This is a genomic window from Planktothricoides raciborskii GIHE-MW2, from assembly GCF_040564635.1.
In the GTDB taxonomy this organism is placed as follows: Bacteria; Cyanobacteriota; Cyanobacteriia; order Cyanobacteriales; family Laspinemataceae; genus Planktothricoides; species Planktothricoides raciborskii.
Window position 1 is genome coordinate 4,673,207 of sequence record NZ_CP159837.1, and the last position, 57,671, is coordinate 4,730,877.

At 43.9% G+C, this 57,671-nt stretch carries 45 protein-coding genes and 1 pseudogene (2 of these 46 running past the window's edge); 30 read left to right on the top strand and 16 right to left on the bottom strand.

The window, feature by feature from the left end:
* Both ABWT76_RS20130 and ABWT76_RS20135 read left to right on the top strand, forming a co-directional pair.
* Positions 1-199, top strand: partial view of an undecaprenyl-diphosphate phosphatase gene (locus ABWT76_RS20130; RefSeq protein ID WP_082348766.1) — the 3' portion only. The gene continues 884 nt to the left of window position 1, outside the view; 199 of the gene's 1,083 nt are visible here — the last part of the coding sequence; the start codon falls outside the window, past its left edge; the stop codon is at positions 197-199.
* Positions 200-398: 199 nt separating this feature from the next.
* Complete coding sequence (locus ABWT76_RS20135; protein ID WP_354634859.1) at positions 399-1,748, top strand: TIGR03279 family radical SAM protein; 1,350 nt, start codon at positions 399-401, stop codon at positions 1,746-1,748.
* A gap of 287 nt (positions 1,749-2,035) precedes the next feature.
* On the opposite strand, the gene ABWT76_RS20140 is transcribed toward ABWT76_RS20135, so the two are convergent.
* On the bottom strand, positions 2,036-2,929 hold the full coding sequence (locus tag ABWT76_RS20140) for an Rpn family recombination-promoting nuclease/putative transposase (protein ID WP_354634860.1): 894 nt from the start codon (positions 2,927-2,929) through the stop codon (positions 2,036-2,038).
* 643 nt (positions 2,930-3,572) lie between these two features.
* Here ABWT76_RS20140 and ABWT76_RS20145 point away from each other — a divergent pair.
* Positions 3,573-4,330: pseudogene (locus ABWT76_RS20145) on the top strand (Uma2 family endonuclease).
* Positions 4,331-4,538: 208 nt separating this feature from the next.
* Here ABWT76_RS20145 and ABWT76_RS20150 read toward each other — a convergent pair.
* On the bottom strand, positions 4,539-4,811 hold the full coding sequence (locus tag ABWT76_RS20150; protein ID WP_054465248.1) for a DUF3143 domain-containing protein: 273 nt from the start codon (positions 4,809-4,811) through the stop codon (positions 4,539-4,541).
* A gap of 113 nt (positions 4,812-4,924) precedes the next feature.
* On the bottom strand, positions 4,925-5,437 hold the full coding sequence (locus ABWT76_RS20155) for a J domain-containing protein (RefSeq protein WP_190877295.1): 513 nt from the start codon (positions 5,435-5,437) through the stop codon (positions 4,925-4,927).
* A gap of 439 nt (positions 5,438-5,876) precedes the next feature.
* Between ABWT76_RS20155 and ilvC the strand changes: the two genes are divergently transcribed.
* Positions 5,877-6,869, top strand: coding sequence for a ketol-acid reductoisomerase (gene ilvC / locus ABWT76_RS20160; protein ID WP_054465339.1), 993 nt, complete (start codon positions 5,877-5,879; stop codon positions 6,867-6,869).
* A gap of 613 nt (positions 6,870-7,482) precedes the next feature.
* On the opposite strand, the gene ABWT76_RS20165 is transcribed toward ilvC, so the two are convergent.
* Positions 7,483-7,704: a hypothetical protein gene (locus ABWT76_RS20165; protein ID WP_054465247.1), complete on the bottom strand. Its 222-nt coding sequence runs from the start codon at positions 7,702-7,704 to the stop codon at positions 7,483-7,485.
* Between the two features lie 254 nt (positions 7,705-7,958).
* Here ABWT76_RS20165 and hisA point away from each other — a divergent pair, with 254 nt between their 5' ends.
* Positions 7,959-8,735 carry a 1-(5-phosphoribosyl)-5-[(5-phosphoribosylamino)methylideneamino]imidazole-4-carboxamide isomerase gene (gene hisA / locus ABWT76_RS20170; protein ID WP_054465246.1) on the top strand — a complete coding sequence of 259 codons (777 nt, stop codon included), beginning with the start codon at positions 7,959-7,961 and terminating at the stop codon, positions 8,733-8,735.
* Between the two features lie 264 nt (positions 8,736-8,999).
* Here the strand turns inward: hisA and ABWT76_RS20175 are convergent, their stop codons facing one another.
* Positions 9,000-10,658, bottom strand: a complete 1,659-nt coding sequence (locus tag ABWT76_RS20175) for an iron uptake porin (protein ID WP_354634861.1) — start codon at positions 10,656-10,658, stop codon at positions 9,000-9,002.
* A 1,226-nt stretch (positions 10,659-11,884) separates the two neighbouring features.
* On the opposite strand from ABWT76_RS20175, the gene ABWT76_RS20180 reads away from it, so the two are divergent.
* The 5 genes from ABWT76_RS20180 (at position 11,885) to ABWT76_RS20200 (ending at position 13,568) form a co-directional block, all read left to right on the top strand.
* The gene (locus ABWT76_RS20180; protein WP_354634863.1) at positions 11,885-12,163 is read left to right on the top strand and encodes a hypothetical protein; all 279 of its coding nucleotides are present in this window, start codon (positions 11,885-11,887) and stop codon (positions 12,161-12,163) included.
* A gap of 68 nt (positions 12,164-12,231) precedes the next feature.
* Positions 12,232-12,456: a hypothetical protein gene (locus ABWT76_RS20185; protein ID WP_054465243.1), complete on the top strand. Its 225-nt coding sequence runs from the start codon at positions 12,232-12,234 to the stop codon at positions 12,454-12,456.
* A 134-nt stretch (positions 12,457-12,590) separates the two neighbouring features.
* A complete protein-coding gene (locus ABWT76_RS20190; RefSeq protein ID WP_054465242.1) occupies positions 12,591-12,797 on the top strand; it encodes a hypothetical protein in 207 nt (68 codons plus the stop codon).
* 30 nt (positions 12,798-12,827) lie between these two features.
* On the top strand, positions 12,828-13,124 hold the full coding sequence (locus ABWT76_RS20195; protein WP_354634864.1) for a hypothetical protein: 297 nt from the start codon (positions 12,828-12,830) through the stop codon (positions 13,122-13,124).
* A 57-nt stretch (positions 13,125-13,181) separates the two neighbouring features.
* Positions 13,182-13,568, top strand: coding sequence for an S-layer family protein (locus ABWT76_RS20200; RefSeq protein ID WP_054465240.1), 387 nt, complete (start codon positions 13,182-13,184; stop codon positions 13,566-13,568).
* Positions 13,569-13,705: 137 nt separating this feature from the next.
* Here the strand turns inward: ABWT76_RS20200 and ABWT76_RS20205 are convergent, their stop codons facing one another.
* Positions 13,706-13,867 carry a hypothetical protein gene (locus ABWT76_RS20205; protein ID WP_190882934.1) on the bottom strand — a complete coding sequence of 54 codons (162 nt, stop codon included), beginning with the start codon at positions 13,865-13,867 and terminating at the stop codon, positions 13,706-13,708.
* Positions 13,868-14,101: 234 nt separating this feature from the next.
* Here ABWT76_RS20205 and ABWT76_RS20210 point away from each other — a divergent pair, with 234 nt between their 5' ends.
* The 3 genes from ABWT76_RS20210 to polA all read left to right on the top strand — a co-directional run bounded on the left by ABWT76_RS20210 (position 14,102) and on the right by polA (position 19,152).
* On the top strand, positions 14,102-15,070 hold the full coding sequence (locus ABWT76_RS20210) for a hypothetical protein (protein ID WP_354634865.1): 969 nt from the start codon (positions 14,102-14,104) through the stop codon (positions 15,068-15,070).
* Between the two features lie 7 nt (positions 15,071-15,077).
* The gene (locus ABWT76_RS20215) at positions 15,078-15,953 is read left to right on the top strand and encodes a site-specific DNA-methyltransferase (protein ID WP_190877303.1); all 876 of its coding nucleotides are present in this window, start codon (positions 15,078-15,080) and stop codon (positions 15,951-15,953) included.
* Positions 15,954-16,122: 169 nt separating this feature from the next.
* Positions 16,123-19,152 (top strand): DNA polymerase I, encoded by a 3,030-nt coding sequence (polA, locus tag ABWT76_RS20220; protein WP_354634866.1) that lies wholly within the window; start codon positions 16,123-16,125, stop codon positions 19,150-19,152.
* A gap of 500 nt (positions 19,153-19,652) precedes the next feature.
* On the opposite strand, the gene ABWT76_RS20225 is transcribed toward polA, so the two are convergent.
* The gene (locus ABWT76_RS20225; protein WP_054465237.1) at positions 19,653-20,111 is read right to left on the bottom strand and encodes an NADAR family protein; all 459 of its coding nucleotides are present in this window, start codon (positions 20,109-20,111) and stop codon (positions 19,653-19,655) included.
* Positions 20,112-20,319: 208 nt separating this feature from the next.
* Complete coding sequence (locus ABWT76_RS20230) at positions 20,320-21,471, bottom strand: alanine--glyoxylate aminotransferase family protein (RefSeq protein WP_190877305.1); 1,152 nt, start codon at positions 21,469-21,471, stop codon at positions 20,320-20,322.
* Positions 21,472-21,930: 459 nt separating this feature from the next.
* Here ABWT76_RS20230 and ABWT76_RS20235 point away from each other — a divergent pair, with 459 nt between their 5' ends.
* From ABWT76_RS20235 to ABWT76_RS20255, 5 genes are all read left to right on the top strand, one after another.
* On the top strand, positions 21,931-23,910 hold the full coding sequence (locus tag ABWT76_RS20235) for an adenylate/guanylate cyclase domain-containing protein (RefSeq protein ID WP_242049772.1): 1,980 nt from the start codon (positions 21,931-21,933) through the stop codon (positions 23,908-23,910).
* A 419-nt stretch (positions 23,911-24,329) separates the two neighbouring features.
* Entirely contained in the window at positions 24,330-24,950 is a 621-nt protein-coding gene (locus ABWT76_RS20240) for an N-acetyltransferase (protein WP_054465235.1), read from the top strand.
* Positions 24,951-25,160: 210 nt separating this feature from the next.
* Complete coding sequence (locus tag ABWT76_RS20245; protein WP_054465234.1) at positions 25,161-26,501, top strand: adenylosuccinate synthase; 1,341 nt, start codon at positions 25,161-25,163, stop codon at positions 26,499-26,501.
* Between the two features lie 294 nt (positions 26,502-26,795).
* Positions 26,796-27,386, top strand: a complete 591-nt coding sequence (locus ABWT76_RS20250; protein WP_054465233.1) for a 50S ribosomal protein L25/general stress protein Ctc — start codon at positions 26,796-26,798, stop codon at positions 27,384-27,386.
* Positions 27,387-27,550: 164 nt separating this feature from the next.
* Complete coding sequence (locus tag ABWT76_RS20255; RefSeq protein WP_054465232.1) at positions 27,551-29,089, top strand: AAA family ATPase; 1,539 nt, start codon at positions 27,551-27,553, stop codon at positions 29,087-29,089.
* Positions 29,090-29,282: 193 nt separating this feature from the next.
* On the opposite strand, the gene ABWT76_RS20260 is transcribed toward ABWT76_RS20255, so the two are convergent.
* Positions 29,283-30,224, bottom strand: a complete 942-nt coding sequence (locus ABWT76_RS20260; RefSeq protein ID WP_072160686.1) for a pentapeptide repeat-containing protein — start codon at positions 30,222-30,224, stop codon at positions 29,283-29,285.
* Between the two features lie 331 nt (positions 30,225-30,555).
* On the opposite strand from ABWT76_RS20260, the gene ABWT76_RS20265 reads away from it, so the two are divergent.
* Complete coding sequence (locus ABWT76_RS20265; RefSeq protein WP_054465231.1) at positions 30,556-31,215, top strand: hypothetical protein; 660 nt, start codon at positions 30,556-30,558, stop codon at positions 31,213-31,215.
* A gap of 160 nt (positions 31,216-31,375) precedes the next feature.
* Here the strand turns inward: ABWT76_RS20265 and ABWT76_RS20270 are convergent, their stop codons facing one another.
* From ABWT76_RS20270 to ABWT76_RS20280, 3 genes are all read right to left on the bottom strand, one after another.
* A complete protein-coding gene (locus ABWT76_RS20270) occupies positions 31,376-33,127 on the bottom strand; it encodes a GGDEF domain-containing response regulator (RefSeq protein WP_054465230.1) in 1,752 nt (583 codons plus the stop codon).
* 280 nt (positions 33,128-33,407) lie between these two features.
* Positions 33,408-34,136, bottom strand: a complete 729-nt coding sequence (locus ABWT76_RS20275; protein WP_054465229.1) for a response regulator — start codon at positions 34,134-34,136, stop codon at positions 33,408-33,410.
* 360 nt (positions 34,137-34,496) lie between these two features.
* Entirely contained in the window at positions 34,497-35,012 is a 516-nt protein-coding gene (locus ABWT76_RS20280) for a filamentous hemagglutinin N-terminal domain-containing protein (RefSeq protein ID WP_054465228.1), read from the bottom strand.
* Positions 35,013-35,220: 208 nt separating this feature from the next.
* On the opposite strand from ABWT76_RS20280, the gene pruA reads away from it, so the two are divergent.
* From pruA to ABWT76_RS20315, 6 genes are all read left to right on the top strand, one after another.
* Positions 35,221-38,205 carry an L-glutamate gamma-semialdehyde dehydrogenase gene (gene pruA, locus ABWT76_RS20285; RefSeq protein WP_054465227.1) on the top strand — a complete coding sequence of 995 codons (2,985 nt, stop codon included), beginning with the start codon at positions 35,221-35,223 and terminating at the stop codon, positions 38,203-38,205.
* A gap of 315 nt (positions 38,206-38,520) precedes the next feature.
* The gene (locus tag ABWT76_RS20290; protein ID WP_054465226.1) at positions 38,521-42,468 is read left to right on the top strand and encodes a CHASE domain-containing protein; all 3,948 of its coding nucleotides are present in this window, start codon (positions 38,521-38,523) and stop codon (positions 42,466-42,468) included.
* 167 nt (positions 42,469-42,635) lie between these two features.
* Positions 42,636-43,517, top strand: coding sequence for a bifunctional methylenetetrahydrofolate dehydrogenase/methenyltetrahydrofolate cyclohydrolase FolD (gene folD / locus ABWT76_RS20295; protein WP_054465225.1), 882 nt, complete (start codon positions 42,636-42,638; stop codon positions 43,515-43,517).
* A gap of 210 nt (positions 43,518-43,727) precedes the next feature.
* Complete coding sequence (gene crtE, locus ABWT76_RS20305; protein WP_190877315.1) at positions 43,728-44,657, top strand: geranylgeranyl diphosphate synthase CrtE; 930 nt, start codon at positions 43,728-43,730, stop codon at positions 44,655-44,657.
* 128 nt (positions 44,658-44,785) lie between these two features.
* Positions 44,786-45,235 (top strand): divergent PAP2 family protein, encoded by a 450-nt coding sequence (locus ABWT76_RS20310; RefSeq protein ID WP_054465224.1) that lies wholly within the window; start codon positions 44,786-44,788, stop codon positions 45,233-45,235.
* 263 nt (positions 45,236-45,498) lie between these two features.
* Positions 45,499-46,230 (top strand): pyridoxine 5'-phosphate synthase, encoded by a 732-nt coding sequence (locus ABWT76_RS20315; protein ID WP_054465223.1) that lies wholly within the window; start codon positions 45,499-45,501, stop codon positions 46,228-46,230.
* Here the strand turns inward: ABWT76_RS20315 and ABWT76_RS20320 are convergent.
* On the bottom strand, positions 46,227-46,427 hold the full coding sequence (locus ABWT76_RS20320) for a hypothetical protein (RefSeq protein WP_156331573.1): 201 nt from the start codon (positions 46,425-46,427) through the stop codon (positions 46,227-46,229). The two genes, ABWT76_RS20315 and ABWT76_RS20320, sit on opposite strands and share 4 nt — an antisense overlap.
* 154 nt (positions 46,428-46,581) lie before the next feature.
* Between ABWT76_RS20320 and ABWT76_RS20325 the strand changes: the two genes are divergently transcribed.
* Both ABWT76_RS20325 and ABWT76_RS20330 read left to right on the top strand, forming a co-directional pair.
* Entirely contained in the window at positions 46,582-46,908 is a 327-nt protein-coding gene (locus ABWT76_RS20325) for an MgPME-cyclase complex family protein (protein WP_054465222.1), read from the top strand.
* 203 nt (positions 46,909-47,111) lie between these two features.
* A complete protein-coding gene (locus ABWT76_RS20330; protein WP_354634868.1) occupies positions 47,112-48,614 on the top strand; it encodes a Fic family protein in 1,503 nt (500 codons plus the stop codon).
* A gap of 387 nt (positions 48,615-49,001) precedes the next feature.
* Here ABWT76_RS20330 and ABWT76_RS20335 read toward each other — a convergent pair whose 3' ends face one another.
* On the bottom strand, positions 49,002-51,650 hold the full coding sequence (locus ABWT76_RS20335) for an NACHT domain-containing protein (RefSeq protein WP_354634869.1): 2,649 nt from the start codon (positions 51,648-51,650) through the stop codon (positions 49,002-49,004).
* A 263-nt stretch (positions 51,651-51,913) separates the two neighbouring features.
* Here ABWT76_RS20335 and ABWT76_RS20340 point away from each other — a divergent pair, with 263 nt between their 5' ends.
* Positions 51,914-52,255 (top strand): hypothetical protein, encoded by a 342-nt coding sequence (locus tag ABWT76_RS20340; RefSeq protein WP_354634870.1) that lies wholly within the window; start codon positions 51,914-51,916, stop codon positions 52,253-52,255.
* A gap of 197 nt (positions 52,256-52,452) precedes the next feature.
* Complete coding sequence (nadA, locus tag ABWT76_RS20345; RefSeq protein WP_354634871.1) at positions 52,453-53,427, top strand: quinolinate synthase NadA; 975 nt, start codon at positions 52,453-52,455, stop codon at positions 53,425-53,427.
* Between the two features lie 340 nt (positions 53,428-53,767).
* On the opposite strand, the gene ABWT76_RS20350 is transcribed toward nadA, so the two are convergent.
* Complete coding sequence (locus ABWT76_RS20350) at positions 53,768-54,733, bottom strand: homogentisate phytyltransferase (RefSeq protein WP_054465220.1); 966 nt, start codon at positions 54,731-54,733, stop codon at positions 53,768-53,770.
* A 182-nt stretch (positions 54,734-54,915) separates the two neighbouring features.
* Here ABWT76_RS20350 and ABWT76_RS20355 point away from each other — a divergent pair, with 182 nt between their 5' ends.
* Complete coding sequence (locus ABWT76_RS20355) at positions 54,916-55,761, top strand: transglutaminase family protein (RefSeq protein WP_354636426.1); 846 nt, start codon at positions 54,916-54,918, stop codon at positions 55,759-55,761.
* 421 nt (positions 55,762-56,182) lie between these two features.
* Here ABWT76_RS20355 and ABWT76_RS20360 read toward each other — a convergent pair whose 3' ends face one another.
* A protein-coding gene (locus ABWT76_RS20360; RefSeq protein ID WP_354634872.1) for an Ig-like domain-containing protein crosses the window boundary here: on the bottom strand, positions 56,183-57,671 show its 3' portion. It continues 671 nt past the right edge of the window; 1,489 of the gene's 2,160 nt are visible here — the last part of the coding sequence; the start codon falls outside the window, past its right edge; the stop codon is at positions 56,183-56,185.

A 57,671-nucleotide genomic window follows, 5' to 3' on the forward strand; every position in this document is an offset into this window, starting at 1 on the left:
AGGGGTCGGGGGTGTTGGGATGGTGCCATTAATCTGCGGACTCGTCTCATCAGTGGTATTTTCTTATGGCTCGATCGCCTGGTTAATTAAATTCTTACAAACCCAGAACACCTGGGTATTTGTGGGCTATCGGCTAATTTTTGGTCTGACTATTTTAGGCGCGATCGCTGCCCAAATTTCCTGGACAGTAGGACAATAATTCTGTCGGGTGTGGGGTGTAATTGATAATTGATAATTAATAATTAATAATTAATAATTAATAATTGATAATTGATAAATTTCTTTAATTGTCAATTATCAATTGTTAATTATCAATTATTCCCCCGATGGCGGCCCTACACCCTACACCCCACACCCTGTCATTTATAAACTTATCCGTTGCTAAATCCCTTGCGAAAATGAGCGAAATATCTATCCGTCCTGCCCAAATTACCAAAATTATTCCCGATTCCATCGCCGCTGAAATTGGCTTTGAACCGGGCGATCGCCTAATTTCCATTAATGGCACTCGTCCTCGGGATCTAATTGATTACCAATTTCTTTGTGCCGATGAATTCCTAGAACTGGAAGTTCAAGACACCAAAGGAAAAATTCACCAGATAGAAATCGAAAAAGACTACGACGAAGACCTCGGTCTAGAATTTGAAAGCGCCTTATTTGATGGCCTAATTCAATGTAATAATCGTTGTCCTTTTTGCTTCATCGACCAAAAGCCGCCCGGAATGAGAGACACCCTATATCTCAAAGATGATGACTACCGTCTCAGCTTTTTATATGGGTCTTATCTCACCCTGACCAACTTACCAAAAAAAGAATGGGAAAGAATCGAACAAATGCGGCTTTCTCCTCTCTATGTTTCCGTTCATGCCACTGAACCAGAAATCCGCATTCGCTTACTAAAAAATCCGCGAGCCGGGGACATCCTCAAACAGTTACAATGGTTTAAAGAACGCCGCCTGCAAATTCATGCTCAAGTCGTCGTTTGTCCGGGAATTAATGATGGTCAACACTTAGAACAAACTTTATTAGATTTAGCCAAATTTGGCCGGGGTGAAGTGCCAGCAGTGGCATCGGTTGCCGTCGTCCCCGTTGGCTTAACCAAATTTAGACCCGATGAAGATGAATTAGTCCCGGTCTCTCCCGAAAAAGCCAGAGAAGTGATTCAGCAAGTGCAGAATTTGCAAGCATCTTTTAGAAAAAAATTAAAATCCACCTTTGCGTGGTTGGCGGATGAATGGTTTTTAATTGCCGGTGAAGAATTGCCCCCGGAATCAGATTATCAAGACTATCCCCAAATTGATAATGGTGTGGGTTCAATTCGCTTATTTATCCGGCAATTTGAGGAATTAGCTGCTGGAATTTTGCCCAAAGAAGTTACCCCAGAACGGCGTTTAACTTGGGTGGTGGGCAATGCGGTGGAAAAAGCCTTTGACCCGATTTGCCAATCCCTGAATCAGGTGCAAGGATTAAAGATACAAGTGGTAGCTTTAAATAGTGAATTTTGGGGGCAAACTATTAGCGTGACTGGGGTGTTAACCGGCCAAGATTTGTTAATGGGATTGCAAGGGAAAGATTTAGGGGAAGCAATTTTATTGCCCACGGTGATGCTGAAACATGGTGAAAGTCGATTTTTAGATGATGTCACCGTTGAAGATTTATCCCGTCAACTTCAGGTGCCCGTGTTAATGGTTCATAGTGTTGAGGAATTGCTAAATACGGCGATCGCTGACCCATTCTGGAGGAAATAAAATTTTCCAGCTTTACAGCAATTTACTGTTGCATAAACCACAAATTTTCGTCTGTAAGGGCGAAGCATTCGGGCAGTCAATTCTCGGTTTTTACCCTGGAGATAACTGCCCGAATGCAGAAGTGTAAGGGCGAAGCATTCGGGCAGTCAATTCTCGGTTTTTACCCTGGAGATAACTGCCCGAATGCAGAAGTGTAAGGGCGAAGCATTCGGGCTGCTAATTATCGGGTTTTCCCCTGGAGATAACTGCCCGAATGCTTCGCCCCTACTTGCGGGAATGCTTTGCCTCTACCCTTGCAGCCAATTTTCTAAATCAGCCAAACTTTGAAAATAAAAAATTGCCTCGGTTAAACTTTCTAAATCCGCTAAAGATAGCTGTTCAACTTGACTGATAATTGGCGGGGTAATTTCTCCAAAACGCTTGGATAGTTGACGCATCACGAGGGCGATCGCTTGTTCAAGTCGTCCTTGTTCCTTGGCATAAGATAGTCGTCCTTTCTCATCTTGCAACATCATCCCCCGGCGATCAACCGCTTCCAATTCTTCTACCGTCATCTTCGCTTGGTTAGCCAAATTCAAAGCAAATTCTATTTCCGAGACTTCCCCTAAACTTGGTGGTATTTCCTCTAAAGTAGCCGCTTCTTTGAGAAAATAAATCCATTTATCGCTTAAAGCACTTAACTCTGAGAGAGTTTTCTTAAATTTGGGCAACTCCACAAATATCAGGCGCAATTCTTTGTCAATACAGGGAAAGTGTTGCGTTTCTTCTTGAAACACAAATTTGTTGATTACCGGTTGGGTTTGTGGAAACAGCATAAAATCGGTTATTGTCACTGCGATCGCTGGATTAAGTAAGGGATAATCCTCCTCTGTAACCAACTGGTTCCTATAGGTTTTTGTCAGATTATAAGCGACTCGTTTGTTAAAAGCGGTCATCGAAGCCACTTGCATTTCGATCGCCACAATTGACCCGTCCGCTAAAACCGCTTTCACATCTAGATAGGTGTCTTTTAATGTCATCACCTGACCGGGTTTATAGGGGTTGACAATGGTTAAGGATTTCATCACTTTCTCTCCCCCATAAACGATCGCATTGAGAAAGCTAATTAAGATTTCTTTACTTTGTTCAGAACCAAAGATTTTTTTAAAGGCATAATCGACCTTGGGACTAATGAATCTCATATTTTTTCCTTTTAAGCCATTAGGGATAGTTATCTAAATTTTACCACAAGGCTTTAGGTGACTTAATCACAAGTGAAGCGTCAAGCTAAGGGCGATCGCAAATATATCCAAAAAAATCACAAAAAAATCACAAATAGGCACAGGAGAGCCCCGCCAGAGGGCTCTCCTGGTGAGTGGGAAGCTATGAGGGTTTTACCTGGCCCGGAGTGGAACTTAACTGCTCCTACTGCTGGTTTTTTCTTGTTTTTTAACCCTTGAGTATCTCCAAAGAGGAACTCCGGGCCGGGTATCCCTGGTTTAGCTTGGGCTTGTATTACATTGGCCCCAGTTAACCTGAGTGTCTTTATAACTATATAATGAGGCTTTATTCTGGATTTGTCAATAGTTTTTATAATATTTTTTTGAAAGTTTATCTAACTGTTAAATTAGGCATTTTTGGCAATTTTTTAGTTATTTTTATGGCGACTTTTGCGCTGATGTTCAGCGTGGGTAATTATTTTGATTTGCCCTCGATAAAATAAAATATTTTAAGTCGCGATCGCATTATATCTTTCCTCTAGCTATTCTCTCGAAAAAAGCGATAGACTTATCTTGGCAAAAAAAGTGATATAAAATAAGTAGTGCGGATTTGAGGAAATAACTTATGGTAATGCAATTACAGCCCCAAACCGAAGCGGAAATCATTTATCCTAAAAGTGATGGACAACCGATCGCCGATAACACCATTCAATTTCGCTGGATTACCGTCATTTACTACAACTTGGCTTGGCTATTTGCCGAAAACGATCGGGTTTTCATAGCCGGAGACTTGCTCTGGTATCCAGTGCAGGGAAATAACTAATTAAGCGAAGCCCCGGATTTAATGGTAGTATTTGGGGTGGAAAAAGGAGACCGAGGTTCTTATCAACAGTGGAAAGAAAATAACATTGCCCCTCAAGTAGTATTTGATATTCTTTCCCCCAGCAATACTTTCACCGAAATGGGTCGGAAATATTTTATCAACGGTATGGAGTAGAAGAATACTATCTCTACGACCCGCAGCAAAATAGCTTAACCGGATGGGTACGTTCTGAGGAATGGCTAGATGAGATTTCGTCAATTAATGGCTGGGTTTCCCCTCGGTTAGGAATTCGCTTTGAATTGTCATCAGATACTTTCCAGTTATATCTTCCTGACGGGCAACCTTTTGCCGACTATATTCAGGTAAGACTAAAAATTTTATCAGCACAACTGAAACAGGAACGTCAGGCTAAGGAAACTGTATCAGCACAACTGGAACGGCAACGCGAACGGGCTAAACGTTTAGAGCAATTATTGCGAGAAGCGGGCATCGATCCCGATATTGCATCCGCAACGCTTCGCGATATTGCATCCGCAACGCTTCGCGAACGCAATTCTTAGCAACTCATAAACATTTTTGCTCTCTGATCTCAAAAATTAGAGCAAAAAAAGCGATCGCCTCTGAGGTAATTTCCCCTTCATGCGATCGCAAGGAATAGGGAACGGGAAACGGGGAATGGGAAACGGGGAACGGGGAACGGGGAACGGGGAAAAGTTGCCTATTCCCTGATAACTGTTCCCTAATAACTATTCCCTTTTTTTTACCGAATTAAGGCCCAGAAAAAACCGCTTCCTGAATATCTTCGCGACTTAAAGAATACTTAAAAGAACGCTTAATATCTTGATTACCACCAGCGGCATTAATATAGCGGACATTAATCTGATCTATATCCAGTTCTATCTCAGCTTTCCAGGTGGGTTTTTCCACATACCAAATACTTAACTCATCGCGGCTTTGTTCGCATCCCATATCGCGCAGCCATTGCTCGATATCAGGGAGAGGATGGTTATAGAGAGGAGTGGTCGGTGCCAGTTTAGTCATCATTTAATTCTAAGCATGAATATATGCGATCATTCTATGACTTATTGAATTGACATTGGACAAAATCATCAGAGAACTCAGATAGATTCCCCGGTAAGCAGTGGTAAAGTGCTTTAGCCCGGAGGCAAACACAAGCAGCTAACGGTTTGAAACGCCGTATCTCCTCGGATAACCGCGATCGCGATCGCCAGCATAATACAGCCCAAAACCGTAATAGCCATAAAAAACAGCGCCGAAATCTCCCCAGCGGATAACGGACGATCCACAGGTTCCAGGGACGATGACTGCGACGAAGGTCGAGCATAAGCGCGATTAGATGCTAACCCCTGCCGAAGCTGATGTTCATAAATCTTTTGCTGATAAAAACGCAACTGTTGATCGTAAATCGCCCGCTGCCGGGGATCGCTCAGAATCCCGTAAGCTTCCTTCACCTCTTGAAACTTTTCCTTAGCCAAATCCGAAGGCAAATTAGTCGTATCTGGGTGATAGCGCTTACTAAATTCCCAGTACGCCTTGCGAATTTCCACTATCGACGCCGAATATGACAATCCCAGCACCGTGTAATAATTCTGTAACTCCTCGGATGCGGCAGGCATTGCCCACCCACCGTCTGTTTGAGCAGACATCCGCTCTCGATCGTCCTGATTTTGAACCCACATCAGTACAAAGCAAATATCAGTTAGTTAGTTCTGATATTATGACTCAACTCGACAGAAGTTATTAGTTGGTGGTTGGTGGTTGGTGGTTGTTGCTTGTTGGTTGGTGGTTGGTGGTTGGTTGGGGAAAGTCGTAGGGGCGAATGGCCATTCGCCCGTACAAAAGAATTATCACTATTCACTATTCACTATTCACTATTCACTATTCACTATTCACTATTCACTATTCACTATTCACTTCTCCCCTGCACCTCTGCTCGATGGCGGCTCCCCCCGCTCCCCCGCTCGATGGCGGCTCCCCTGCACCCCTGTTGCCTTTCGATCGCTAATTCTCGCAATCTCCATACTCTACTCTGGTACAATATAAAGTTTGCAATGTTACAACAGTTGTTGGATGGAGATGCCGATTATGGCCCGGATGTACTACGACGCGGATGCCAACTTAGACCTATTAGCCGGAAAAACCATTGCAATTATTGGTTACGGCTCTCAAGGTCATGCCCATGCCCTGAACCTAAAAGAAAGCGGCATAAATGTAATTGTCGGATTATATCCGGGCAGTAAGTCAGCCGCTAAAGCCAAAGAAGCCGGATTGACAGTTCACACCGTCGCTGACGCTGCTAAAGCCGCTGACTGGATTATGATTTTGTTGCCGGATGAAGTACAAAAAACTGTCTACAAAAACGAAATTGAACCGAACCTGAGTCCAGGCAAAGTCCTGTCCTTTGCTCACGGTTTCAATATTCACTTTGGTCAAATTGTGCCCCCGGACAATGTAGACGTAGTGATGGTGGCACCGAAAGGCCCCGGACATTTAGTGCGACGCACCTATACCCAGGGAGAGGGCGTCCCTTGCTTATTTGCCGTCTATCAAGATGCCAGCGGTCAAGCCCGCGATCGCGCCATGGCCTATGCCAAAGGCATTGGTGGCACCCGTGGAGGCATCCTGGAAACCACCTTCCGCGAAGAAACCGAAACCGACCTCTTTGGGGAACAAGTCGTACTGTGTGGCGGTTTAAGTGCGCTCATCAAAGCCGGATTTGAAACCTTAGTTGCCGCTGGATATCAGCCAGAACTAGCCTATTTTGAATGCCTCCACGAAGTTAAACTAATTGTTGACTTAATTGTGGAAGGTGGCCTTGCCAATATGCGTGATAGCATTTCTAACACCGCTGAATATGGCGACCTTACTCGTGGGCCACGCATTGTCACCGATCAAACTCGTGCCGAAATGCGGAAAATTTTATCAGAAATTCAATCCGGTCAATTTGCGCGGGAATTTGTATTAGAAAATCAAGCGGGTAAACCAGGCTTTACCGCCATGCGGCGTCAAGAAGCCGAACATCCCATTGAGGAAGTCGGCAAAGATTTAAGAGCAATGTTTAGCTGGCTGAAAAAATAGTCAATCAGGGAACAGTTATCAGGGAACAGTTATCAGGGAATAGGTAACTTTTCCCCGATCCTTCCCGTTCCCCGTTCCCTATTCCCTGATAACCGAACCCCGTTCCCTCAACAGTTATCAGGGAATAGGCAACTTTTCTAGGTAACTTTTCCCCGATCCTTCCCGTTCCCCGTTCCCTATTCCCTGATAACCGAACCCCGTTCCCTCAACAGTTATCAGGGAATAGGCAACTTTTCCCCGATCCTTCCCGTTCCCCGTTCCCTATTCCCTGATAACCGAACCCCGTTCCCTCAACAGTTATCAGGGAATAGGCAACTTTTCCCCGATCCTTCCCGTTCCCCGTTCCCTATTCCCTGATAACCGAACCCCGTTCCCTCAATGGAAAATTTATGGATAAATCTGCTTTTATGTGTAGAATATTGATGCCAAAAACCTCTAACACAGATAAAGCAATTTTAACATTATGAACTGATTAACAGGGTTAATCAGTTAATATAAACGACTTAAAACAAAGCTTTTTAGGAATCATGGCCTAGTGAAATCAGTAATGATTAACTACAGCCTTATTCCTAATTTTTTTACCTAAAATTTACCAAAAAGTTGAGGAAATTCCCTACTTGGTGGATTCAGGATCTTGGTCTAACATATTACCTCGATTATCTTTGGTTTTTGTCACCCAATTAGGAACTAATTTCTCCCCAAATTCAACTAAGGTTGTCCGGGCTTGGGTACTGGCATTTCTCATATTGTCCGGCAATACTGCCACCTTATCGCCAAAGCCAATATAAAGAAAGATGAGAATAACTGAACCGGAAATGAGACTGGTTTTTAACATAGTTTCCCCCGAAATTTAATATTTAATCCTTGACAATCCTTGACAAATGTTTAAGCATTGACCCGGGCGGACATATAATACCTTATATGCTGACATCATCTGTTCTAATTGTACCCAAATAACTCAAAGTCGGTAAAGACCAAATCATTAGCAAGATTTACCAAGAGAGCAAATGGGTGTCACCAAAGCTGTGAATGGGGCAAATTCAGCCAAAAATCTAAAATTTAAACGTTTAAAAGAGGTAAAAGGGGACTATGGAAGTTATTCCCGCGATCGATTTACTCGGAGGGCATTGTGTCCGACTATACCAAGGAGATTACCAACAGTCGGAAACCTTTAATGAAGATCCTGTCACCGTCGCCAAACAGTGGATGAATCAAGGGGCGACTCGACTGCACTTAGTAGACCTAGATGGGGCGAAAGCGGGAGAACAGCTTAACCTCAAAGCCATTGAAGCGATTGTTAAAGCTATATCCCCAATACCTGTACAAGTTGGGGGTGGTTTACGCAGTTATGCTGCGGTCAGTAACTTATTGGGTCTAGGGGTGCAGCGAGCCATTCTCGGCACAGTAGCGGTAGAAAATCCTGACTTAGTTGGGCAGTTGTGCCAAGAATTTTTGGGACAGATCGCCGTGGGGATTGATGCGCGTAACGGTAAAGTCGCCACTCGTGGTTGGCTGGAAACCTCGGAAATCATGGCCACGGATTTAGCCAAACGTATGGAAGAATTAGGCGTCGCGACGATTATCTATACCGATATTCATCGGGACGGCACCCTAAAAGGGCCGAATATTCCTGCTTTACGGGAAATGGCAGAACATATCGATATTCCCATTGTGGCCTCTGGAGGGGTTAGCTCCCTCACAGATTTACTCTCGTTGTTGTCCCTTGAACCAATGGGAGTGAATAGTGTGATTGTCGGTCGCGCCCTTTACACGGGTGATGTTTCCCTGAAAGAGGCAATTCAGGCGGTGGGTTCCGGGAGAATTCAAGATATTCCTCCAGATTTTGGCACTTCTGCTTTGGCTTAAACGGGGATATTCTGGTTCTACAGTCATTTCAATTAAGATTAATACAATTATATAGGGGCGCAAGCATTGCGCCCCTACAATATGTTGATTTGCTTCTTTGGGCGCAATGCTTGCGCCCCTGATGTATTGTCTCAAGTACAGTTGAAATAGCTATACAGAATTTTTGACCGGCAAATACCCACAAAAAAGCCCCTTTACGGGGCTAATCGTCAACACAACGGAGAAGTTGACTAATTTGTTGACCAATTTGTCATCGGTAAAAAATTAGAATCTAAAGGTGGTTCTGAGAGTGCCAATTACCAAGTCATCGTTGTTGCTGTTGTGATCCGGAGCAGTCAACCAGACGAAGGCTGGAGTAACGGAAATGTTATTGGATAGTTGATACTCGTAGAAGCCTTCAATGTGCAGGGAAGTATCAGAATCTTCCAGACCGGCTAACGCTCCATCACTGCTGGTGACTTTGGGTTCCATGCCCACAATCAGACCCAGTTGGCTTCCCGGAGGACCTGCATCGACCCCCAAAGTCACAGCCCAGTTCCAGGCGGCCATGTCACCGTCTAATCCTGAATCTTTGATGTTTGAATCGGTGTAACCCAACCAGCCACCGAGCTTAACCGGCATATCAGCAGTTTCGTAGCCGAATTGCAGGCCGTAGGCATTGGTGGAAGTGGTGAAACCAATGGAAGAAACTGGGGTGGCAAAAATGCTCCCTGTCTGGGTGTCTTTGTTGTAGGCATTGACATAGGTTAGACCCACTTTTAAGCCATCAACGGGCTTGAATACCAACTGAGCTATAGCGCCGTAAGGCCCATCAAATAAACCATTTTGGGGGAGGGGGCTGCCAACAGAACGTCCTAAGTTATCATTACCGGCTAAATAACCCAAGCTGAGTTCGGCTTTACCCGCATCGTAGGTTAAGCCGACACCAGAACCACTGACCAGGTTATAAATGGGCGGGCGAGTCCCAAAGCGAGACACGGCACCACTGCCACCATCTCCATCCATGGGCACCACGGTGCTGGCGAAGTCATTCACCGCTCCGGCATTGGCAATAAAAGCAATCCGAGTCTTGTCACCTAGATTGGTGCTGTACAGCAAGGAACTCAAGCGGAAAGAGGTGTCTCCATCTTGGTCAAGTCCGGCATTAAACATCAGATCCCCTTCGGGGGTGAAGGTGTTGTTCTGGGCAAATGAATCCAGAGTGGCGACTTGCAGTCGAGTGCGGAGTAAGTCTTGACCGGAGAAACTGGTATCAAAGTTGAGACGAGTCCGAGTGCCTAGGGCAAACTCACCGTTGGCATCAGCGTTAGTCGCGCTGCCACCATCAGCAGCGACTAAGGCAAAGATGGATTCCCCAAAGAGTTTGGTGGTGGTGGAGAATTGATTGGCTTCGAGTTCGGCGGTACGCACTTCTAGGGCATCGACTCGGCGGCGCAGAACGGTTAATTCTCCGGCAAATTCTTCTTGCAATCGTTGTAGGGCTTCTAGGTCGGAGCGAGAAACCCCTGTATCTAAGTTGGCAAGCTGTCTTTGAATCTGTTCGAGACAAGCGTCTAAGCCAGCGGCAAATTCATAACGAGTCATGGCCCGATTGCCTCGGTATTCGCCATTCGGGTAAGCCAATAGACAGCCGTGACGTTCAGCTAGATTTTGCAGGGCGGTATAAGCCCAGTCAGTGGGGCGGACATCCCGGAGTTGGTTGACAGAGTTGACTCGTTGTAGAGGGTCATCTCCCCCTTGGGATAGGTTGATCGGATTGTATTCTTCAACTTGATTGAGAATCGAGTTGATGGAGGCATTTTCGTTGGTTGCGGATCCTGAACCCGATACAGGTTCGCTGGCGATCGCTGATGTGGCCAACAACAGGCTGGCACTGACGATCGCTGGCTTAGTCAGCCAGAAATATGGAGATTTTTTAGACATATTTGATTCACGTCCTCACACGGTGGGAAAGATTTGCGACTGAGGGATAAGCACGAAGCTTACAGAACCCTGGATTAAATCTTTATGCCTAGTTTAACTTAGGGTAAAGATAAATGACATTTTTGTCAGGATTTGTGTTTCTGACAGATGAGTCATCTCAGTGATTGGTGACGAATCATCGAAGAATTTGTGGCAATTGTGTTCGATACAGCGCTAACTTAGAGGGCTAACTTAGAGATGATTCGAGCATCTTGCCACTAGGGAGATAGAAATAATCTTTGGGTTTTGGAAGTTCAGGTTTTGAGTATTTTATACGACTTCTTGATTAAATACCCGGAATCTAAGCCTAGAAGAAGCTGTATATTTGGCAACAAAACACCAATTAGGATCTGGGGATATGGGCGATCACCCATATCCCCAGATCGCCCCAGATTAGTAATTCCGCCAGAAATGCTATTTTAGCAAAGTTTCCGTTCTGCCTAGGCCGACGTCCTAGGATCCATACCGATTGATATCTGTTATGCGGATATCCTCGGTTGGTCACAGTGCAATCCAATCAGATCCCCAAGTGTCTGATGACACTTGCCTTAGCAATAGCGATTAATTTTTTATCCCAGTTAATTAATAGACAAGAATGCTTTCCCAAGCTAAAAAGCCGAGTGGCGCCCTTTTCCGCCATCGGGTGGAGGGATCGAAACAGGCATGAAAGCCAGAATTGTCTAATATTTATTGTGAGTTAATGGCATCTTTTATTAGGAAATTTTTATGATTAAATTAAGTTGTTTATTGACAGGACTTACGCATAAACGCTATCCGTAGGGTGTTGTTCCGAGCGGTAACGCACCAATAAGCCATATATAGATTACTTGCGTAAGTCCTAATTGATAAAATAGATTGTTTAACTTTTTCAGGTTTTTATAAAAATTAATAAATTAAACTTAAATTTTACAGATAATTACGATTAAAAATAATTTATTTAAATTAATTAAAACTTAAAAAGCAATTAAAAAGTAATTTATTTAACCCAAATATTTAGCTTATAGTTTAAATGGTTTGTTTAAATAAATTACCTAATATATTATAGTCGGCTGTCCGAGAGAAGATATTTCTGCTTACTGTAAAAAAATAGGGCAGCATTAGAGAGAGGGATTTGTCAAAAAATCCGCCATTAAAAAATCCGCCATCAAATAAGCTGGAAATATATCATTTGAGAGCATCAGGGCTGAATGCCGGAATTGTTATGGGAGAATCCCTGGACTGAGCAGCGATTTGCATCCGCAAAGCCGATGCGCGATCGCGCAGGTGAAATTACATTTCAAGGTGGCCATCTCACCACCAGAGGCGGTCGAATAGAATTAGGCAGTGTTAGGGGCAGTGTTGATGGAAATAACACCGTTATATTAGTCCCGGTTAATAATGGTTGGACAGCCGCTTATAGCCAAGTAAAAAGCTTCCAAAATATTCAATTATCCCAAGAATATTATATCAATTTGGGGGGCAAATAGACGGCGATATTCACCTCCAGGGACAGTCAATTATATTAGATGGTGGCTCGGTCGTCGCGGCCAATCCATTGGGAGATTTGCCAAGAGGCGGCATCACGATTAAAGCAGTTGATTCGGTAATTGTCAGCGGGATTAGTGATGCGTTTAACTTTCCCAGTTATATCCTCAAGGAAGTCGAAGTAGGGGCAACATCTAATGGCGGTTTTATTCATATTTACACCGGCAGATTAATCATCCAAAATGGGGGGTATTTTCCGTGGGTCTATTTGGCAGTGGCGATGGGGGAGACTTAACGATTAATGCCACATAATCCGTATAACTCAGAACACTCATATCCGGATAAATTATCACTCTATTACTCAATGAAGCGAATGAAGAAGGAACCGGCAGCGGCGGAAGTTTAAGAATTAATACCAAACGGTTAATTATGGAAAATGGAGAGAACATTTCCGTAGGAACATATAACCCAGTGGGTCGAGGGGGAGAGATTATTATTAATGCTTCAGAATCTATAGAAATGTCTGGCAGGAGAGGCGACCCGATTGGTAGTGAAATTTCCATTGCCGCTTATAATGATATTCGCAATTTAGCCGGAACAATTTTGATCAATACTGATCGCTTAATATTGCGATAAAAGGTCGAAATTTGCGGCAAAAATCAAGGGTTGGGCGGCGGGGGTAATGTCAAGATTTTTCTAGACACCGAGGCCAGAATTGCCGCCAATACGGAATTCGACCCTGGGGTAAATCTGACTTTAAATATCAGAAATGGATTAGTGATGCGCGGGGAAAGTAGCATTACTACCGAAGCGGGGAATAATGGCGATGGGGGAAATATTGCCATCAATGGTGCTACGGTGGTAGCCTTAAAAAATAGTGATATCGTTGCCAATGCTTTTGAAGGTAGTGGCGGCAAAATAAATATTAATACTCAAGAAATTTTTGGCACTAAATTTAGATAATAATTAACCTCAGATAGTGATATTACCGCTTGTTTTCAGTTTGGCTTATCGGGAACTGTGGTAATTAATAATCCAGCGGTTAATCCCACTACAGGATTAGTCGAACTTCCCGAACGAGTCAATGACCCCACCGGACAAATTCAAGTCGGATGTGCTGCTACCCAAGGCAATTCTTTTACGGTTACTGGACGGGGTGGTTTACCGGAAAATCCTACCCATGAACTTGAAGAGCAAACAATTTGGAAAGATTTACAAGATTTTTCTCAATTGCCTCAGACTCCAGGAAATATTTCTTATGTAATGGGTGAGGTTTTTCTGGCAACCAAGACACCAATCCAGATCGAGGCAACAAATTGGCGGATCAATGGCGATGGCAATGTCGAATTAGTGGCTATTTCATCAAGGGCGATCGACTCCAGAGTGGCTGCGGTTTGTCACAAATAATCCAAGAAACCGAGTTTCTCGGTTAACTGTTTCAGGGACAAGAAACCGGGTTTCTAGGTTAATTTTTGCCCCCCAGCCAAAAGATAAATTAGTAAACCCGGTTTCTAACCTCTCCAAGCCTCTCCAAACAACCAACCCTAGGGACAAGAAACCGGGTTTCTATGTACGGGCGATTCGCGAATCGCCCGTACTTGGTTGGTAGCAAAGGTTGTCCCAAGAAACCCGGTTTCTAACTTTTCCACGGGTAAGGGAAATAACTCGGTACAATCTCGGTACAATAAATAACGTTGAATTACCAACCGATATTAGAAAGTAGCGACTATCCCACAGCTTTACAAAATGCTAAACTAGATTGCCTTATTTTCCGCTGCCAAGGGATTTAGCTTGCTTTAGAGCTATATGCCACATTTTTATTAGCCCCGGAATTGCACCAACATATGCAAAAAATTTCCCAAATTTGATCGGGATGCGGTAAAATGGTAAGATTAAATTAGTTATGTAATTTTTAAAAATATTGAGTATTTTTAACTAAAATGAATGATCTGATTGTCCATACAATTAACATTGCTCATTATCGACTAATCGAGCTTACCAAACTTGCCGACCAAGCCAAACCATTTTATGATTGGGTTGAAAAACAGGCAAAACGCATTACAGGGTCTCATCGGTCTTTAAATGAAATCCTATTGACTTGTTCAAAAATGGAGATAGCAAAAATTATCAAAGCTTGCTATGAAAATGTCAATGATGAAAAGCCTTTGTTATTTGATGGAATTGGTCGGGTTTATCCACATGGTAAGGCGTGTTTTTACTTTTTTGCATGGATGATCAGAGATGCCCCTCAACAAAGACTCTCTCCTTTGATTTCCCGAATGCAAAAAGCCGATAATGTTACCAAAATAATGGCCGAAACGGATGCTTTGGTCGAACTAATATTCGAGTACCGCACTCTGGTAAAAAGTTTTGATTGGTCAGCCGTAAGAGAAGTTGTTATTGATCGCTTAGAAGGTTCTCGACGCAGTATCAGTGGGCATCGCATTGAGGCTAATGTAAGAACAAGTCTAATCACTGCGATTCAGTATTATTATTCTATTTATGGCAACTATGGAAAATTCAAGAAAATTGACATTGCGGATAAGCAGATCAAGCTGGGAAAACATACGATTGATATTTCGGTTGAGTTAACACCAAAAATTGGCAGTGGTAAGGTAGGTTTATTGATTCCAGTCAAAACAAGAGAAACAGAGGGAGGGGGTCATTCCCATCTCTTCACTCGCGACATAATTACTGCAATTAGCGATATTAAGAAGGAAATCAATAACTACCATATAGTTGCGATCATCGTTGCTGAGAATTGGTCAGCATCAGAAATAGCTACCCTGGATAATCAGATTGACCTGATATTTCATTTTAACATGAATCCTAACAAATTTATTGGATTTGATGAAGCATCTCAAGTAAAATTTAATAAATATATCGAGAAGATTCTCGGAGGAGCGTAAAAGTAACATGGAAAATCGGGTAATTCTCGGTGATGCTAGAAAAATTGTCCCCACCTTTGAAGATAATTTTTTCCAGGCGATTATCACCAGCCCGCCATATTTCGGCCAGCGGCGATATTCTGAGGGGGAAAATAAAGATGAAATCGGTCAAGAAAGTGATGTGGAAATTTATATCTCCAACTTAGTTAGCCTATTTAGAGAACTCAGAAATAAACTGAAATCCGATGGTTTGTTGTGGGTGAATTTGGGAGACACTTATAGAAACAAATCATTGCTAGGTATTCCTTGGCGAGTCGCATTATCTTTACAAGCGGATGGTTGGATTCTCCGCAGTGATATTATTTGGCATAAGCCTAATGCTATGCCTTCATCGATTAAAGACCGTCCGACAACCGATCACGAGTATATTTTTATGTTCGCGAAAAGTCCCGAATATTATTATAATGCTGATGCGATTAGAGAACCACATATAACTTTTACAGAAAAGTCAAGAATGAAAGGGGGAAGAAACCATTTTGGCAAAATCAATGGCACCCCCGAACTAGGGAAAAATTCAGGCAATCAAAACTTACATAATGGCAGGTGGGATCAAGCGTTTCACCCAAAGGGACGAAATAAGAGAACTGTGTGGGAAATTCCCCTGAGTAAATTCCGCGATGTTCATTTTGCTGTCTATCCTGAAAAACTTGTGGAAATATGCCTGCTGGCATCGACTAGGGAGCAAGATTTTGTGCTCGATCCATTTACTGGTTCTGGTACTACGGGAGTTGTGGCGGGTAAATTATTTAGAAAATTTATCGGGATTGAATTAGTGGAAAAGTATCAAATTATGGCTCAAGATAGAATTGATCGGTTGAATATGCAACTGAATCTATTTTCATAACCGGGCTTAATCTGTGGTGATTGGCAAGCGATCGCGAAGCAGGGATAAGAAACCGGGTTTATGGGTAAATTAAGAAACCCGGTTTCTAACTTTTCCACAGATAAGGAAAATAATTCGGTACAATCTCGGTACAATAAATAACGTTGAATTATTACGATGGTGGGTATAAGTGTCAGCAAATCTTTCTCAGTTACTTTTAATTGATGGTCATTCTTTGGCATTTCGGGCTTATTATGCCTTTGGCAAAAGCAAACAGGGTGGACTGCGTACCTCAGACGGTATCCCCACTAGCGTCTGTTTTGGCTTCCTGAAATCTTTATTGGAAGCGATCGACAAAGAACAGCCAGACTCCGTGGCGATCGCCTTTGATTTGGCTGAACCCACTTTTCGCCACCAAGCGGATCCTACCTATAAGGGCGATCGCGCCGAAACTCCCGTTGACTTTATCCCGGATTTGGCGAATTTACAACAACTATTACGGGCGTTTAATTTGCCAGTAATTACCGCCCCTGGGTATGAAGCGGATGATGCGATCGCCACTTTAAGTAAAAAAGCCGCAGCGGAGGGAACTCGCGTCAAAATTGTCAGTGGCGACCAAGACTTATTCCAACTAATTGACCCAGAAAAAGGCATTACCGTCATCCATTTAAGCGCCAGTAGAAATACCAGCCCGAAAGAATTTGGCCCTGCGGAAGTTGAAGAAAAATTAGGGATTTTACCCACGCAAGTGGTAGACTACAAAGCCCTCTGTGGGGACAAATCCGATAATATTCCCGGAGTCAATGGCATCGGGGAAAAAACCGCCGTTAAATTACTCCAAGAATATCAAAATCTGGATAATATTTACGCCTCGATTGATAAAATTAAAGGCAGCCTGCAAAAAAAACTGAGCGAGAATAGAGAAGCAGCCTATCATTCTCGGTTTCTGGCGCAAATTGTGGATAATGTACCCTTAGAAGTGTCCTTAGCGGATTTTAAATTACAAGGATTTGACCCTGCGATCGCCCTGCCCTTACTGCAAAAATTAGAACTCCGTGATTTTGTCCGCCAAATCAACCAAATTCAAGAAAAATTAGGCGGAACCGTCGAGGTAGCATTGCCCAGCGAACCCTCATTATCTAATCAGTATCAGAATCAGTATAATGATGATAATGATGTAAATAATAATCATCTAAATAATTATGAGCGATCGGGGGATATCCAACTTTCCTTATTTACTCAACCCAATATTCCCGCTAAAAACATTCCTGCTAAAAACCCGACAGCTAAACCCATAGTTGACCCCACAACTATCAACATCACCCAGGAAACAGAAACAAAACCCCTGGATACTAAAACCATATCCATTTATCCAGAAATCATCGACACCCCAGAAAAGTTAAACCAATTAGTTGCCAGACTAAAAACTTATACTAACCCCGAAATTCCCGTAGCTTGGGACACAGAAACCACCGGATTAGAACCGCGAGACGCGCAACTCGTGGGCATTGGTTGTTGTTGGGGCAACCAACCCAATGACATGGCATATATTCCCATCGGTCACACTACCGGAAAGCAGCTAGAATTGAGTGAAGTATTAGGGGCATTGCGAGAGATATTAGAAAGTAGCGACTATCCCAAAGCTTTACAAAATGCTAAATTTGATCGCCTCATTTTCCGCTGCCAAGGGATTAATCTAGCTGGGGTAGTTTTTGATACCATGTTAGCCAGTTATTTGCTTAATCCCGATGATAGCCATACCCTCACGGATTTATCCCTGCGTTACTTATCAGGAATTGAATCACTCAGTTACAAATCCTTAAACATTCCCAAAGGGCAAACCATTGCTAACTTAAGCATTGCTGAGGTAGCTAATTACTGTGGATTAGATGTCTATGCCACATTTTTATTAGTGCCAAAATTGCGCCAAAAACTCCAACAAATTCCCCAAATAGACAAACTGTTACAAACCGTCGAACAACCCTTAGAACCTGTCTTAGCGGACATGGAATATCAAGGAATTAGGGTTGATAGTGCTTATCTGGGGCAACTTTCCCAACAAATTAATCAGCAGTTAGAGGAGATAGAACAAAAAGTTTATCAACTGGCAGGTCTGCCGTTTAATTTAAATTCTCCCAAACAAATGAGTGAGGTATTATTTGATACCTTAAACTTAGATACCAAAAAATCTCGCAAAATGAAAACTGGCTATTCCACAGATGCAGCAACTTTGGAAAAACTCCAGGGCGACCATGAAATAATTGATTATCTTTTGGATCATCGCACCTTAGCCAAATTAAAATCAACTTATGTGGATGCTTTACCCCAATTAGTCCGCCGGGATACTCAACGAGTGCATACGGATTTTAATCAAGCGGCAACGGCGACGGGACGGTTATCTTCTTCTAATCCTAACTTACAAAATATTCCCATTAGAACGGAATTTTCTCGGCAAATTCGCCAAGGATTTGTCCCCGAACCCGGTTGGCTATTAGTCTCGGCGGACTATTCCCAAATAGAATTAAGAATTCTTGCCCATTTAAGCCAAGAACCTGTTTTAATTCAGGCTTATCAGACTTCTCAAGATGTCCATAATTTAACCGCCCAGTTACTTTTTGAAAAAGAAAATGTTACCCCCGAAGAACGACGCTTAGGTAAAACCATTAACTTTGGGGTAATTTATGGTATGGGGGCGCAACGGTTTGCGCGGGAAGCGGGCTTTACGGTGGCGGAAGGGAAAAAGTTTATTGAACGATTTAACCATCGCTATGCTCAAGTTTTTGCCTATTTGGAAACCCAGAAAAAAGAGGCGATCGCCCACGGTTATGTAGCGACGATTTTAGGGCGACGGCGTTATTTTACCTTTGAGTCGCCCACCTTGCAAAAACTCAAAGGGTCTAACCCTGCTGCCATTGACTTAAACCTGGGTCGATTAACTCAGCAAGACTCGCAAAATCTTCGCGCTGCCGCCAACGCACCGATTCAAGGTTCTAGTGCTGATATCATCAAAATTGCGATGGTAAAAGTACATCAACTTTTACAAGAATATCAAGCCCGGTTACTGTTACAAGTCCATGATGAATTAGTCTTTGAAATTCCTCCCCATGAGTGGGCAGAATTGCAGCCAAAAATTTGCCAAACAATGGAAACAGCAGTTAAGTTATCCGTTCCCCTCTTAGTTGATATTCATTCTGGGCATAATTGGCTGGAAGCGAAATAAAATTTGTGGTTGGGTAGGGATTCTTTGGTTGTTTCTTGGGGAACGGGGAACGGTTATCAGGGAACGGGGACAGTCGTACGGGCGAATGGCCATTCGCCCGTACAAAAGTCGTAGGGGCGAATGGCCAAGAGAGAAAAGAGAGGAGAGAAAAGAGAGGAGAGAATATCTTTCCTATGCATCCTCTTTCCTATGCATCCTCTTTCCTATGCATCCTCTTTCCTCTTTCCTATGCATCCTCTTTCCTCTTTCCTATGCATCCTCTTTCCTATGCATCCTCCCTTTCACTATTCACTATTCACTCTCTCCTCTGCTCCTCTGCTCCTCTGCTCCTCTGCTTCCCTGTTCCCAGTTCCCAGTTCCCGGTTCCCTGTTGCCTGTTCCCTGTTGGTTGGCCGATTTCAACTTAAACTTTATAAAAAATACTGAAAAAATACTGAGAGGCGAGACGGGAGCAAGCCCCGACTACTCAGCTAATTTGAGATTTTCTTATGGAGTATAACTCAGGAAGATTGAAGCCGGAGTCGGATTTCTTCGCGCACCGCCATCAGAATTTTTCCTAAGTAGTTATGGCCGGTATGATCAGCCCCGCATCCCCAGTAATAATCTTTGGGTGAGTCTTCGATCAGTGTTTCATCTCCTGTGTCTAAAAGTTGTTGCTGAATATCCCGGTGAGAGAGAAACTTCTGTAAAACTGCCGATCGCATAATGGGTCGTTTGACTTGCTCCCAGTCAGACCGGAGGATCAGGGTGCGATCGCGGCCTAAAGCCGCTGCCGCTTCTGGGGTTGGGGCTGCCGCAATCAAGGGAATCACCGATTCATTCGGACTGCCGACAAATTTTTGCGCTTGATAGTAATGTTCGACCGTTAGCCATTCGGCACTATCTAGATAAATTCCGTGCAGAGAGAAATTGGACAAATAGCCATAAGGATTTTCCACCTTGTAAAAATAAATCGTCATTATCTTAATTAAATGTTAACTGTTAATTGTTGACTGGTACGGGCGAATAGGGATTCGCCCCTACAGACTGTTGTTAGTTATTGGCTATTGGTTATTCATTATTCTTTATGTGGATTCTTTATGTGGCTAAATAACCACTAACCAATAATAACTAATAACGAATAACCAACAACTAATAACCAGTAACCAACATAATATTTTAAGCCTTTTAAGCCGCAGCTAAAACCCGTTTCAAAGCTTCTAACAGCAGCAGCACATTTTCCGGGCGGCTATTATATCCCATCAAACCAATCCGCCAGACTTTACCCGCTAACTCACCTAAACCGTTGCCAATTTCCACATTGTAGTCATGCATGAGTTTTTGACTCACGGCCTTGCCATTGACGCCATCAGGGATGCGTACCGTGATTAAAGTGGGCAAGCGAAATTCTTTCGCCACATGACAAACTAAGCCTAAATCCTCCAATCCTGCCCACAATAATTCAGCATTGAGGCGATGACGTTCCCAGCGAGCGCCCAATCCTTCTTCCGCAATTAAACGCAACGCTTCGCGCAAGGCATAGTTCATATTAATCGGGGCGGTGTGATGGTAAATCCGTTCATCTCCCCAATATTTGGTCAATAGGGACATATCCAAATACCAGTTAGGCACCACAGATTTACGTTGGTGCAATTTTTCCACAGCCCGAGGACTCATGGTAAACGGGCTAATTCCGGGGGGACATCCGAGGCCTTTCTGACTGCAACTATAGGCCAGGTCTATACCCCATTCATCGATGAATAATGGCACTCCCCCTAAACTTGTCACCGTATCTACGAGCAATAAGCAACCATGTTTGTGACAAAGGTCGCCGATCCCTTCTAAGGGCTGGCGCACCCCCGTGGAAGTTTCCGCATGGACTAAGGCGAGGATTTTCGGTTGATGGGTTTCTAAGGCTTGGCGAATTTCCTCCAGGGTAAATGCTTCGCCCCAAGGTTTCGTTAGTTTGCGGACATCAGCGCCGTAACGAGTTGCCATATCCACCAGGCGATGTCCAAAGTAACCTTTGACTCCGACTAACACTACATCTCCCGGTTCTACGGTGTTTGCTAAGGTGGCTTCCATTGCGGCACTGCCAGCGCCACTGATGGCGATCGTCAGCCGGTTGTCCGTTTGCCACGCATAGCGTAGCAAGTCTTGGATTTCGTTCATTAGTTGCAGAAATGCCGGATCCAAATGCCCGACTTGGCGTAAACCCAGGGCGGCCAATACCCGGGGATGGGCATTGGACGGGCCTGGGCCTAATAATAGTCGTGGGGGCATATCGATTTGCGGCAGTTGTGTGCGATAACGATCGCTGATTTCCATTTCTGTGCTCATTTGTGACTTTGCCAATCTTCTACAGGCAAATTTTACAATGTGCAGACCCCTGGGCGATCGCGCCTACGCAGTGAAATGATTTGTTTTTTCCTTGCTCGATCATAGGTATTTTGGATTATTTTTCCGCTAAAATAAACTCACGAAATCAATTTAAGGCTGTCCTCAGAAACCCCGATGATCTGTACCGGAACACAGAAAACCCCTTGGAGGAAATCAGTTGAACATCTGCGATTTCACGGGTAGCGATCGGTTGTCATTTTTAGCCTTAAATCGATGTCCGACTAAACCTCAAGTCATAGCTGAAATGAATCAGCGGTTCAATGGCGAGTAAACATAATAAACGCGATCAGAAATTTCCTATTTCACCCACTGACTAGCAAGAATTGACTCTCGATACCATAATAAATCAATTAATCTGAATGGTTCCAAGTGATGTCTTTCCCAACTTCCGCGAATCCAATGCTCCATAATTCGGTCAAAGTGCCACTGCGCTTAATGCTAATCATCCCCTTTGCACTGCAAATTTTAGTCGCTGTGGGGCTGACTGCGGGGCTATCATGGTACAACGGCAAAAAGGCTGTGAATGACTTATCAAGCCAGTTAATGACTGAAGTTGCTGCCCAAGTAAAACAGCGAGTGAATCAGTTGGGCAATCCCCCCGATCGCGTACTAACCCCTTCAGAAATTGGTAATCTTCTTCAAAGTTTAAACATAAACCAATTTAAACAAATTGCCATTGTGGAACGCTCCGGGAAAATTGTAGTCCGTCGAGAGTCAAACTTGCCTTTGATTCCTAACTCTGAAGCCCCGGAAAGCATTAAGACAATGCCTAACGGTGACGAGTTAATTCAATCCGCCATGCAATTTTTACAACTTGATCGTCAAGACTGGGCGGAAATTGATCAAAGTCAGCGCTACCGTTTTACATTCAATGGTCAGTCTTACGTTTTCCACGTCACCCCGATTGCCCAGGGTCCTGAGTTGGATTGGCTGCTCTTTATATTGATTCCCGAATCAGCTTTGATGGCTCCAATTAATGCGGATCTTGGCAAGGCCATTTTAATTGGCATAGGGGCGCTGGGATTAACCAGTTTAACGGCGCTAACGATCACGGAATTTATGCGTCAGCGAATTCGTCAGTTAAGGGAAGCAGCTCAGGAGATCGCCCAAGGGAAAACCGGGCAAACCATTGACAGGATTACCGTTGACAGGATTATGGTCAAAGAATTGGCAATTCTGGCGCATTCTTTGGACGAGATGATGCAGGAAATGCAGCAGTCTGCCGAAAAATCAGCGGTCTATACTCAAGAATTACAACAGCAACTTGAAGCAAAAACCGAACAGTTAGAACGAGAAATTCGCGATCGCCACATTGTCGAGCAGCAACTCCAAACTTCTGAAAGAAAAATGCGGGCATTTTTTGCAGCGATGACTGATCTCATCCTGGTGCTAGATACCGATGGCAACTTTGAAATAGCCCCTACCAATCCTGCCGCTTTATATAGCCCAGATATTGATATTATTGGCTTAACTATTGAACATTTTTGTCTGGAAGAAAATTTTCAATGGCTTCAGGATAAAATTCAACGGGTTTTAGAAACCCAAGAAACTTTGAATTTTGATTACCGCTTGACCGTCGATACCGAAGCAAAATGGTTTACCGCCCGGGTTTCTCCCATGTCGGAAAATTCCGTGATCTGGGTAGCGCGAGATATTAGCGATCGCAAAGAAGCCGAGTTAGCCCTGCATCTTGCCCAACAACAATCAGAAAGTTTACTGCTGAATATTCTGCCGAAAACCATTGCCGAACAGTTGAAACAATCCACGGATGCGATCGCCGAACATTTTGATGAGGTGAGTATTTTATTTTCCGATATTGTCGGGTTTACTCCTCTTTCCGCTCGATTATCCCCCATCGACTTAGTAAAACTGCTCAATGAGATGTTTTCCAAGTTTGATAAATTGGCCGAAAAGTATCAATTAGAAAAGATTAAAACCATTGGGGATGCATATATGGTGGCCGCTGGTTTACCCGTCCAGCGCAAAAATCATGCCCAGGCGATCGCCGAAATGGCCTTGGATATGCAAGGCTCGATCCAGCAATTTTCCCTAGAAAATCGAGAGGAATTTCAAATTAGAATTGGCATTCATAGTGGGCCGGTGGTGGCGGGCGTGATTGGCAAGAAAAAGTTTAGTTATGACTTATGGGGAGATACGGTTAATGTTGCCTCCCGGATGGAATCATCAGGAATTCCCGGCAAAATTCAAATTACTGGTGACACTTATGAATTATTAAAAGATCGGTATGTTGTGGAAAAACGCGGTCAAATATTTGTCAAGGGCAAAGGAGACATGATTACCTATTGGCTGATTGACAGAAAGGCAGATAAATTGTCAGGGGAAAAATCCCAGATCACCCAGAATAGCCATCCCGCATAAATTGGGGCTATTTATCTCTGGGTAAAAAAATATTTAGGGGTCGAGGGAGGAAGCATGAGGAAACAGGAGGAAACATTTAGGGCTAAATCCTCAATTTCCCCATAGCCAAGGTTTCAGTCTGTCGGGATTAATGCAGCGCCCCTTGACTGATGCGCGATCGCCCATCAAAAATGCCACCTTATGCTCCCAAATATCTTATGGTAGCCACCCATTAACATATCAATGCAGGATAATTCCCCCGCCCTGGTTCAGGTGGCCGCCAAAGACCAGCGCCGGAATCGTGCTAACATTCATCATTACTACTGAATTACTACTGAATTACTGATAAATTATTCAGCCCGGTTGAGAAAAACTCGCTGAAATCGACTAGATTTAAAATAATTACTGCTAATTGCCTTCATTTCCTTTTCCATTAAATTGTGACTTCTAGTTTCAGCGCTATCAGACCCGATCCAGAACCGGCAGACCGTGCCGCCGGTTCTCCTGCCGTTTTGGTTCGTGCGGTGCAATTTAAAGAACTGATAAAAGTGGCAGATATTTTAACCGAAAGTTTTCACTCTCAAGGAGGAATAAACTTCTGGTTAAATCCCTTGTTTCGCCTGGGAATTTATGAAGATTTACGCACCCGGATGCAATCCATTTCACCCCATTACATATGCCTAGTGGCGATCGCCTCCAACCCGCTGAACCTTCCCGTCAGCGATCGTCCCATCATTGGCACCGTGGAAATGGGCAGCAAAAGCCCCTCGGTGGGACAAAATCTCGCTTCTCGATGCTTATACTTATCCAACCTCGCGGTTTCTCCCCCATATCGGCGCCAAGGGGTAGCCGCCCAATTATTGCATCGTTGTGAAGAAATTGCCCTAGAGTGGGGGTTTAATGAGCTTTTTTTGCACGTCCTAGAAAATAACCAAGCCGCCAAACAGCTTTACTTTCATCATGGGTATCGGTTACAGTACATCGAACCTTATTGGATGTCTTGGTTCTTTTGGCGACCTCGGCGAATGCTCTTACATAAGCACATTGCCGGTTGCCGCTAATGGGATTAATGCGATCGCTAACCATTCATCCCCCGGTTCATCAGTCCTGCCCCTGCCAAATCTCCCCAATTCTAGGCACTCAAAGGATGTTTGGCTGCCGCTTCATAAATTTTAACAAAAAATTTATCAAATTTGGCTAAAAAGAAATTGACATTTTGAACCCGCTTAAACAATAATAGAAGATTGTGTAAACTCTAGCTGGACAGACCCTTGGCTAACGTCGTTGTTATAGGCGCCCAATGGGGCGATGAAGGAAAAGGTAAAATCACTGACTTACTCAGCAAGTCAGCCAACGTAGTAGTACGTTACCAAGGAGGGGTCAACGCCGGTCATACGGTTGTGGTAAACGACCAGACCTTTAAACTGCACCTGATTCCTTCTGGTATTCTTTATCCTGCCACTGAATGTATCATTGGATCAGGGACGGTGATTGACCCGAAAGTTTTGATTCAAGAACTGGATCAGCTAGAGGGTCTGAATATTTCCACAAAAAATTTGATGGTGTCTCAGACTGCCCATGTCACCATGCCTTACCATCGACTCATTGACGAGGCATCGGAAGAAAAACGGGGCAATAATAAAATTGGCACCACGGGACGGGGCATTGGCCCAACTTATGCGGACAAGTCAGAGCGGACTGGCATTCGGATCCTGGACTTAATGGATCCAGATGGGCTGAAAGAAAAACTGATTTGGACGATCAATTATAAGAATGTCATTTTAGAAAAGCTCTATGACTTGCCGCCGTTAGATCCGCAAACGGTGATCGCCGAGTACCTGGAATACGCCGATCGCCTGCGACCCCATGTCGTCGATGCGTCCTTGAAAATCTATGACGCAATCAAAGAACGGCGCAATATTTTGTTTGAAGGCGCCCAAGGCACCTTACTGGACTTGGATCACGGCACCTATCCTTATGTCACCTCCTCTAACCCGGTGGCTGGTGGGGCTTGTGTCGGGGCAGGAGTTGGCCCGACAATGATTGACCGCGTGATTGGGGTCTCCAAAGCCTATACCACTCGTGTGGGGGAAGGGCCATTTCCCACGGAAATGAAAGAAGGAATTGGCGAGTTGTTGTGCGATCGCGGGGCAGAATTTGGCACCACCACTGGTCGCAAACGGCGTTGCGGTTGGTTTGATGCGGTCATCGGTCGTTATGCGGTGCGGATCAATGGTCTAGATTGTTTGGCCATTACCAAAATGGACGTACTCGACACCTTAGAAGAAATCAAAGTTTGTGTCGCCTACGAAATCGATGGCGTTCGCTGTGAAAACTTCCCCAACAATGCCCGTCAATTTGCCCGTTGTCAACCGATTTATGAAACCGTACCCGGTTGGAAGCAATCTACGGAAAATTGCCGCACCCTGGAAGACTTACCCAAGGAGGCCCTGGACTATCTCAAATTCCTGGCTGAACTGATGGAAGTCCCCATTGCCATTGTCTCTCTTGGAGCCGATCGCGACCAAACCATCATTGTCGAAGACCCGATCCACGGGCCAAAACGAGCCTTGTTAGATGCCAATGGCACCCCGGTCAGCGCCAAACCTTGATTTCTGATCCGCTAAACCAGGAGAAATGCAGGCTAATTTGCCTTGAATCAGCCAAAAAACTCAAGGAAAAAATGCTAAGATTGTATGTTTGTCAATCTCTATTGACGGCGATCGCCGTGATTTGAATCATCGGCTGGAATCATCTTCCTGGCTGAACTGAAGCCAGACATAGTTCAAAAGCCTGATGGCTAAACAAGCACCAATCCCAGCGATCGACCAATAGAACTGACAGAACTGACACTGAAATCTTAGACAAAGTTAATCACGACAACCTAAAACCAACAATCAATCAAAATGGAACTTACACTTGAATGTCAAAAACGCCCTGAAGGCAGCAAAACCAAAGCCCTGCGTCGTGATGGATTAATTCCTGCCGCCCTCTACGGTCACAACGGGGCAGAATCGATTTCCCTCACCGTTAATGCTAAAGCCGCCGAACTGTTGCTCAAAAGTGCTTCAGTCAATAACACTTTGGTAAATTTAACCATTCCTGAACTCTCTTGGAATGGTAAAACCCTGTTGCGGGAAGTTCAAAGTCATCCTTGCAGACCTTTAGTCTATCACCTCAGCTTTTTTGCGATTTCCGCACAAGACAGCGTGGAAGTCACTATTCCCCTAGCATTCGTCGGTGAATCTCCTGGAGTGAAGTTGAATGGTGGTTTACTAGACCCAGTCCTGACTGAACTAGAAGTCAAATGCGCTCCCGATAGCATCCCGGAAAAAATTGAAGTGGATATTTCTAGTCTGCAAGTGGGCAGTGCCCTGCATATCAGTGAACTGGTTCTGCCTGCCGGTGTCACCCCGTTGATTACCGATGGCAATCAAGTGGTCGTGACGGTCTTAGGTAGTCAAGGTGGATATGAGGGAGACGGAGGAGCCAATTAGACGTAGCGGCACCTAAGTAAAAAATCTTTGAACCAACCAGGGGAATATCCCTGGTTTTTTTGTAATGACGATCTGACAGATTTCGCCGCAATAACCTAGGATTAGGATCAGAAAACCGATCCAAAATCAAAAACACCAGCAAGGAAAAAAGGAAAAGAAAAAACATGACTGATACCAATCTTCCCCCAGTTATTCAACAAATGTTACAGCCAGAGTTCTATCCCCATCCGGTGCCAGAACCTGTGAAATTAATCCAAACCCATGTTTCTTTTGTACTGTTGGCTGGGGCTTATGCATACAAACTAAAAAAACCCGTCAATTTTGGCTTTTTGGATTTCTCAACTTTGGCAAAACGCCAGCATTTTTGTGGGGAAGAATTGCGGATGAACCGACGCAGTGCGCCGGACATTTATCTAGAAGTATTGCCCATTACCCAAACCGGGGATAAATATCAACTAGGCGGTCATGGCGAACCAGTGGAATATACCTTAAAAATGCGCCAATTTCCCCAAGATGCTCTGCTGATTAACCTGTTTGAAGCCGGAAAGCTGAATCAAACGGAAATGCAAGAGTTGGGCAAAGTAGTGGCTGATTTCCACCGCCAAACCGCTACCAACGATTACATTCTCAAATTTGGGGAAGTAGCGCAAATTCGTCAGGCTTTTGACGAAAATTATGCCCAGAGTGAGAAATATATTGGCGGGCCACAAACCCAAGCACAGTTTGACCAAACCAAAGCCTATACCGATAGCTTTTTTGGCGAAAAAGCTGCCCTATTTCAAGAGCGGATTGCCCAGGAAAAAATCCGGGAATGCCACGGAGATTTACACCTGAAAAATATTGCCATCATTGATGAAAAAAACGTCCTGTTTGACTGTATTGAATTTAACGAGCCATTCCGCTTTGTCGATACGATGTATGATGTGGCTTTTGCGGTGATGGACATTGAAGCCCGGGGACGAAAAGATTTAGCCAATGTGTTTTTAAACACCTATATTGAGCAAACCGCTGATTGGGCAGGATTGCAATTATTGCCTTTATATTTAAGTCGCCAAGCTTATGTCCGCGCTAAAGTCACGTCTTTCTTGTTAGATGACCCAGGGGTTCCCGCTGACCAAAAAGCTCAGGCAGAAAAAGCAGCGGCAGAGTATTATAAATTGGCTTGGGAATATACTCAGCCCGGTGAAGGTCGGTTATTTTTAATGTCTGGAGTATCCGGGTCTGGAAAATCAACGACGGCTCGCATTTTAGCGGAAAAAATTGGGGCGATTCACTTACGTTCTGATGCGGTGCGTAAACATTTGGCGGGTATTGGTTTAAATGAACGGGGTGGTAATGAAATTTATTCTCCGGAAATGACCCAGAAAACTTATCAACGTTTGTTAGAATTGGGCATTATGCTGACAAAATCTGGGTTTCCGGTGATTTTAGATGCGAAATACGATCGCATTCAGTTACGCTCAGAGGCGATCGCCGCCGCAAAAGCCCAGAGCTTGCCCGTCACCATTCTGCATTGCACCGCACCGGAAGCGGTATTGCGTCACTGGCTCAGTCAACGCAGTGGAGATATTTCTGACGCCACCGCTGATTTACTTGCCAGTCAACTAGCCGCAACCGAACCATTTACTGAGGCGGAACAGCCATTGGTGAAAACGATTGATACCACCCAAGATGTGGCGGCACAATTGGCAACCATTGTGTAAAAAATTGCATCACCATCAGATGTAGGGTGGGCGGAAAGCCCACCACCTTCGATCCTGTCTGAAAAGGGAGAAGTATTTCAGGTGCCGATCGGCTCTTTTGCCAGTGGTTTTGACCCACAATTCCCGGAAAAATGGCCAAAAACTAGCTTTTTCCCTGGCTGCCTTTAAATTACCGGCCTTTGAATTACGGCATTTAAATTACTGTAACTCTCAAAGTTGTTGCTTGAGAATCAATTTTAGCATCAATGAACGATTCAAACTCTTGGTTCAATTCTTGATGGTTACTGGTTAAGCAGAAATAGCGTTTCGTCTTTTCCGGTAAAATCGTATCCGTAAAATTTGCCTCGGATATATTTGCCCCAATTAAAGTGGCATTGCTCAGATCCGCACATTTAAAATCCGTGCGCCGCAAACAAGTCCAATTGAGATTGGCGTGATCCAGCCATGTGAGAACTAATTTGGCTTCGGTGAGATCGGCTCCAGATAAATTCGCTCCTCGCAGTTGGGCTTCAGTGAGATTCGCTGCGATTAAATTTGCTCCCTCTAATTTAATCCCATTCATTTTCGCCCCTTTGAGATTAACGGCGACTAAATTGGAACCCGTCAGATCCACTCCATTTAAATAAGCTTCTTCCAGGTTAATCCCATGAAAAACGGCGCCATATAACATGGCGCCGCTAAGTCTGGCAAATGACAGATTCGCCCAGCTAAAATTTGCCCCACTCAGGTTAGCGCCACGCAAGTTAATCCATTCCAAATTGGCACAACCAAAGTTGGCACTACGCAGGTTGGCTTGGAAGAAATTCGCCCCGACCATATTGGTGCCAGTTAAGTTGGCTCTAGGAAGTTTGGCTTTGGCAAAATTGGCGCCGGTCATGGTGGCTTTGGCTAAATTAGCATCTGGGAGCTTGCTTTTGTCCATCTTGACGAAATTAAGATTCGCCCAGTATAAGTTGGCTTGACTTAAGTTCGCTCCTGTCAGGTGCGCCCGACTCAAATTGGTGCCTTTCAGGTTGGCGCTAGTCCAGATAATGCCCGGTAAATGACAGCGACTGAGGTCTAGTCCACTGAGGTCAGCCCCGGTGAAATCTCTCTGACCGCTGGCGTATAAATCGAGAATTTCATTGCGTTCCATATGTTTACTTCCCTGTATATGCGATCGCCTTCTGGGTAAATGCTAATGTTGCTCCAAACGATCAATCCCCCAGAAAGAGAGTGAATCACCTAAGATGATCGCCCATACGGACATCTCAGACTTGGAAACCGCTCTTTACCACAAATTAACCTAAAAAAAGTAATTTACATAAAATTTTAATAATTTGTGGTGACGTGGTGACATTTTAGCATTAGATGGCATGATTAACCGAATGATTGACCGATAATTTGTCGATCGATCATTCGTGCATGAGCATAAGTGCTTAATATGGATGGTTTTAGCTTAATCTACCATTGAACGGAGTTTGTATATGTTGAGCAAAATAGGCTTTGGACTACTATGGCTGGGATTTGTAATATATGCGTTTATTTTTGCCCCGCCCGACCAACCGGACACGATCGCCCTAATTACCAATCTCTCCACGGGGAAATGGGAAAACATTAATCCCCTAATTATTTCTCTATTTAATTTGATGGGGATTTGGCCGATGGTTTATACTTGCATCCTTTTAATTGATGGCCGGGGGCAAAAAATCCCCGCTTGGCCATTTGCCTTGGGGTCTTGGGCTTTGGGAGCTTTTGCTTTGTTGCCTTATTTTGCCTTGCGTCAACCGAATCCTCAGTTTTCCGGGCAAAAAAATCTCTTGCTCAACATCCTGGATGCTCGCTTAACCGGAGTGGTGTTAACCCTTGGCACCATTGTTTTATTCGCATCAGGTTTGATCAATGGCAATTGGGCAGATTTTATCCAGCAGTGGCAAACTTCCCGATTTATTCATGTAATGAGCTTGGATTTCTGCGTGTTAAGTCTTATTTTTCCCGCATTACTGGGAGATGATCTCCCCCGTCGTGGCATTAACAATCCAGTGATTTTTTGGCTAGTAGCCTTAATTCCTCTATTTGGTCCAGTGGTTTATTTAGCCTGTCGTCCACCCTTGCAAATTGCCGATTCTGAGGCGATTCGCCCCTAAGCGCTTTGGGGCGCAAGCTTCACGCGGATCCCCGCCCAGTCCCCCATCACCCCACCACAACCAGCCCTTAATTCAAGGGTTCTCCTCGTGAATAAACTGGTGAATCAATAACTGCCAGCCCGGTTTTTTTCCTAAACACCGGGCTGCTGAATTAATCCCTTCATTCAACTCGTGAAGGTAATTTTAACTTGGTTCCGTTTTTGAGCATTTCTTCCAACTTATCTCCTGGCACAGGGGGGCTAAAGAAATAACCTTGAATTGTGTTACATTTTTGTTCTCTGAGAAACTCTAGTTCGGCTTCAGTCTCCACCCCTTCGGCAATCACGTGCAAGTTCAGTCCATGAGCCATAGAAATAATGGCCTTAGTAATTGTCGCATTTTTTTCATTGGTATTAATATCAGTGACAAAACAACGATCTATTTTTAAAATATCTAAATTAAAGTTCTGCAAATAACCTAAAGAAGAATAACCCGTGCCAAAATCATCCAGGGAAATGCTAATTCCCAAAGCTTTTAACTTTTTCAAATGAGTGGTGGCAAGTTTAATATTATCCACTAGCATACTTTCCGTCAGTTCTAACTCTAAATACTGGGGTTCTAACTTAGTGTCTGTCAAAATATTGACAATTTTCTCAGTCAAATCCGGTTGATTGAATTGCCGAACCGATAAATTAACGGCAATGCGGAGCGGCGGTAAGCCCCGATCTTGCCAGGTCTTCACTTGTTGACAAGCGGTTTGCAGCACCCATTCGCCGATCGGCACAATCAAGCCATTTTGTTCTGCCAAAGGAATAAATTGTCCAGGAGAAATCAATCCTTGTTCTGGAAGCATCCAGCGCAGCAAAGCTTCAGCCCCAATAATCCGCCCAGAGGTTAAGTCTACTTGCGGTTGGTAATATATCTGAAATTGAGAACGTTCTAAGGCATACCTTAAATTCGTTTCTAGATTCAACAATTCCACCGAAACCGCCTGGATATTTGGGGAATAAAATTGAAATTGATTGCCCCCGAGTTGCTTGGCATAAGAAAGCGCCGCCTCCGCGTGTTGCATTAGTTCGTCAATATCTTCGCCATCTTTGGGTGACAAAGCAATCCCAATACTGGCGGACAGAGAAATTTTGTGTTGATCCAATGTAATCGGTTTTGACAGACGTTCGATAATCCTTTGGGCAACTTGTGATGCTTGCTCGGTAAGTTCGAGAGATTGTTGGTTTTCTGAAGCTAAAATAATCGCAAATTGATCGGTATTTAGTCGGGCTACGGTATCGCCAAAATCAACACAGGTAATTAAGCGGTGGGCAACATTTTGAATTAGCCGATCGCCCGAAGCATATCCCAAGGATTCCACAATCCGGTAAAAGCGATCGATCGCCATCACTAAAATCGACGGCGGTTGACCTGAACCTTTTTGGAGCAGACTTTCATCAAACTTTTCTCGCAATAGCAGTTGATTGGGCAAGTTGGTCAACCGATCATAATAGAGAGAATGAATCAATTCCTTTTGCGCCACTTCGAGTTGATCGTGGTAACGTTCAGTCATCGCCTGGTGTTTGGCCAATCGTGCGGTGACAGCGGTGAGCAGTTCGGTGCGGCGAAAGGGCTTGGTCAAGTAATCATCAGCCCCCAAATTCATCCCGGTGCGAATATCCGTTTTGTCTGCCCTGGCCGTCAAAAAAATAAATGGAATCGTTTTGGTGGAAGAATTTTGCCGCAATAGCTTCAGTACGCCATATCCATCCAGTTCTGGCATTGTTACGTCACAAATAATCAAATTCGGTAGATTCTTCACGGCGATTTCAATACCTCGGCGACCATTTTCCGCGCCAATGGCTTCAAAATCACCAGATTCTAAAATTTCCACAATATTAGACCGAACGATTTCTTCGTCTTCGATGACTAAAATTTTGTTCATAACCTCTGCGATCGACTGATGGAGTTGGGACAATAGGGATTTATTTCACGGGACTGTGCTGATGAGTTATATTTTAACTGACTCTGACTCAGAAGTCTTTTGAGCGAACATTTCCCTGGTTTCTGCTGGCCATTCGAGTCTTGAACGAATTTGTATCAGTCGCCCCCTGGCAAAATGCTCATCGGTTCAGTGGTGAAAACAATATTACGGACAATCTATTGACGGCAGGATAGCCTTGGGCAGATTTAACCGAGGACGCTAAATTTCTGCTGTTTTCTCCCTAATATAATTTTTTATCCGATTTCATAATGGATTTGGCTTCAATCAGGTTAAATTGCCGTAACAACTTGACGTTATCTAAGGTCAAGAGTTCTTGGACATCAGAGACTTGATTTAATAAGGCAATTTCTTTGTCAAACTCTTCTTGCAATATTTCTAAATAGCGATCGCGTGATGCTCCTGGGGGGGTATTTTTTAGCATCTTAATTGCCAAATTAATCTTGGATAGAGGATCCCGTAAATCGCTGATTAACTTCATCAGCAATCCCTCTTTGGTTTCACTGAGTTGCTGGAGATCCTGCATTTTTGACAGTAATCCTTCCGCCCTTTGAAACTGGGATATATACTTTTGCATCACTGCCGCTTGTTTTTCCAGCCGGATGTTCACCGCTTCCAGCAACTCTTTGCGGCGAAACGGCTTAGAGATATAGTCATCTGCTCCCAAATTCATCCCTTGACGCAGATCCCCTTTATCTGCTTTAGCCGTGAGAAAAATAAACGGAATAATTTCGGTTAAGGGCTGAGAACGCAGTTTAGTCAGCACTCCGTATCCATCTAAAACCGGCATCATAATGTCACAAATGATCAAATCGGGGATTTCTTGAGTAGCCAACTGAACGCCTATCTCACCATTTTCGGCGCCAATTGCCCTAAAACCTCCTGATTCCAGAATTTCTATGATGTTGGTTAAGACGGGTTTTTCATCTTCAATCACTAAAATTTTTTTCATAACCTGCTCCCAGAATTGTGCCGCATATGCTTATGATGGTTGTCAGCATAACCAGTTTATTAGTGTAGCATTTTTTATCTAAACCTCGTCCATATTAAAAAATTTCTCCCTCGAAGCCGGAAACGGTTTTGAGGCAAATAATCCAGATTGAAAGATTCTACCTAAACCTCGTCCATGTTGAAAAAGTTCTCCCTCGAATCCGGAAACGGGTTTGAGGCAAGTAGTCCAGACTGAAAGATTCTACCTAAAAAACTCCAGGTAGAGACCTGGACGCGGTTTAAACAATGGCATTTTCTCCTCCCTGGATTTGAATTTTACCTGGGTTGACGCCAAACTGTAAACCGATAGGTAGATTTATTGTTAGCAATGATGATGTTTCTGGGTTTTTGGCACTAAAAACCCAGAAACATCATTAAATAATAGTTGGTCAGCGGTACTGGCAATACATGAGCCGCCAATTTCTAATTGGGCATTGGGGCAGAAGGATATGCCGTTGGGATTGATTAAAAATAAGTTAGCATTGCCATTAGCCCGAATTAATCCGTCAATGTGAGAAAGATTTGCCCCGGTAATTCGGGTGATAATATTATTGATAGTCTCTGGGTTGTTAAAATAGGCTTCGGTTTCCGTGGATACAGAAAATTCTTGGAAGCTATGAAATATGTTTTGCCTCGCCGTGGTGCCACCGTTAATGGTGAATATGTCGCCATTTTGAATCACCTGGGAATTATTCGGTAGCGTATTATCTGGGATAACTTGCGCGATCGCCAAATTGTCGAGCAGGCTCAATTGCAGGATAATCAAACAAATGCGATCAATTGGGCATTGATAGAAACACTTAACTTGTTGGCGATCGAGTCTGAGAGTTAAGAACATATTGGTTAAAAAATATATGATCGAAATTACAGGTTTTCTCTCTGTGACCCTCTGTGCCTCTGTGGTGATAAAGAAATAAAGAATCCCTACCACAGAGTCACAGAGGGTCACAGAGGAAGTACAATTAATTCAGGAATCAAGTCAGGAATAATTTAGGCCATCGCCGGTTTCTTGTCTAATGTTGTCCCATATCTTCTAGTGGATACTTATGGTTTTAGCACTCTCGAAAAATCACACGACCTACGAAACGAAAACTCAAGCAATTGCCAAAGAACTTTTGGCCGCAACTCAAGAAAAACGCTCGTTTTTGGCTCAGTTACAAGACCAAATGCGCTGGGATGATAAGTTACTGGACTGGACAATGAGCAACCCTGGGCTACGGGTACAACTCTTTCGCTTTATTGACTGCCTCCCAGCATTACGCAGTCAGCCAGAAATTGCCCGTCACCTCCAAGAATATCTCACCACAGAAGAAGTGGAATTGCCCGATGCTCTGAAAAAGCTACTGAGTTTTACTGGGACAGACTCTCCCGCAGGTAAAATCGCTGCAACTACGGTCGCGACGGCAGTCAAAACCTTAGCCCAAAAATATATTTCTGGGGAAAATATCAAGCAATCGATTAAAACCATTGAACGTCTGCGGAAAGATAAGATGGCGTTTACGATGGATTTGCTCGGTGAGGCGGTGATTACTGAGTCCGAAGCTCAATTATATTTAAATCGCTATTTGGAATTGATGGATGAGCTTACCACCGTAGCCCAAAAGTGGTCAAAGGTGCCAGAAATTGATGAGGCAGACGGGCAACCGTTGCCGAAAGTCCAAGTGTCGGTGAAACTGACGGCTTTTTATTCCCAGTTTGACCCGGTAGACCCCCAAGGCAGTACGGTGATGGTGAGCGATCGCATTCATACTCTGTTACGTTATGCCAAAAAAGTAGGGGCAGCAGTTCACTTTGACATGGAACAGTATGAATATAAGGATATTACTCTGTCGATTCTGAAAAAACTGCTCCTAGAGGAAGAGTATCGCGATCGCACGGATATCGGCGTCACCTTGCAAGCCTATTTGCGGGATAGCTACCAGGATTTGCAAGATTTAATCGAGTGGGCGAAACAACGGGGCAACCCGATTACAGTGCGCTTGGTGAAAGGGGCATACTGGGATCAGGAAACGATTAAATCCCAGCAACACCATTGGCCGCAACCCGTTTTTAATGATAAAGCCGCCACCGATGCCAACTTTGAGCGCATGACCGAGTTGTTGATGGAAAATCACCAATATTTATATGCCGCCATTGGTAGCCATAATGTGCGATCGCAAGCCCATGCAATGGCGATCGCCGAAACCCTGAATATTCCGCGCCGACGCTTTGAAATGCAAGTCCTCTACGGCATGGGGGACAAACTGGCCAAAGCCTTAGTCCAACGAGGCTATCGGGTGCGGATGTACTGCCCTTATGGGGACTTGCTGCCAGGAATGGCCTATTTAATTCGGCGGTTATTGGAAAATACCGCCAATAGTTCTTTCCTCCGCCAAAGCCAAGAAGACCGACCGATAGAACAATTATTAGCAGCCCCCAAGGTTTCCGAAGCCCAAGCCAAAGCGGAATATCACGCTAAACAAGCATTTCCCAATGCGGCAGATACGGACTATGCGAATATCCAACTGCGGCAAAAAGCCGAACAAGCCTTAAAAACCGTCCGGCAACAACTGGGTAAGACCTATTCACCGTTGATTAATGGGGAATATGTGAATACTCTGGAAACTGTTGATTCCGTCAACCCTTCCCACTACAGCGAAGTAATTGGCAAAATCGGCATGATTTCCATTGAACAAGCGGAAAATGCCATTCGCGCTGCTAAAGCTGCCTTTCCCGCATGGCGCCAGACTCCCGTCCGGGTAAGGGCTGGGGTGTTGCGGAAAGCTGCGGAAATTATGGAACAACGCCGCCATGAGTTAGTGGCTTGGATGGTATTGGAAGCGGGCAAAACTTTACGGCAAGCAGACCCAGAAGTTTCTGAGGCGATCGACTTTTGCCGCTACTATGCGGACGAAATGGAACGGCTGGCAGCCGGTTATAACTATGATATTCCTGGGGAAACTAACCGCTATCATTATCAACCTCGTGGCATTTCCGTGGTGATTTCTCCCTGGAATTTCCCCCTGGCAATTCCTGTAGGCATGACCGTGGCTTCTTTGGTGGCGGGAAATTGTACCCTATTAAAACCGGCAGCGGTCACCAGTGTGATTGCGGCCAAAATTACGGAAATCTTGGTAGAAGCGGGCATTCCGGCTGGGGTGTTCCAATTTGTGCCGGGGAAAGGTTCCACGGTGGGGACTTATATGGTGAAACATCCGCAAGTCCATACGATTATCTTTACGGGTTCCCAGGAAGTAGGCAGCCAAATTTATGGGTCAGCGGCCATTTTGGAACCGGGGCAAAAGCACCTGAAACGGGTGATTGCGGAAATGGGCGGCAAAAATGCGGTGATTGTGGATGAAAGCGCCGATTTGGATCAAGCGGTTGCCGGGGTGGTGGCCTCAGCTTTTGGTTACAGCGGACAAAAATGTTCCGCTTGTTCGCGGGCGATCGTGCTGGAACCTGTGTATGATGCCTTTGTGCATCGCTTGGTGGAAGCGACGCGATCGCTGAATATTGGGCCTGGGGAAGTTCCCAGTACCCAAGTCGGGCCGGTGATTGATGCCAATGCCCAAGCCCGCATTCGCGAATATATCGAACAAGGCAAACGGGAAGCCACTTTAGCGTTGGAAATGCCCAGCCCAGAAAACGGCTATTTTGTCGGCCCGGTGATTTTCACTGACGTGAAACCTGATGCGGTCATTGCCCAAGAAGAAATCTTCGGCCCAGTGTTAGCGGTCATGCGGGCAAAAGATTTCTCCGAAGCCTTAGATATGGCGAATGGGACAAATTACGCTTTAACTGGGGGGCTATATTCCCGGACTCCTTCCCATATCGACCGGGCAAAAGCCGAGTTTGAAGTGGGAAACTTGTATATTAATCGGGGAATTACCGGGGCGATCGTCTCTCGTCAACCCTTTGGTGGCTTTAAGTTGTCCGGGGTAGGATCCAAAGCCGGTGGCCCAGATTACTTGCTGCAATTCCTAGAAGCGCGCAGCATCACGGAAAATATTCAACGTCAAGGGTTTGCCCCCATTGAAGGAGTGGAATAGAACTTCCTCGTTTGTTGAAAAGTTGTTCGTTGTTTGTTATTCGTTATTTGTTGTTCGTTATTCGGTTGACATCCCCAAAAATAACCAATAACCAATAATTAATACCGAATTAAATCCCATCCGCTAACTGTAACCTCAAGTAGGATGGGCATTGCCCATCCTACTTCTAAACTTATTTTTTATTGGTTATTGGTTATTGGTAAGGCAAAACATAACAAACAACCAACAACCAAAACCCCCCCAACCCCCCCTTAGACCGCCATCGGGCTAGGGGGGAGCAACAACCAAGAACCAACAACCAACAATAAATAACAAATGAAGTGGATTATTCAGATTAAATCTACCAAAAGATATCTGCCGATCGCCATCACCATTGTCATGGGTTCGGTGTTCTCTGTGTTGGGTTTTTTGACGATCGGAAATTTAGAAAAAGCCACAAAGCAAGAGGAATTTGAACGATTAGCGAGTTTGCACACGATCGCGATCGAGCAGCAACTTAATCAAAGTCTAGATTTAATATTATCTCTTCAAAGTTTTTATCATGCATCGGATAATGTAAACAGACAGGAATTTCAGCGATTTGTGGAGCCGTTTATTGAGCGTTATCCCAGTATTCAATCCATCGAATGGATCCCGAAAGTTACCGCCCCACAAAGGCTGGCCTTTGAGCAAACAGCCAGGGCGGAGGGTTATGCTAAATTTGAAATCTGGGAACAAGTGGGACTGGGAGAAAAATTCCGGGCGGGCGATCGCCTGGAATATTACCCAGTGTATTATCTGCAACCTTACGCCAGAAATGAGGCTTCTTTCGGGTTTGATGTGGCTTCTGATCCGATTCGACAGACTGCTTTAAATCAAGCCAGAGATACGGGAAAAATGGTAGCAACTCCAGGGATTAAACTGCTTCAAGAAACTAGGGATAACCTGGGTTTTTTGATTTTTAAAGCTGTTTACGATCAAAATATTTTGCTCAATTCTTTAGAAAATCGCCGCAATGCATTAAAAGGATATGTCGCGGCAGTGTTTAGCGTTGGCAGGGCGATCGAAAATGCTTTAGCCAATTTTCCGGAAAAGTCTCAAATAATTGAGGTATATCTTTTAGATGAATCAACCAAAGAAACCCCACAATTTTTATATATTGATTTCAGCATAAATTCCGAAAATTATCAACAGGAAAAAAACATAATCAAACAGATTTCATCTAACCAAGTTAACGATAAATTTAAATTTAGCAAAGTGCTTCCCATCGCCGGAAGAACATGGCGACTGGTTTTAGTGGCGAAATCTGCGTATATTTTCAGTGAAAATTATTGGCTGGCATGGGGCATTTTGGCAACGGGTTTTCTATTTACTTGGTTGTTATCTTTGTATTTTTGGAATAATATTAAACGAACGGTAAAAATTGAAGATTTGGTTGAAGAAAGAACCCAAGAAATATCGCGCCGGAATCAAGAACTAAAAAAAGAAGTTGGCGATCGCATTTTAGCAGAAGAAACCTTACGGCACAGTGAAGCCATCATTCGCGAACTGTATCAATTCACCGCTGCAAAAGAAGGAACTATAGAGCAAAAATTAGAGGAATTATTGAAGATGGGCTGCGGTTGGTTTAATATGGAAATTGGCATTTTGGCTCGGATAAAACTGGCGAAAAGTAAACTAGATTACCAAGAGTATGAAGTAATCGCCGTACACGATCCCAATCGGCTAATTCACAGGGGAACTACTTTTGATTTAAATCATACTTATTGCAGAGAAACGATTAAAGCTTCCGAATCAGTTTATATTAAATCCAATGGCAATGATTGGTTTAGAAATCCTGCTTTTGCCGCTTCTTACCAAGTCCCCGTACAATCTTATTTCGGGGCGCAAGTAATCGTCGGGGGAAGTGTTTATGGCACTTTGAGTTTTTCCAGTACCCAAATAGATTCTAACCAAGTAGCTTGTACCGAAGTAGCTTGTACCCAAGGAGATTCTAACCAAGTAGCTTGTACCCAACTATCTTGTACCGAAGTATCTTGTACCGAAGTAGATTCTGCCCCAAATAATGACGGTGCTTCTGCATCGGTGAATCACGAACTGTTAAAATTAATGACCCAATGGGTTGGTACGGCACTAGAAAGCAAATTTGCCGCCGCAGAATTAGAAAAAGCCCGGGACAAAGCGTTGGAAGCAACTCGCGCTAAAAGTGAATTTTTGGCCACCATGAGCCATGAAATTAGAACTCCCATGAATGGGGTAATTGGCATGACCAGTTTATTGCTGGATACCCCTTTGAGTGAGCAACAAAAAGACTGGGTAGAAACCATTAGAATTAGCGGCGATTCTTTGTTAACAATTATTAATGATATTCTAGATTTTAGTAAAATAGAATCGGGTAAACTAGATTTAGAGTTTCATCCTTTTGATTTAAGAAATTGTATAGAAGATGCGCTCAAATTATTGAGTACATCAGCGATCAAAAAAGGACTAGAATTGACTTGTCATATAGATCCTAAATGTCCTTATTCAATTCTAGGAGAATCCACGCGGATTCGGCAAATTTTAGTCAACTTGATTGGCAATGGGATTAAGTTTACCGAGAAAGGGGAAATTTTAGTCAGTGTCACCAGCAAAAAATTAGAACGCCGACCAGATGAAACTGATAAAAACCAAGCCAGAAAATATGAAATCGAATTTTCGGTGAAAGATACCGGCATTGGCATTCCTCCAGATAAAATGGAACGGTTGTTTCAACCGTTTAGTCAAGTGGATGCTTCTACCACGCGCAAATATGGCGGTACTGGCTTAGGTTTAGTGATTTGTAAGCGCTTAAGTGAAATGATGGGGGGGACGATGTGGGTGCAAACCCAAATGGGGCAAGGATCGACTTTTTATTTTAAAATTGTGGCTGAGGAAAGTGAGGCGATCGCCCCAGCTTATCTGCAAGATGAACATCCCCAATTAGATGGGAAACGAGTGCTAATTGTGGATGATAATCCCACCAATCGTAAAGTTTTATCTTTGCAGATAGAATCTTGGAAAATGGAAGCATTCACGGTGATTTCCGGCATCCAGGCGATCGGCTGGTTAACCCAAGAACAACATTTTGATTTAGCCATTTTGGATATGCAAATGCCCGAAATGGATGGGTTAACTCTGGCCAAAAAAATTCGCCAATTACCCAATTACCAAAACTTACCGCTGATTATCTTAACCTCCCTAGCGATGTCAGAAATTGAGGATTTTAACGCGGAGGAGTTGAATTTAGCGGCTTTTTTGTACAAGCCAATTAAACAATCGCATCTTTATCATGTGCTGCTGAAAATTTTTGGCGCCCAACCACAAGTGGCGGTCGATCGCTTAATGGCACCACCGCTGATTGATACCACCCTGGGGCAAAAAAATCCGTTAAGAATTTTGTTAGCAGAAGATAACGTTGTTAACCAAAAAGTTGCCGTCAATCTTTTAGCCCGTCTGGGCTATCGGGCTGATGTGGTCGCCAATGGATTGGAAGTCTTGGAAGCCTTGCACCGTCAGCATTATGATGTGATTTTGATGGATATGCAAATGCCGGAAATGGATGGATTAGAAGCCACAGCGAAAATTTATCAAGATTGGAATCATTCACAAGTTCCATATATTATTGCATTGACCGCTAATGCGATGATAGAAGACCGTCAGAAGTGTTTTGATGTTGGGATGCACGACTATGTGAGCAAGCCAATTCGTCTAGAAGAACTCAGTCAAGCACTGCGAAAATGCTCACCGCAAAAGTCAGAAGAAACATCAGAAGAAACAACGGAGACGATCGCTTTATCAAAAGCATTGACTAAAACCATAGGAAAAAACCAAGCAATGAATGATAATTATGAAGTTAAGCGCAACTCTGCCCAAAGTTCTTTAGAGCAGCCCTTAGCTCTCGATCGCGCGGTTCTGCACGCTTTAGGCGATCCTAGCGATCCAGAGTCAGCCGAATTTATGATCGATTTGATTGATAGTTACTTAGAAGATGCGCCCTCGCTGCTGACGGAAATCTCTGCTGCCGTCACCGACAACGATCTAGACAGTCTAGAACATAATGCCCATACCCTAAAATCTATCTGTTTTAGTCTGGGAGCAATGCCTCTCGGTGACATTTGCAAGAAATTGGAATCCCAGGCTCGATCGGGAAAAGACAAAAGCCAACCTTTAACCCCTGAAGTCCCTGATATGGTCAGTAAGCTTTGGACTGAGTATGAACGGGTAAAGATAGCCTTAGCATCGGAACGACAGAACTATCTATGATAATTGCTCCTGAGGTAATTACTCCTGAGTGATTGCGATAACTCTGGCAGGATATGCGAAACTAATAAGGCAATTTTAGTCAGGCTGTGCTGAGTCGTGCCGGAGAGAAATGCTGCGGTCAAATGCCCAGGACAGCTTGCGAGGATTTCAACCCAGGTTGAATTGTGATGGACTCGAACACTGCCAAAATTTTAGACGGAAAAGCTCTCGCCCAAAAAATTCAGGGTGATTTGCGATCGCGCATTGACAGCCGCCCCCCAAATACCCGCCCCCCTGGTCTAGCGGTATTGATGGTGGGGGATAACCCCGCAAGTGCGGCTTATGTGAAAAATAAAGAAACAGCTTGTGCCAAGGTGGGAATAGCTTCGTTTGGGCGTCATTTTCCCGAAGATGTTTCTTTGGCTACACTCCAAGGAGCGATCGCGGAATTAAATCAAGACGATCGGGTAGACGGAATTTTGCTACAACTGCCGGTGCCCGGTCATCTCGACTCTGTAACCTTACTCAACCAAATCGATCCCGATAAAGATGTGGATGGATTACATCCCACCAATATGGGCCGCTTGATGCGCGGAGAACCGGGTTTACGCAGTTGCACTCCCGCTGGGGTGATGCGGATACTGCAAGAATATAATGTTGACCCCAAAGGCAAACAAGCGGTGGTGATTGGTCGCAGTATCCTGGTAGGCAAACCGATCGCCCTGATGCTTTTAGAAGCCAATGCCACTGTCACCATTGCCCATTCCAGAACCGCAGATTTAGGGGCTACGGCTCGCACGGCAGATATATTAGTGGTGGCGATCGGACGAGCGGAAATGATTACCGGAGACATGATCAAACCCGGTGCAGTGGTCATTGACGTAGGCATTAACCGCGTCACCAATGAAGCCGGAAAATCCCGTCTGACTGGGGATGTTCACTTTGAATCCGCCCAAGAAGTAGCCCAACTCATCACCCCCGTTCCCGGTGGTGTTGGCCCAATGACCGTAGCCATGCTGTTAGAAAATACCGTTTGGAGCTACAGTCAGCGAATGGGATTTAAGATTTAATTAGTTATTTGTTGTTAGTTGTTTGTTGTTTGTTGTTGGTTATTTGTTGGTTGTTATTAGTTGTTTGTTGTTTGTTATTGGTGGAAATGTCAGCCGAAAAACACAATTAACCAACAACAATCAACAATCAACAAACAACAACAAACAACCAACAACCAACCAACAACCAACAACCAACAACCAACAACCAACAACCAACAAAAAGAAAACATGATCGCAGAAACCGAAAAATTATCAACCAATTCGACTAATGTAGAATTTGATTTATCTGCCTATTTAAAAGAACGGCAAAAGCTAGTTGAAGCGGCTTTAGATGCTTCGATTAAAGTCGAATATCCCGAAAAAATTTATGAATCTATGCGCTATTCCCTCATGGCTGGGGGCAAGCGTTTACGACCTATTTTATGTTTAGCCAGTTGTGAACTGGTGGGGGGAACTATTGACATGGCCATGCCCACCGCTTGCGCCTTAGAAATGGTTCACACCATGTCCTTAATTCACGACGATTTACCGGCAATGGATAATGATGATTACCGCCGTGGCAAGCTGACCAATCATAAAGTTTATGGGGAAAATATTGCCATTTTAGCCGGAGATGGCTTGTTGACCTTAGCCTTTGAATTTGTCGCCAGTCAAACCCAAAATGTCCCAGCGGAACGAGTATTAAAGGTGATTACTCAGTTGGGGCGGGCTTTTGGCGCTGCTGGACTGGTGGGCGGTCAAGTGGTGGATATCGAGTCTGAGGGCAAACCAGATGTTTCTCTGGAAACCCTGCATTTTATTCACACCCATAAAACTGGGGCTTTATTAGAAGCTTGTGTGCTTTGTGGGGCGATTTTGGGCGGCGCTAGTGAAGAAACCTTGCAAAGACTTTCTCGTTATGCTCAAAATATTGGGTTGGCCTTTCAGATTATTGATGATATTCTCGATATCACTCAAACCCAAGAGCAATTAGGTAAAAGTGCCGGGAAAGACTTGGCAGCCCAAAAAGCAACTTATCCCAGTTTCTTGGGGCTAGAAGAGTCGGAACGGCAGGCTATTCAGCTAGTTGCCGAGGCAAAAGCCCAGTTAGCACCGTTTGGTCAGCAGGGGATGCCCTTATGCGCGATCGCGGACTTTATCACCAGTCGAACTTACTAGGCAATACAGACGGACGTAGCAGCACATTCCTGTGTCCGGTTATAGCTGGTTAGGACAGCGACAGGTTAACCTAAATGCTAGGCTATTCAAGGCTCCCTAATCGAAACTCACAAAAGGTGCAATACCCCATGAAGGAATTTGGCCATATCCTCGACAACCGGGTCTTGCTGGTTGCGGTGATTGCCTGTTTACTCGCCCAATTCTTAAAACTCTTTTTCGAGTTGGTGAAAAATCGCCAGCTTAATTTTCACTTACTGGTTGAATCTGGCGGGATGCCGAGTTCTCATTCAGCCCTAGTCACCGCCCTGGCAGCCGGTATCGGTCAAACCGTGGGTTGGTCAAGCACTGAGTTTGCCCTGGCGACCATTTTCGCGGTGATTGTCATGTACGACGCGGCTGGAGTTCGTCGGGCTGCTGGGGATCAGGCTCGTGTCCTGAACCAAATTATCGAGTTATTTGAAGATCATCAATTTACCGAAGACCGTCTTAAAGAAATTCTTGGCCATACACCTTTTCAAGTGTTGGTCGGTTCGATCTTAGGGGTAATCGTCGCCTGGGTTGGTTCATTCGCTTATTAAGCTTTTGCTGAAATATAGCACTTGTCAGAGTTGTGAAGTACAAAAAAAACCTGTCATTCCCGCGCAGGCGGGAATCCAGAAAACCTCTGTAATCCGCATTGCGAAGTACAAAAAAAACCTGTCATTCCCGCGCAGGCGGGAATCCAGAAAACCTCTGTAACCCGCATTGCTACCGCTATAACGGGTAGTTTATCTGATAAAAATTACTCAGCCCAGGCAACGCTTTTCCGTTAAAATCTAAGTAAAAATTTGCCTTCAAAACCATGTCCCAACAACCTACACTTGGCGTAAATATTGACCATATTGCTACCATTCGCCAAGCCAGACGCACCGTAGAACCTGACCCCGTAGCGGGCGCCGTGTTGGCGGAACTCGCAGGCGCTGATGGGATTACGGTGCATTTGCGGGAAGACCGCCGCCATATTCAAGACCGTGACGTGCGTTTGTTGCGGCAAACGGTGCGGACTCATTTGAATTTGGAAATGGCAGCTACCCCAGAAATGGTGCAAATTGCCCTCGACATTAAGCCAGACTATGTAACCCTGGTGCCGGAACGTCGAGAAGAAGTGACCACCGAAGGAGGACTCGATATCGCCGGTCAATGCGATCGCCTCACCGAGGTCGTGTCCCAATTACAAGGCGCAGGCATTCCCGTCAGCCTATTTATTGATGCCGATGACGCACAGATCGAAGCTTCCGCCAAGACTGGCGCCAAATTCATTGAACTGCACACTGGGGCTTATGCGGAAGCCAAAGGCGAAATCGCCCAGGCGAAGGAATTGGCAATTTTAACCCAAGGATGCCAAAAAGCTCGTCATATGGGTTTGCGCGTCAATGCCGGTCATGGTCTAACCTATTGGAATGTGCGCCCAATTGCTTGCATCGAAGGCATGGAAGAACTCAATATTGGACATACAATTATCTCTCGTGCTGTTCTGGTCGGCATGGAGCGAGCGGTCCGAGAAATGAAACAAGCCATCAGAGGCGAAGTTTAATTTGTTCTTTGTTGTTGGTTGTTGGTTGTTGGTTGTTGGTTGATTGTTGTTGGTTGATTGTTGATTGTTGTTGGTTGATTGTTGATTGTTGTTGGTTGTTGGTTGATTGTTGATTGTTGATTGTTGATTGTTTGTTGATTGTTGATTGTTGTTGGTTGATTGTTGTTTGTTGTTTGCCAACAACCACCAACTAACAACCATTAACCAAAGAATCCCTACCCACCAAGTAACAACTAACAACCACCAACTAACAACCAAAGAATCCCTACCGAACAACCACCAACCACCAACCACCAACCAACCACCAACAACTAACCCATATATTAATCGTCAATCAAATTGTCAAAAACTATGCAAACTTATCATTATGTCTTAGCGAGTCAACGTTTCTTATTAGAAGAAGAACCCTTTGAAGAAGTGCTCAAAGAACGCACTCGCCACTATCAAGAAACTAACAAAGAAATTGATTTTTGGTTAGTCAAACAACCGGCTTTTTTGGAAGCCCCAGAAATGAAGGATATTAAAGCAAAAGTGCCTCAGCCATCAGTGGCGGTGATTTCTACGAATCCCCAGTTTATTACTTGGTTGAAACTGCGTTTAGAATATGTGGTTGTGGGCAAATTTGATGCTCCTTCTGCTTCGATTCCTAATCCCTTAGCTTCTCTGGTTTCCGCTTAGAAAATTCGGGAAATCTTGACCGGCAATTGATATCATTTTTGCATCAGTCATTCCTAACGATGCCCCAAACCTCCCTGTTGTTGTCAGGGGGGTTATTCTTTGTTGGTTGTTGTTGGTTGTTGGGTAGGGATTCTTTGGTTGTTGGTTGTTGTTTGTTGGTTGAGGGGCGCAATGCTTGTGCCCCTATGCATAAATTTTGGTAAATGGTATTACAATATTGTCAGTATGTAACTGCAAACTTTATGCTGTGGAAACCCATCGAAGATTTATCATCCAATTGGCAAGATTTAGCCAGTGTTGAATTGCCACCTCTAGTCACGGTTTGGAACGAGCAAGCAGATCGCTTGCGGCAATCTGGAGAGTTTCAAACTTTCAGCGAAAAACTCCGACGGGAAATCGCGATTGAAACGGGAATTATTGAGCGATTGTACACCATAGATCGCGGCATCACTCGGTTATTAATCGAACAGGGAATTAATGAGGCATTAATTCCTCACGGAGCTACAGATATTCCAGTTAAACAGGTAGTTTCCCTGATTAAAGACCAAGAAGCTGCCATTGAGGGATTATTTGATTTTGTTGGGGGACAAAGAAATCTATCCACTTCTTATATCAAGCAGTTACATCAAGTTTTAACTCAGAGTCAGGACAGCACAGAAGCCTTAAATCAACAGGGAAAAATCTTTAAGGTTTCTTTAATTAAAGGCGACTGGAAACGTCAACCGAATAACCCCCTAAGACCTGATGGCACGATTCACGAGTATTGTCCTCCCGAACAAGTGGCATCGGAAATGGATCGATTGATAGCATTACATCATCAACATCGAGAACAAAAAGTTACTCCTGAAATTGAGGCGGCTTGGTTGCATCATCGGTTTACCCAAATTCACCCATTTCAAGATGGAAATGGTCGAGTAGCTCGTTGTTTAGCGAGTTTAGTATTCATTCAAGCGAGTTGGTTTCCTTTGGTGATAACCCGTGACGATCGCGCCGTTTATATTGCCGCTTTGGAAGATGCCGATCGCGGTGATTTGTCGAGTTTAATTAATCTTTTTGCCAAGAGTCAAAAGCAAGCATTTTTAAGAAGCCTTGGTTTATCAGAGCAAGTGCTATCAGAGACTAGAAGAGCCCAAGTCATTCTGGCGGCGATCGCGGATAAATTGCAACAAAATCAGTTAGCTTCGGTTCAGGAAAAATGTCAGAAATCAGAAAGTTTTGCTGCCATTTTATTTGATATCGCTTCTCAGCGCTTCCAGGAAATTGCTGATGACATTAAACTATCTGTCCAAAATTTATTAAGTGATGCGGCAGTTTTCACAATTGCTGCCCCCGTTGGCGATCGGCGATCTCATTACCATCGCTATCAAGTGGTGGAAACCGCTAAACAATTAGGATATTTTGCCAACCTGCGGAACTATCACACTTGGATTCAGTTGGTGATTAATATAGAAACATCCGTAACGGTTCTTCTTTCTTTTCATGTTCTCGGCCATGAATACCGTGGTTTACTTATCTGTAATGCCTGTGCTTATCATCGAGATAATGGTGAAGAAGGGGAACCTACTATTAGCGATCTTCAGCCTTTAACCGATTCACCTTTTCAATTTTCCTACGCTGATGAATCAGAAAATTTGATTCCCCGTTTCCAAAAGTGGCTAGAAGATGTCATTGTCACGGGTTTAGAGTATTGGAATAAGAGTATTTAAGCAAATTCCCGAATATATAGCAGTCCTAAATCAATCGTAATATTTTTGTAGGGGCGATCCGATGGCGGTGGTCGCCCCTGCCCCTACAGGAAATAAGGATAAATAGGGGTTATTGGTTATTGGTTATTGAATCTGTAGGGGCGAAGCATTCGGGCAAAGAATCTACAGGAAAAAATCAAAAATTTATTACCCGAATGCTTCGCCCTGACATATATAGTACCTGACATATATAGTAATTTTAAATAAACAGATTTTTTGAAATTACTATATGTGAAACAAACCGTTTTATTGCCTGAGTAGATTCTTATGTTGGGTTTCGTTCCTCAACCCAACCTACAGATTACTATAAACCACAGACGGCAACCCCAGACCCAAAATCAGATGGGGTTAACCTCGCTTAAGTTCCGCTTGCGGTAATAACAAAGTAGCCTCGATTTCTTCTCGGACTTCGCGACTCACAAGGCGAGCTTGTTGCAAACATTGGACTAGCAACAGATTGCTATTATAGTAATCCTTTAATAGCTGGTGTTGTCCATCACTGAATTGCCAATCGTGACCGACATTGCGATACTGAATCATCACCGTTCTTAACTGTTCCGTCCAGGCTTTTCCTTCATCTTGGTGGAACCATTGATCAAGGGCTGCTGAGTCAGAGTATGACGGTAATTGACTTTTTAACTTTTGCAGTGCTGCTTTGAGTTCAGGGTCGCGGCCATTTTTCTCTAAAATAGCTAAGGAGTCATTGAGAATTGTTGGGGCATTCCGGTTTGTAGCATAAGCAAGAATGCCATTTCGATCTTCAACCTGACCCGGTTTAAGCGGAAAATACAAATCCCGGTCAAGGTTTTCATCAATCGTGCGATCGAGTCCATAGTCTAATCCCTGAAATTTTTTGATGACGCTGGGATCTTGGAGATTTTGGTTTAAAGCAATCCCCAAATCTACTTTGAGAAATACATCGATCACTATTTCGTAGGACAAGCCGCGATCTTCACATAAAAAATGTTGCAAATAACCATCTAAAGCTGGCTCAAGATAATCGGCTCGAACCGCCGCTGGTTTATAAGGATGCTCAACTGAATCAGCCTTTTCCTTTAACCATACCAGCAGGTTTTGGATATCTTCATCTCCCGCCACAATTTGGTCAACTTTTTGCTTCATTAACTTGAGCAAATAATCCGCATTGGTCAGCATTTCCACAGTTAAGAGAAACACCTCGCGCCATTGCTTATTCGCTATGTGACTCACCAAGGTGTTAAAAGTCTCTTGCAAGGTATCAGGGTCGGTATTATTGACAATTTGACGAGCCGTAAAATATTCTTGAAAGGTCAAGTGAGAAAATGAGTAAATATGCTGGGCTCTTTCGACTAAAATCCCATGGTGGGCTTCAATTCCTTTCAGCACCGATTTACTATTCCCGCGCAACTCATTGGCATCAGTTTGAGCATGGAGTAAATTGCGGATATACTCAACAATATACCCTTGAATTTCCTCTTGGTCAAAGAAAAGCTTACCTTGGGTGAAAGTAGTATAAGCCAAATAACTCAGTAAATCCGCTCTCTGCTGACTGTCTAAACCTTCGTAAAGTTCTGACCGCTCAATATTCCGCTGAAGATCCAACTTTTCCAGGAGCAATTCTAATGCCTCTTTGTAGAGTTGCGAACGTTTCTGGAAAAGTTGTCCTGACTCCGCAAACGCCCAACACAAAAGGCTTAAAAGCAAGGGATTGCTTGTTAGTTCTTTACTCGGTTTATTAGCATTTAGCTTCTGATGGAATTTCTCAATTAAGTCTTGGGCGCGATCGGGAAATTCCTTGGTAAACCATTTCTGGGCAAAATCCTTAACCTGTTTCTCGTCAAAATCTGCCACCTCAACTTCGGTGAACTTATCAAAAATACATTCGTAGGCGGCAATTCGGCAGGTCATCACACAGGGATTTTTAGGAAAGTCTCGCAGAAACTCCGGAACTTGATCGATCAGACGCTTACTTGCTTCTTTTTTGACTTCATCCAGCCCATCCAGTAACAGAAAAACCTTGCCTTCACTTAACAATGTCACCACTTGTTCAGAGGTCACGCCCTTAAGCTGCATCCATTTTTGGATGTAAGTGAGTAAACTAGGTTGACCTTCAGCCACCGGGATATTTCTTAACGTAATAAATACTGGCACTAAGTCCGGCTTAAATTTCCCGGAATTACACTGAATAGCCAAATGCTTTAAAAACGTGGTTTTTCCCGCTCCAGGTTTCCCTAACACAAATAACTTTTCATGGTCTTCAACCGCTGTTAAGGCGGGAACTCGCGATTTTTGAATTGCTCCACAGCCCAAACGGTCAGAATCCTCTGACTGACAATCATCCTCTGACTGACAATCTTTGGCCAATGTCTCTAATTCTCTCCAAGTTCTAGAGGTCACTCTTTCCAGGATATTTACCTCAGTGTAGATATCATCCAAGCCAATCGGCTGGGGCATATTCAAAAGCTTCATGGTGCCGCATTCGTCTTGAATATAGTCTTTGACTTTTGCCCGGGTAGTTTTCACCAAGGTTTCGATATCAAGTCCTTCTTGAGCGCGGGCATAAGCTCGGTTGATGGCACTTTTCAGCGTTTTTTTCCTAACTTTTTCCTTTGTGGCTTCGGACAGGAACTTATATAGTTTGGGAGCTACATTACGGCTCAGATGTTCTCGCGTTACCCCTGGACAGTCTTGGGCGATTTCTTTGAAGGCTTTGCCTTGCCAAATCCCCTGGAAAATAGCTCTTTCTAGGTCAGTCAGTCCTTGCCCCTCTCGATGCTGAAGAGGCAATTCCTCTACAAAGCGTAACGCGGTGTTCAGATCAATATCAGCCATTGGTTTACCTCTATATTTGTTGATCCATTTTTCTAGCAGGAGCTTGATGTCCGGCGTGATTATGGCAGTTGCTATGTTGGCGATCGCGCCTGTAATCCCTCCAGTCAGAGTAGAGAGCAGCGTCGTCGGAACGATAACTACAATACCCAGAAATAGTCTGCTGCTAAGTTTTCTCAAGTCTAACATAATTTGCTCCCCAACCTAGGTAGATATTAATAGCTTAATTGCTTAAATAAAATTTGTCTATACTTTAGCCTGATATTGGATAAAGACTGTAATTTGCTGTAATTTAACTGTTTTTCATCAAAAGCTGTATTTGGCTGTAATTTACTGTAATTTTATTTTTTGATAAAAAAGCTGTATTTTACGGTAATTTTATGTATGGTTTTATTTGAAAAAATAGGCCACAATTTGGTTAAGACAATTTCAATACCATTTGGGCTAAACCTATGAACAAAATTGTGGTAATTGCTTTAGCGACTCAGTTAATTTTTATCTTGGGAGAAGTGCCAGCCGCTGGCTACCTGAGCAAATGGGGACTTGATAGCAGCAGCTTTTCCCATCCCTGGTTTTTACTGTTCTCAGTGACGCGGATTATTGGCATAGCTGGGCAGCTTTATCTTTGGTCTAATGCCCAGTTAGGCTTAATTGCCGCTTTAATGGGCAGTTGTGGCTTAATTTTGCATAACTTACTGGGGACTTTTGTGTTGCATCAACCGCCTTTGTCTTCCCAGGGCTATGTAGGGTTATTTTTGGCGGTGGTGAGTATCTTTTTGTTGGCAGCTAAGTAACTGATTGGTTATTTGTTGTTGGTTGATGGTTGTTGGTGGTTGGTTGAGGGTTGCTGATTGGCGGTTCGGGCTGGGAAGGTCTCAGATGTATCAAAAGATTCGCCAATTTTGGTAAAAACTACTATAATTACCAAACACAGGCAAAAAGTAGGGTTTCACCCACTCACTCAACCACTCACTCAACTCAACCACCAACTATGTTTACCACTGCATTTCTAGAACGGGATGCCACCGCAGGCAACCAAGTGCCGGATAACCTCTATGAAGCGATCGCCGCCCTGAAAAAAGAACTCAACGCCGTCATCCTCGCCCACTACTACCAAGAGTCAGAAATTCAAGACATTGCGGACTATATCGGCGACTCCTTGGAACTTTCCCGCAGGGCTGCCAACACCGACGCGGATGTAATTGTCTTTGCTGGGGTTCACTTTATGGCGGAAACGGCCAAAATTCTCAACCCTGACAAACTGGTGCTTTTGCCCGACCTAAATGCTGGTTGTTCCTTAGCGGATACTTGTCCCCCAGACGCTTTTGCCGAATTCAAAGCTGCCCACCCAGATCATAAGGTAATTTCTTATATCAACTGTTCTGCTGGCATTAAAGCCATGAGCGATATTATTTGCACGAGCTCTAATGCGGTGAAAATTGTCAGCCAAATTCCCAAAGATCAACCGATTATTTTTGCCCCAGACCGCAATCTTGGTCGCTATGTTATGGAACAAACCGGGCGAGATTTGGTGCTCTGGCAGGGTAGCTGTCTTGTCCATGAAAACTTTTCTGAAAAGAAAATTGTCCAACTGAAAATTCAACATCCAGAAGCGGAAATTATCGCTCACCCAGAGTGCGAAGCGCCGGTACTCCGTCATGCGAATTATATTGGGTCAACAACCGCTTTATTGAAGTATGCCCAAGCAAGTTCTAGTTCAACTTTTATTATTGTCACTGAACCGGGCATCATTCACCAAATGAGTAAGCAAGCCAATGATAAAACTTTTATCCCGGCACCGCCTACGAGTAATTGTGCTTGTAATGAATGCCCTTATATGCGGCTGAATACTTTAGAGAAATTATATCTTTGTATGAAAAATCGCTCTCCAGAAATTACTTTACCAGAAGATATTCGGATTGCGGCTTTGCGACCGATTCAGCGGATGCTGGAAATGAGCGCTTAATTTTCATCTTAATCTGATGTGGTGGAGCCATGAATTGCCCGGTAGCGATCGCTCACCATCTGATGATGAAACTATCACCAGGGCAATTAAATTTGGTCGTAATTCTCAACTAAAATTGTGGGTTATATACCCCCCCGTGTTTTTCAGGAAAAAAGCGGCTTCAGGGTTAATTTACCCACAATTTTAGCGGGGAGCGATCGCCAATATAGGTTTGCCTTCCACGTTTCATGGTTGGTTTTCCTCCAATCATGTTGGGAAATCACTTCAAAAATTTGTTTCAATGTAACAAATATTCGGCGATTTAATCACAGATTTAATTACAGATTAAATCACAGATTATTTAAGCCAAAAAGCAAGCGACGGGAAATACCAAGTATTCCAGGAAAAAGAATTTCCAGATAAATTGATAATATGCGGCGATCGCGGCTTGATTTTCTAAGTCAACGGATAAACTACGCCCCCAGAGAATGATTAAAGCGGTGATATGGGCGATCGCGACAAAAATTGGGTTAACTCCGGGCAGAAACCACCATCCCAAGATCACCATACCCAAATAACATCCGGTTAACACCCAACGGGCTAAATTAAACACCGCTTTGGCCCCAAAGTGAATGGTGAATGTGGTGATATGATATTCTCGATCACCTTTAATATCGGGAATATCTTTGAAAATGGCGATCGCAAAAGTGTAGGCTAAAATAAATAGAGTCAATGCCCAAATTTCAGGGGGAATCGAAAGCTGATAAAAGTGCCGTAAATCCTTACCATGATTTAACAACCAGAGAGAGTGTAAAAATAGCCCTAAATTAACAATTATTCCCCGAACCGTATAAATACAAAAAGCTGCCCAAAAAGGAAACCGCTTTAACCGAATTGGTGGCAGAGAATACCCCGTCCCTAACAATAAACTAATCCCCACGGTGGCCAATAACCACTGGCCGCCCAGTACCGCTAATAATAAAGCAAAAATTCCAGTAATATTGACAATTATCCGTGCTTGTTGCCGGGAAATTTCTCCCGCAGCAATGGGCAAATGAGGCTTATTAATTTTATCAATTTCTACATCTTCTAGTTGATTTAATCCGACAATATAAATATTTCCACATAAACAGGCAATCCAAGCCGTAATTAGTGGTAAGATAGAAGGAGATGTAGCCGCAGGAGTTAAGGCCATCGCGATCGCATATAATCCGAAAACACTTAAACTGGTGCCGATAATGGTATGGGGGCGAGAGAATTTCCAGAAGGAATACAGCCACCGGGTATCAAAGCCTTTAGAAGGATGGGAATTAGACAGTTGACTCATGGAAAAATTTTATCCTAGGTTTGATGTCATTCTAAACATTTTCTAGAAAAATAGCAAATTTAACCCAGTTAAACCGGGAAAATCATATATTGCGAGCGTTGCCCACCATACGCAGACAGAACAAAGGGATAAAATAAATAACTACAGAATATTAATATAAGATTAATTGAGCCAAGCTTATGATGAAATTTGAATTGGGTTGTCACCTAGTTTACAGCATCTATGAACCGAGTACATTTGTGTTTAACATTGGGGTGGTTCATAATCAGTATCAGCAAGTTGAACAAGAAAAATTAGAGATTTATCCCCGCTTAGAAATAGAAGAGTATAATAATCCTTTTAATGGCAATCGTTACTTACGATTAAATGCTCCGAAATGCCAAATGGAAATCAGCTATCAAGCGATCGTAGAACTACATCATTTCTTGCAGGATCCCCATGAGCTTCAAGAAGTGACTCCCGCTAATTTACCGTTGGAAATTTTACCCCTGTTGCTACCGAGTCGCTACTGTCAATCGGATCAGTTAATTAATCTGGCTTTTTCTGAATTTGGACACCTGACTCCAGGCTATTCTAGAGTTACGGCTATTTGTAATTGGATTTGTCAAAAAGTTATCTACTTATCTGGGAGTAGCGACCATCATACATCTGCTTATGATACAGCCACAGAAAGAGTGGGAGTTTGTCGGGATTTTGCCCATTTAGCAATAGCTTTTTGTCGAGCATTAAATATCCCTGCTCGGTTTGTTAATGCTTATGCTTATGGCTTAAATCCTCCAGATTTTCATGCTTGTTTTGAAGCCTATTTAGGCGATCGCTGGTATCTGTTTGATCCCAGCCGGTTGGTGCCTCAAACTAGCATTATTCGCATTGGCACTGGACGAGATGCGGCGGATGTTTCTTTTGCCACAATTTTTGGCATGGTGGAAATGAATGAGATGCGTTTATCGATGCAACCTTTGCCCGATCCTACAACGGGAAAAGTTGACCAGCCTTTTTTCACCACCGAGGCGATCGCAATTTCTTAGGGCTTACGAGGACTAAGAAACCGGGTTTCTTAAAGAAACCCGGTTTCTGGGTATTTCTGGGCAGGAGGAAGCCCCTCACAGGGGCTTCCCGAAGTGAGTTTGGAAACGAGTTAGGGATTTTACCTGGCCCGGAGAGAATAAGGGCTTTTTGCTCTTATTTTTTGAACCACTCCGGGCCGGGTACTCCCAGGTATCGTTTGGGCTTGTTGGATGTGTTTCCGGCCCGAATAAACCTGAATTATTCTTGATGACTATATCTTATCCATTTATTAAGAAATTGTCAAGCATTTTTAGAGATAATTTTACCACTGAACTCTGCCGGACACAGAGAGATATTCTTTGTGTCCTTTGTGCCTTTGTGGTTTATTTTCACCACAAAGACACAAAGGACACAAAGAAAAAAACCCGGTTTCTAACTTCCTTACACCATTAAAGTGAAATCAGCGCTATCAATCAAACCAACATCAACACCCGTTAATGTGGCTAACAATTCATTGCCACTGGCAATTAAAGTATTCCCATTACTGCCAGTAATACTTAACTGGTCAAAGGTTAAACCACCGGCTAATCCAATTAGGTCAATACCATTAGTAAAGTCCAGAATTGTATCAGAGCCAAAGCTAGATTGCAGGACAAAATAATCTTTGTCTGCATTACCAATTAGGGTATCATCGCCTTCATCTCCAAATAGGAAATCTTCACCATCTCCTCCCCAGAGGAAATCATTCCCTTCGCCGCCATAAAACACATCATTATCGGCATTTCCGGTCAGGCTATCATTGCCCTTATCGCCATATAAAATATCAGCGCCCGCATCACCATGAATTAGGTCATCACCCTGACCACCACGGGCGGTATCATCCCCATTGCCACCGAAAATGGAGTCATCTCCCGCATTGCCTTGCAGGAAATCATTGCCATCTTTTCCGAATAGCAAATCACCGGCATCACTAGCGACTGAACCAGGGCTAGATGAGCCCCCAAATAATTTGTCATCACCTAAATCACCAATCAAGGTATCGCTACCTAAATCGCCATAGATTAAGTCATCATTTTGACCACCCATTGCTAAATCATTGCCTTGACCACCATAGATAATGTCTTTACCTTGATTACCCAGCAACAAATCTGCCCCTTGGTTGCCATAAATTTCGTCATCTCCATCATTACCAAATAGGGCATCTCGTCCGGGCAAACCACGGATCACATCATTGCCACTTTGACCACTAATTACATCATCATTAGGTGTGCCATCAATATTATCTGCACTATCGGCTCCTACGGCAGTAAAGGAAATATTGACTAAATCAATAGTGGGTTCGGGAGGAATAGCCGAAGGTTCGGGTAAAGTAGTATTATTTTGGCTATTATTACTGCTTTCTGAGGGCAAAATACTGCTCAGACCAGTGAAAGGCAGAACTTGACTGGGAGAAACGGTGAATAGACCGCTGTTAACCGGAGGTTCATCAACCGGAGGTTCATCAACATTGCTGATTATCAGGTCAACTTTAGCCGCAGCAACAGCATAAGTCTTGCCGTCAGAACCATTCCAAGTAAAGCTGACATTGCCATTAAAGTCAGCATTGGGAGTAAAGGTTAATTTACCCAAATCAGCGGCATTAATTTCTTGGGCAGCAGTGACAGCAGTTCCGTTTAACTTCAAAGTGCCGTTATCGGGAAGTGAAGTTATTTTAATTTTGGATAAGCTATCTTTTTCTAGGTCTGAGAATTTATCCGTAAAGTCAGTGGCAGCAAAAGTGATATCCGTATCTTCAAGGCCAGTTTTGGTGATATCACTCAGAGTGGGGATATCGTTAATATCCGCTGTCCGGGTCAACTGAGTGGCAGCAATATTATTATTACCTGCACTATCCGTTGCTGAAGAAGCAGCAACATCTACTGTCACCGAA

Coding starts and splice junctions, on each gene's coding strand:
- ABWT76_RS20135 (WP_354634859.1), top strand. CDS start 399: ATGAGCGAAATATCTATCCGTCCTGCCCAAATTACCAAAATTATTCCC.
- ABWT76_RS20140 (WP_354634860.1), bottom strand. CDS start 2,929: ATGAGATTCATTAGTCCCAAGGTCGATTATGCCTTTAAAAAAATCTTT.
- ABWT76_RS20150 (WP_054465248.1), bottom strand. CDS start 4,811: ATGACTAAACTGGCACCGACCACTCCTCTCTATAACCATCCTCTCCCT.
- ABWT76_RS20155 (WP_190877295.1), bottom strand. CDS start 5,437: ATGTCTGCTCAAACAGACGGTGGGTGGGCAATGCCTGCCGCATCCGAG.
- ilvC (WP_054465339.1), top strand. CDS start 5,877: ATGGCCCGGATGTACTACGACGCGGATGCCAACTTAGACCTATTAGCC.
- ABWT76_RS20165 (WP_054465247.1), bottom strand. CDS start 7,704: ATGTTAAAAACCAGTCTCATTTCCGGTTCAGTTATTCTCATCTTTCTT.
- hisA (WP_054465246.1), top strand. CDS start 7,959: ATGGAAGTTATTCCCGCGATCGATTTACTCGGAGGGCATTGTGTCCGA.
- ABWT76_RS20175 (WP_354634861.1), bottom strand. CDS start 10,658: ATGTCTAAAAAATCTCCATATTTCTGGCTGACTAAGCCAGCGATCGTC.
- ABWT76_RS20180 (WP_354634863.1), top strand. CDS start 11,885: ATGCCGGAATTGTTATGGGAGAATCCCTGGACTGAGCAGCGATTTGCA.
- ABWT76_RS20190 (WP_054465242.1), top strand. CDS start 12,591: ATGGAAAATGGAGAGAACATTTCCGTAGGAACATATAACCCAGTGGGT.
- ABWT76_RS20210 (WP_354634865.1), top strand. CDS start 14,102: ATGAATGATCTGATTGTCCATACAATTAACATTGCTCATTATCGACTA.
- ABWT76_RS20215 (WP_190877303.1), top strand. CDS start 15,078: ATGGAAAATCGGGTAATTCTCGGTGATGCTAGAAAAATTGTCCCCACC.
- ABWT76_RS20225 (WP_054465237.1), bottom strand. CDS start 20,111: ATGACGATTTATTTTTACAAGGTGGAAAATCCTTATGGCTATTTGTCC.
- ABWT76_RS20230 (WP_190877305.1), bottom strand. CDS start 21,471: ATGAGCACAGAAATGGAAATCAGCGATCGTTATCGCACACAACTGCCG.
- ABWT76_RS20235 (WP_242049772.1), top strand. CDS start 21,931: ATGCTCCATAATTCGGTCAAAGTGCCACTGCGCTTAATGCTAATCATC.
- ABWT76_RS20250 (WP_054465233.1), top strand. CDS start 26,796: ATGGAACTTACACTTGAATGTCAAAAACGCCCTGAAGGCAGCAAAACC.
- ABWT76_RS20255 (WP_054465232.1), top strand. CDS start 27,551: ATGACTGATACCAATCTTCCCCCAGTTATTCAACAAATGTTACAGCCA.
- ABWT76_RS20260 (WP_072160686.1), bottom strand. CDS start 30,224: ATGGAACGCAATGAAATTCTCGATTTATACGCCAGCGGTCAGAGAGAT.
- ABWT76_RS20265 (WP_054465231.1), top strand. CDS start 30,556: ATGTTGAGCAAAATAGGCTTTGGACTACTATGGCTGGGATTTGTAATA.
- ABWT76_RS20270 (WP_054465230.1), bottom strand. CDS start 33,127: ATGAACAAAATTTTAGTCATCGAAGACGAAGAAATCGTTCGGTCTAAT.
- ABWT76_RS20275 (WP_054465229.1), bottom strand. CDS start 34,136: ATGAAAAAAATTTTAGTGATTGAAGATGAAAAACCCGTCTTAACCAAC.
- ABWT76_RS20280 (WP_054465228.1), bottom strand. CDS start 35,012: ATGTTCTTAACTCTCAGACTCGATCGCCAACAAGTTAAGTGTTTCTAT.
- pruA (WP_054465227.1), top strand. CDS start 35,221: ATGGTTTTAGCACTCTCGAAAAATCACACGACCTACGAAACGAAAACT.
- ABWT76_RS20290 (WP_054465226.1), top strand. CDS start 38,521: ATGAAGTGGATTATTCAGATTAAATCTACCAAAAGATATCTGCCGATC.
- folD (WP_054465225.1), top strand. CDS start 42,636: ATGGACTCGAACACTGCCAAAATTTTAGACGGAAAAGCTCTCGCCCAA.
- crtE (WP_190877315.1), top strand. CDS start 43,728: ATGATCGCAGAAACCGAAAAATTATCAACCAATTCGACTAATGTAGAA.
- ABWT76_RS20310 (WP_054465224.1), top strand. CDS start 44,786: ATGAAGGAATTTGGCCATATCCTCGACAACCGGGTCTTGCTGGTTGCG.
- ABWT76_RS20315 (WP_054465223.1), top strand. CDS start 45,499: ATGTCCCAACAACCTACACTTGGCGTAAATATTGACCATATTGCTACC.
- ABWT76_RS20325 (WP_054465222.1), top strand. CDS start 46,582: ATGCAAACTTATCATTATGTCTTAGCGAGTCAACGTTTCTTATTAGAA.
- ABWT76_RS20330 (WP_354634868.1), top strand. CDS start 47,112: ATGGTATTACAATATTGTCAGTATGTAACTGCAAACTTTATGCTGTGG.
- ABWT76_RS20335 (WP_354634869.1), bottom strand. CDS start 51,650: ATGTTAGACTTGAGAAAACTTAGCAGCAGACTATTTCTGGGTATTGTA.
- ABWT76_RS20340 (WP_354634870.1), top strand. CDS start 51,914: ATGAACAAAATTGTGGTAATTGCTTTAGCGACTCAGTTAATTTTTATC.
- nadA (WP_354634871.1), top strand. CDS start 52,453: ATGTTTACCACTGCATTTCTAGAACGGGATGCCACCGCAGGCAACCAA.
- ABWT76_RS20350 (WP_054465220.1), bottom strand. CDS start 54,733: ATGAGTCAACTGTCTAATTCCCATCCTTCTAAAGGCTTTGATACCCGG.
- ABWT76_RS20355 (WP_354636426.1), top strand. CDS start 54,916: ATGAAATTTGAATTGGGTTGTCACCTAGTTTACAGCATCTATGAACCG.